The sequence below is a fragment of the Idiomarina tyrosinivorans genome (assembly GCF_003987475.1).
Lineage (GTDB): Bacteria > Pseudomonadota > Gammaproteobacteria > Enterobacterales > Alteromonadaceae > Idiomarina > Idiomarina tyrosinivorans.
This window is the reverse complement of record NZ_PIQH01000002.1, coordinates 1-57671: the sequence shown is the minus strand read 5'-3', so window position 1 is coordinate 57671 and position 57671 is coordinate 1. Positions and strand designations below refer to the sequence as shown.

45 protein-coding genes, 1 tRNA gene and 3 rRNA genes (1 of these 49 running past the window's edge) are annotated in these 57671 nt (G+C 46.9%); 37 read left to right on the top strand and 12 right to left on the bottom strand.

Annotated elements, in window-relative coordinates:
- Both CWI84_RS02210 and CWI84_RS02205 read right to left on the bottom strand, forming a co-directional pair.
- Positions 1-810: the 5' portion of an 8-oxoguanine DNA glycosylase gene (locus tag CWI84_RS02210; protein WP_126840955.1), read on the bottom strand. 21 nt of this gene lie to the left of the window's left edge; the window shows 810 of its 831 coding nt (coding positions 1-810); its start codon is at positions 808-810; its stop codon lies beyond the left edge, outside the window.
- Positions 803-1480: a DNA adenine methylase gene (locus tag CWI84_RS02205; protein ID WP_126840954.1), complete on the bottom strand. Its 678-nt coding sequence runs from the start codon at positions 1478-1480 to the stop codon at positions 803-805. Before CWI84_RS02205 ends, CWI84_RS02210 begins: the two co-directional genes overlap by 8 nt.
- 143 nt (positions 1481-1623) lie before the next feature.
- Between CWI84_RS02205 and CWI84_RS02200 the strand changes: the two genes are divergently transcribed.
- Positions 1624-3462, top strand: a complete 1839-nt coding sequence (locus CWI84_RS02200) for a P-loop NTPase fold protein (RefSeq protein ID WP_126840953.1) — start codon at positions 1624-1626, stop codon at positions 3460-3462.
- A gap of 80 nt (positions 3463-3542) precedes the next feature.
- On the opposite strand, the gene CWI84_RS02195 is transcribed toward CWI84_RS02200, so the two are convergent.
- Positions 3543-4412 (bottom strand): BrxR family helix-turn-helix transcriptional regulator, encoded by an 870-nt coding sequence (locus tag CWI84_RS02195; RefSeq protein ID WP_126840952.1) that lies wholly within the window; start codon positions 4410-4412, stop codon positions 3543-3545.
- A gap of 175 nt (positions 4413-4587) precedes the next feature.
- On the opposite strand from CWI84_RS02195, the gene CWI84_RS02190 reads away from it, so the two are divergent.
- From CWI84_RS02190 to CWI84_RS02160, 7 genes are all read left to right on the top strand, one after another.
- Positions 4588-6003 carry a Wadjet anti-phage system protein JetA family protein gene (locus CWI84_RS02190; protein WP_126840951.1) on the top strand — a complete coding sequence of 472 codons (1416 nt, stop codon included), beginning with the start codon at positions 4588-4590 and terminating at the stop codon, positions 6001-6003.
- A 3-nt stretch (positions 6004-6006) separates the two neighbouring features.
- A complete protein-coding gene (locus CWI84_RS02185) occupies positions 6007-6687 on the top strand; it encodes a DUF4194 domain-containing protein (RefSeq protein WP_126840950.1) in 681 nt (226 codons plus the stop codon).
- The gene (locus CWI84_RS02180) at positions 6684-10151 is read left to right on the top strand and encodes an SbcC/MukB-like Walker B domain-containing protein (RefSeq protein ID WP_126840949.1); all 3468 of its coding nucleotides are present in this window, start codon (positions 6684-6686) and stop codon (positions 10149-10151) included. Before CWI84_RS02185 ends, CWI84_RS02180 begins: the two co-directional genes overlap by 4 nt.
- A 1-nt stretch (position 10152) precedes the next feature.
- Positions 10153-11394: a Wadjet anti-phage system protein JetD domain-containing protein gene (locus tag CWI84_RS02175; RefSeq protein ID WP_126840948.1), complete on the top strand. Its 1242-nt coding sequence runs from the start codon at positions 10153-10155 to the stop codon at positions 11392-11394.
- A 262-nt stretch (positions 11395-11656) separates the two neighbouring features.
- Positions 11657-14146 carry a dGTP triphosphohydrolase gene (gene dgt / locus CWI84_RS02170; RefSeq protein ID WP_198674475.1) on the top strand — a complete coding sequence of 830 codons (2490 nt, stop codon included), beginning with the start codon at positions 11657-11659 and terminating at the stop codon, positions 14144-14146.
- Positions 14147-14184: 38 nt separating this feature from the next.
- Positions 14185-14799 carry a DUF6680 family protein gene (locus tag CWI84_RS02165; protein WP_126840946.1) on the top strand — a complete coding sequence of 205 codons (615 nt, stop codon included), beginning with the start codon at positions 14185-14187 and terminating at the stop codon, positions 14797-14799.
- On the top strand, positions 14792-15445 hold the full coding sequence (locus CWI84_RS02160) for a RipA family octameric membrane protein (RefSeq protein ID WP_198674474.1): 654 nt from the start codon (positions 14792-14794) through the stop codon (positions 15443-15445). Before CWI84_RS02165 ends, CWI84_RS02160 begins: the two co-directional genes overlap by 8 nt.
- A gap of 56 nt (positions 15446-15501) precedes the next feature.
- On the opposite strand, the gene CWI84_RS02155 is transcribed toward CWI84_RS02160, so the two are convergent.
- Entirely contained in the window at positions 15502-15918 is a 417-nt protein-coding gene (locus tag CWI84_RS02155) for a hypothetical protein (RefSeq protein ID WP_126840945.1), read from the bottom strand.
- A gap of 245 nt (positions 15919-16163) precedes the next feature.
- On the opposite strand from CWI84_RS02155, the gene CWI84_RS02150 reads away from it, so the two are divergent.
- From CWI84_RS02150 to CWI84_RS02125, 6 genes are all read left to right on the top strand, one after another.
- Positions 16164-16613, top strand: coding sequence for a YdeI/OmpD-associated family protein (locus tag CWI84_RS02150; RefSeq protein ID WP_126840944.1), 450 nt, complete (start codon positions 16164-16166; stop codon positions 16611-16613).
- A gap of 103 nt (positions 16614-16716) precedes the next feature.
- The gene (locus tag CWI84_RS11790; protein WP_241968709.1) at positions 16717-18345 is read left to right on the top strand and encodes an HAD family acid phosphatase; all 1629 of its coding nucleotides are present in this window, start codon (positions 16717-16719) and stop codon (positions 18343-18345) included.
- 41 nt (positions 18346-18386) lie between these two features.
- The gene (locus tag CWI84_RS02140) at positions 18387-19388 is read left to right on the top strand and encodes an ArsJ-associated glyceraldehyde-3-phosphate dehydrogenase (RefSeq protein ID WP_126840943.1); all 1002 of its coding nucleotides are present in this window, start codon (positions 18387-18389) and stop codon (positions 19386-19388) included.
- On the top strand, positions 19382-20578 hold the full coding sequence (gene arsJ / locus CWI84_RS02135; protein WP_126840942.1) for an organoarsenical effux MFS transporter ArsJ: 1197 nt from the start codon (positions 19382-19384) through the stop codon (positions 20576-20578). The genes CWI84_RS02140 and arsJ overlap by 7 nt, the downstream gene beginning before the upstream one ends.
- 108 nt (positions 20579-20686) lie before the next feature.
- Positions 20687-21064 carry a PadR family transcriptional regulator gene (locus CWI84_RS02130; RefSeq protein ID WP_126840941.1) on the top strand — a complete coding sequence of 126 codons (378 nt, stop codon included), beginning with the start codon at positions 20687-20689 and terminating at the stop codon, positions 21062-21064.
- Positions 21045-22409, top strand: coding sequence for a DUF4153 domain-containing protein (locus CWI84_RS02125; RefSeq protein WP_126840940.1), 1365 nt, complete (start codon positions 21045-21047; stop codon positions 22407-22409). Before CWI84_RS02130 ends, CWI84_RS02125 begins: the two co-directional genes overlap by 20 nt.
- A gap of 67 nt (positions 22410-22476) precedes the next feature.
- On the opposite strand, the gene CWI84_RS02120 is transcribed toward CWI84_RS02125, so the two are convergent.
- Positions 22477-23115 carry a cation diffusion facilitator family transporter gene (locus tag CWI84_RS02120; protein WP_241968708.1) on the bottom strand — a complete coding sequence of 213 codons (639 nt, stop codon included), beginning with the start codon at positions 23113-23115 and terminating at the stop codon, positions 22477-22479.
- Positions 23116-23224: 109 nt separating this feature from the next.
- Here CWI84_RS02120 and CWI84_RS02115 point away from each other — a divergent pair, with 109 nt between their 5' ends.
- From CWI84_RS02115 to CWI84_RS02105, 3 genes are all read left to right on the top strand, one after another.
- Complete coding sequence (locus CWI84_RS02115; protein ID WP_126840939.1) at positions 23225-23575, top strand: hypothetical protein; 351 nt, start codon at positions 23225-23227, stop codon at positions 23573-23575.
- Between the two features lie 72 nt (positions 23576-23647).
- Complete coding sequence (locus tag CWI84_RS02110; protein ID WP_126840938.1) at positions 23648-25435, top strand: copper resistance system multicopper oxidase; 1788 nt, start codon at positions 23648-23650, stop codon at positions 25433-25435.
- Positions 25436-25445: 10 nt separating this feature from the next.
- On the top strand, positions 25446-26192 hold the full coding sequence (locus CWI84_RS02105) for a copper resistance protein B (protein WP_241968707.1): 747 nt from the start codon (positions 25446-25448) through the stop codon (positions 26190-26192).
- Positions 26193-26268: 76 nt separating this feature from the next.
- Here the strand turns inward: CWI84_RS02105 and CWI84_RS02100 are convergent, their stop codons facing one another.
- Positions 26269-27615, bottom strand: a complete 1347-nt coding sequence (locus CWI84_RS02100; protein ID WP_126840937.1) for a sodium-dependent transporter — start codon at positions 27613-27615, stop codon at positions 26269-26271.
- 184 nt (positions 27616-27799) lie between these two features.
- On the opposite strand from CWI84_RS02100, the gene CWI84_RS02095 reads away from it, so the two are divergent.
- Together CWI84_RS02095 and CWI84_RS02090 are read left to right on the top strand one after the other, a co-directional pair.
- Positions 27800-29005 (top strand): NnrS family protein, encoded by a 1206-nt coding sequence (locus tag CWI84_RS02095; RefSeq protein WP_126840936.1) that lies wholly within the window; start codon positions 27800-27802, stop codon positions 29003-29005.
- 38 nt (positions 29006-29043) lie between these two features.
- Positions 29044-29619, top strand: a complete 576-nt coding sequence (locus CWI84_RS02090) for a glutathione S-transferase family protein (RefSeq protein ID WP_126840935.1) — start codon at positions 29044-29046, stop codon at positions 29617-29619.
- Here the strand turns inward: CWI84_RS02090 and CWI84_RS02085 are convergent.
- Both CWI84_RS02085 and CWI84_RS02080 read right to left on the bottom strand, forming a co-directional pair.
- Positions 29616-31262: an acetolactate synthase large subunit gene (locus CWI84_RS02085; protein ID WP_126840934.1), complete on the bottom strand. Its 1647-nt coding sequence runs from the start codon at positions 31260-31262 to the stop codon at positions 29616-29618. The two genes, CWI84_RS02090 and CWI84_RS02085, sit on opposite strands and share 4 nt — an antisense overlap.
- 128 nt (positions 31263-31390) lie before the next feature.
- Positions 31391-31771, bottom strand: a complete 381-nt coding sequence (locus CWI84_RS02080; protein WP_126840933.1) for a DUF4168 domain-containing protein — start codon at positions 31769-31771, stop codon at positions 31391-31393.
- A 179-nt stretch (positions 31772-31950) separates the two neighbouring features.
- Here CWI84_RS02080 and CWI84_RS02075 point away from each other — a divergent pair, with 179 nt between their 5' ends.
- The 5 genes from CWI84_RS02075 (at position 31951) to CWI84_RS02055 (ending at position 37517) form a co-directional block, all read left to right on the top strand.
- Positions 31951-33414 (top strand): sensor histidine kinase, encoded by a 1464-nt coding sequence (locus tag CWI84_RS02075; protein WP_241968706.1) that lies wholly within the window; start codon positions 31951-31953, stop codon positions 33412-33414.
- 1 nt (position 33415) lies between these two features.
- On the top strand, positions 33416-34774 hold the full coding sequence (locus tag CWI84_RS02070; protein WP_126840932.1) for a sigma-54-dependent transcriptional regulator: 1359 nt from the start codon (positions 33416-33418) through the stop codon (positions 34772-34774).
- Between the two features lie 43 nt (positions 34775-34817).
- Positions 34818-35492: a type 1 glutamine amidotransferase domain-containing protein gene (locus CWI84_RS02065; protein WP_241968717.1), complete on the top strand. Its 675-nt coding sequence runs from the start codon at positions 34818-34820 to the stop codon at positions 35490-35492.
- A 135-nt stretch (positions 35493-35627) separates the two neighbouring features.
- Positions 35628-35999: a hypothetical protein gene (locus CWI84_RS02060; protein ID WP_126840930.1), complete on the top strand. Its 372-nt coding sequence runs from the start codon at positions 35628-35630 to the stop codon at positions 35997-35999.
- A gap of 3 nt (positions 36000-36002) precedes the next feature.
- A complete protein-coding gene (locus tag CWI84_RS02055) occupies positions 36003-37517 on the top strand; it encodes an FMN-binding glutamate synthase family protein (protein WP_126840929.1) in 1515 nt (504 codons plus the stop codon).
- Here CWI84_RS02055 and CWI84_RS02050 read toward each other — a convergent pair.
- On the bottom strand, positions 37514-38428 hold the full coding sequence (locus tag CWI84_RS02050; RefSeq protein WP_126840928.1) for a hydrogen peroxide-inducible genes activator: 915 nt from the start codon (positions 38426-38428) through the stop codon (positions 37514-37516). The two genes, CWI84_RS02055 and CWI84_RS02050, sit on opposite strands and share 4 nt — an antisense overlap.
- A 134-nt stretch (positions 38429-38562) precedes the next feature.
- Between CWI84_RS02050 and CWI84_RS02045 the strand changes: the two genes are divergently transcribed.
- From CWI84_RS02045 to CWI84_RS02020, 6 genes are all read left to right on the top strand, one after another.
- Entirely contained in the window at positions 38563-39108 is a 546-nt protein-coding gene (locus CWI84_RS02045; RefSeq protein ID WP_126840927.1) for a peroxiredoxin, read from the top strand.
- A 21-nt stretch (positions 39109-39129) separates the two neighbouring features.
- The gene (locus CWI84_RS02040) at positions 39130-39660 is read left to right on the top strand and encodes a carboxymuconolactone decarboxylase family protein (protein ID WP_126840926.1); all 531 of its coding nucleotides are present in this window, start codon (positions 39130-39132) and stop codon (positions 39658-39660) included.
- Between the two features lie 95 nt (positions 39661-39755).
- Positions 39756-41030, top strand: a complete 1275-nt coding sequence (locus CWI84_RS02035; RefSeq protein WP_126840925.1) for a Zn-dependent hydrolase — start codon at positions 39756-39758, stop codon at positions 41028-41030.
- Between the two features lie 64 nt (positions 41031-41094).
- Positions 41095-42522, top strand: coding sequence for a cytochrome c oxidase accessory protein CcoG (gene ccoG / locus CWI84_RS02030; RefSeq protein ID WP_126840924.1), 1428 nt, complete (start codon positions 41095-41097; stop codon positions 42520-42522).
- Positions 42494-43486: a serine/threonine protein kinase gene (locus tag CWI84_RS02025; protein WP_126840923.1), complete on the top strand. Its 993-nt coding sequence runs from the start codon at positions 42494-42496 to the stop codon at positions 43484-43486. Before ccoG ends, CWI84_RS02025 begins: the two co-directional genes overlap by 29 nt.
- Positions 43487-43505: 19 nt before the next feature.
- Positions 43506-44129, top strand: coding sequence for a thiol:disulfide interchange protein DsbA/DsbL (locus tag CWI84_RS02020; protein WP_126840922.1), 624 nt, complete (start codon positions 43506-43508; stop codon positions 44127-44129).
- A gap of 166 nt (positions 44130-44295) precedes the next feature.
- On the opposite strand, the gene CWI84_RS02015 is transcribed toward CWI84_RS02020, so the two are convergent.
- Together CWI84_RS02015 and CWI84_RS02010 are read right to left on the bottom strand one after the other, a co-directional pair.
- Positions 44296-45504 (bottom strand): mechanosensitive ion channel family protein, encoded by a 1209-nt coding sequence (locus CWI84_RS02015; protein WP_198674473.1) that lies wholly within the window; start codon positions 45502-45504, stop codon positions 44296-44298.
- Positions 45505-45512: 8 nt separating this feature from the next.
- The gene (locus CWI84_RS02010; RefSeq protein WP_126840921.1) at positions 45513-46409 is read right to left on the bottom strand and encodes an acyltransferase; all 897 of its coding nucleotides are present in this window, start codon (positions 46407-46409) and stop codon (positions 45513-45515) included.
- A gap of 126 nt (positions 46410-46535) precedes the next feature.
- Here CWI84_RS02010 and CWI84_RS02005 point away from each other — a divergent pair, with 126 nt between their 5' ends.
- From CWI84_RS02005 to CWI84_RS01995, 3 genes are read left to right on the top strand one after another with little or no spacing between them, the layout of a single operon-like run.
- The gene (locus tag CWI84_RS02005) at positions 46536-47144 is read left to right on the top strand and encodes an ImuA family protein (RefSeq protein WP_126840920.1); all 609 of its coding nucleotides are present in this window, start codon (positions 46536-46538) and stop codon (positions 47142-47144) included.
- Positions 47141-48547 (top strand): Y-family DNA polymerase, encoded by a 1407-nt coding sequence (locus CWI84_RS02000; protein WP_126840919.1) that lies wholly within the window; start codon positions 47141-47143, stop codon positions 48545-48547. Before CWI84_RS02005 ends, CWI84_RS02000 begins: the two co-directional genes overlap by 4 nt.
- Positions 48547-51621, top strand: coding sequence for an error-prone DNA polymerase (locus CWI84_RS01995; RefSeq protein ID WP_126840918.1), 3075 nt, complete (start codon positions 48547-48549; stop codon positions 51619-51621). Before CWI84_RS02000 ends, CWI84_RS01995 begins: the two co-directional genes overlap by 1 nt.
- On the opposite strand, the gene CWI84_RS01990 is transcribed toward CWI84_RS01995, so the two are convergent.
- Complete coding sequence (locus CWI84_RS01990) at positions 51622-52167, bottom strand: gamma carbonic anhydrase family protein (protein ID WP_126840917.1); 546 nt, start codon at positions 52165-52167, stop codon at positions 51622-51624.
- A gap of 461 nt (positions 52168-52628) precedes the next feature.
- On the opposite strand from CWI84_RS01990, the gene CWI84_RS01985 reads away from it, so the two are divergent.
- The 4 genes from CWI84_RS01985 to rrf all read left to right on the top strand — a co-directional run.
- Positions 52629-54171 (top strand): 16S ribosomal RNA (locus CWI84_RS01985).
- A gap of 162 nt (positions 54172-54333) precedes the next feature.
- Positions 54334-54410: transfer RNA gene (locus CWI84_RS01980), tRNA-Ile, on the top strand.
- 153 nt (positions 54411-54563) lie between these two features.
- Positions 54564-57456: ribosomal RNA gene (locus CWI84_RS01975) — 23S ribosomal RNA — on the top strand.
- 100 nt (positions 57457-57556) lie between these two features.
- Positions 57557-57671, top strand: a 5S ribosomal RNA gene (gene rrf, locus CWI84_RS01970); the annotation flags it as partial.

Here is a 57671-nt window from a genome sequence, read left to right as displayed (position 1 = left end):
TTCTTCCACGGATAGACTAATTAATTCAGCCCTATTCTTAGGTTTATGCATTGCCCGTTCGAATAAACGCAAGCCAAGAGGGCCTATCTCTCGCATTTGATCCCAGATTAGGCAGTCCAGTCGAGAGGGCTGAGCTCCTAACTTTCGGCAAAACTCAATAAATATGGACTCCATCTCGGTGTAGTGTTTATCCACATTGTGCTCTGGTTTGAATATTCCGGTAATGATACCTGCCCGTATGAGGTGAATATCTAAAATAGCGACTTCATCGGAATCCTCTAAGTTTCTTACAATCCAGCTAGCAGTTTTTGGTCCGACTCCCTTTAGTGTTAGTAAGCGATCTCTCAGTTGCTTGCCTTTGAGATGATTCCAGTTGCAGCTTTTCAAGACCTTCATTGCTGAAGATAAGTATTTCGATTTTTGTCGAGGATAGCGGTAGCGTCTCGACTTACCTTCGAGCTTCAGGGGGTGAGATAAATAATCCTCCCAGCATCTGGGGTCTGTTTCATAGTTATCTATAAGCCCAACCTCCTTACACCTTTCAAATGCTGCGGTCGCTAGTTCAGCGGTGACGCCAAATCCCCCGAGTAGGCAGAAAGTTAATTCCTCAGTAAGAGTAGCATTTGATTTGTATTTAGATTCTGACATTCTGTCGAATCCGTTCATCCAATATTGTGTAAGCCAATAACATGGTGTGAAAAATTCATGAGCCTCTCCCCAAGTAAGACCATTCATAAAATTGTCTTTTGGGTCAGGAATCAAGCGCTTTTCCACTACTTCATTTAGTTGATAATAGAATGGCTTAATCATACTTGAACTCTCCAGCTTGTTGCTCTCGCATCCATTGGTAGAGGGCTGATCGCTCTTGCAGTGATAATGAACTAATACGATCTTGTAGGCGTCCCAGTCGTCTTTTTACGACTTCTCTTTCTCTAAATGTATTACCTATGTATCTGCTGTCATGAAGGTGTTCAGGCTTCTCATAATTGAACCATACTACTTCGTCTCGATTACCATCGTGTGCTTTGGAACTGAATGTATGACGATTCCAATCACTCAAAGTGCTTTCATAAAGGTCGTTTGAATAACCTGAGATCAGCACATAGCAATTAAGGCTTTTAGCTAGCTTGAGTAATCTTACATGGTCGTGATGAACGTAATCGTGACGATAAACGCGTTTTCTTTTTCGTGTTTTGGGGTGATAAGGAGGATCAATATAAATCAGTGTCTTAGAATTTAGCTCCAATTTGCTCAAGTACTCGACAGCATCTCCTTCAATAAGGGTACAAATATCACCATAGTTACGTTGCCACCTCTCAACTACGACGGGATCTCGCTCAATTCCTATCTGTTTAAGAGCCGGCTTTTTATTGCGCATGACCGCCCCTCCGCCTAAATGACTCTCGATGTAGCAGTCATGAGGAGGCATAAGGTTTATAATGTGAGGGAAACTTTTTCCCTTTCCACCAGGGTATTTCATGTCACTATCATCGACAAAACTGTCGATGATGTCAACTATTAGATAGAGCTGATTGGCAATAACTGCTTGAGGGATGCTGCTATCGTTCAGAGCGAGTCACAGTGTTAAAGTACATACGTTTATCGTTACTTTTAGGAAATCAAATGAGTATAGCCGACCCCAATAAAGCAACCAGAGAACTTATTGAAGATTATATTATTCGCGCAGAGTCGGGAGAGTTTGCTGTGATGCTTTCAGGGAGCTGGGGAGTCGGTAAAACTCATTTCATCAAAAATTTATTGGATAAGCATGAAGTCTACTCTGACTATGTCTATCTCTCACTAAATGGTATTTCGAGCGGACGAGAGGTTTACGAGCAGTTAATGGCTCAGTTGAATCCTTTTTGGCACTCAGATAAGAGTAGGAAGGTGCGTAAAGTTGTTGCGGGATTAGCGAGCGCTGCACTTCGGTTTGATTTAACAGACGATAATGGGGTTAGCTTGCAGCTTAATCTTAGTGAACTTGACTTGAGTTCATCCAAGGTAGGTACGAATGGCTCCCGGATATTGGTGTTTGATGATTTAGAGCGTGCAGCTATGCCGGTTGATGTTGCGCTCGGGCTTATTAATGGTTTTGTAGAACATTCACACGCTAAAGTGATTGTATTGAGCAATGAAAAGGAATTGGATGAAAGACTGTGTAACTATAGATCGATTAAAGAGAAAGTCGTTGGTATAACGGCTCCAATCTCACCAGATTTTGGTAGCGCAGTACAGAACTTTATTGATGCTGAAAAGTCTTGCTCTTTGAAAGGCTTCTATCACGATAAATTGAATATAATCGAGGAGGTCTTTCAGGCCTCTGGAGCTGAAAATCTGCGCCATATTCGCTTTGCGCTAATGGAGTTTACCCGACTGGTTAGGGCTATAGATCTACAAGAAGATATAGAGGCTGATAGTGGCCTTGTTACTCGCCTTTTCCGAATTCATTTGATCATGCAAATAGAGGGGAAAAGGGGATATTTAAAATCTAAAGATGACTTTTTATTTAAGTATAGTTCGCCGAGTGAGACCGACAATGAGGAAAACAAGCTCCAAAATATAACTAGGAGATATAATTTTCACATCTCCTCGCAGAATGTAATTGGTTTACCTAATTGGTCGGACTTTGTTATTAGCGGACTAATAAATAAGAGCAAGTTGCGAAAGGCTTGGGATGAAGCTACTACTGCCGAGAAAGGGAGTCCATGGCTGAAGCTTTGGCATTGGGGATCGCTCTCTATAGAGGAGTTTGAGACAACAAAAGAGTTGTTTTTGGCCGATATAGAAAAAGCTGATTTTGAGTCCATTCATGAAATTCCGCATTATCTAGGCTTATTGCTTTTCTTTTGGAAGGAAAAGACGCCTCTGGTGGATTGGCCTTTGAAAAAAGTTACTTCCAAGTTGTGTTGTGCCACAAAGAAATACTTATCTATGTATCCTGAAGAGAGCCATATCGCAGGGTTCTCAAGTGACAGTTATGGTGGTTATGCTTACTACCAAAGGGGCGAAAATGATTTTTCTGAAGCGAAAGTTAAGCTAGAGTCTGTTATACAAAAAACACGTGAAAAATCACTCAAGGCATTTTCGGATGAAGTAAAAAAATCTATTGAAATCGGTCAAGATGCTTACGAAAAAGCAATGAGTAAACTATATCAAGAGGCGGCGAAAACCGACGTTCAAGATGTATTTGAACATTTGGATGCTGCTGAACTGGCGAAAGTGTTAGTACGCAAAGCACAGGATAGCTTCGACTTGTCACGAGTCATAAGGTTATTTACAAATGAACACGAGTATTATGAGCCAGGAGATCAAACTGAAGCCTTTTTTCATTCATTCCTGAATGCTCTAAAAGAAGAGTTGCAATCAGATAGGCTTAAGCCTTTCACGTCTTTGAAAGTAAAGAGAGCAATTGAAATTTTAGAGTATAAATACCCAGTTCGATCTGCGAAACAGTGTCAATAGATACGTTGAGAATTTGGCTTCTCCCCGATAAATAGAGCTACTACAACTAAAATATGTACGCAATTGTTGATGAGTAAGCCCTACTCTTTGTTGTTGGCAAATAAACACTTTTTTACAGTAGCCCAGTTTTTTACTACCACTGGGTATTTGTATGGCTCAGTCGTAGACAGTGCATACTCCGCATCATTGGATGGCAAGAGGTTATCTTGAAGGAAATACTGCACAACGAAAGCTTCTACTTCGTATGTTCGCTCTTGCTCAATCTGAAATTCATAACCGATCAGCGCTTGTACTTTTTTAGATAGTTTTGCATTAGGTACAACGATGATGGGTACTTTTTTTATGCCATCATCATAGGGCAGCTCTGAGACATTTAGTCTGGTTGAGGTTTTGCGTGGAATGGTATTAAACCTTGAGATACTAAAGTCGCGATATGAATTATGTTCAAAACAATAGGCTCGAACATGCAATCGATTGGAAGCTCTAATCAGTTTCGTAGGTAAGATAGTACGCTTATGGCCTACTGGATTTTTTACAGATGAATAGATAGCTTCGATGACATACTGATTTTCAATAGCTGCTAATAACGCAGATATTACGCCATGGGGTTGTATGCGCTCAAGAAAAGGCACTTGCCCCACATATGCATTATTATCCAAACCCCCTTTACTTAAAGCTCTGTCAAAAGAAGCGACCTCACTAATTAACTTTGGTGAAAATTGCGGATAGGGTCGAAAACACTTATCTGTCGCCGAATAGGGTTTAATATTATCTGGAAACAGCGACATATAGGTTTTTATGTCATTGCTGGCAACTGGACGAGTTATCCCAAACTCCTCTATCAACTGCTTGATGACGATGCGGCGATGAAACAATAGTTGCGCCTCTAAGAAGCGCAATCTCTCTACCTGTGTCCGTGGCAGCTTTGCCATGCCATCTATTTCAGTCATGCAATTTACCCTTTTCTTTATGCATTACGACAATTTTATGTTTGCCACAGATGAATTTTCAGTATTTATACATAAAATCACTTGATATATCAAATAACTTTACATGTTAAATAAGTTGATATATAAAATATCTTTATATATTTGGGCGCCTTAGAGAAGCCAGGCAGGTAAGTGTATGTTTTGGAATACTATCAACCTAGATTTGTTTAAGCCTTTCGGTTCGCCAAACGCTAATGCTTACTGCGTGGCACTATGGCGGCTTTATGAGACGTTAGTCCAGAATCAATTAGAGCTTGATGAATGCACTCCCAAGGAAGCCAAAGAGGAAATCCGTTTTGCGTTTCTTGAGAATAGTCAGCAAATAGATTACGACAGAGAAAGTGAGTCTGAACGCTGTGACAGCGACGAAGAATATACTTACCGTTATTTAAGGAAATGCGGTTGGCTTCGTGAGATTGATGAGGTGGGATATCGGCGAGTTACTTTTATGCCCCAAATTGCATCTAATTTGTTAAGTGCCTTAGACGGCATTAAGCGGGGACCGGGCGCTAGATTGGCAACAACGTGCCAAACAATATTTGTTGGTATCAATAGTGTATTGGAAGAACCGTCGCGTAATGCTTTTGTTATTTCAAGTGCGGAGGAAACAGCGCGTAGCTTTCAAGATCAGCTCAAAGCGATGGCTGCAAGTTGTCGTGACATTGCATACCGCATGCGTGAAGAGCAGCAAGGGAACGAGTTGTTTAGGACGTTTTTCAAAGAGTTTACTAGAGAAATTTTATTAGAGGATTACTCGAAGTTAAAAACGACCAATCATCCCTATCGATATCGTCAAAGAACTTTATTGGCGGTGTCTGAGATTTTATATACCAAACGCATTTTTGACGAAGTGGTTGCCTCAATCGAGCGTACATTTGAAGGAAAAACACGAGAGGAAATTGAATCTGAAGTTAAAGAACAGCTCGTCAATATCACGATTATTTTTAAGAATATAGATAAACTACTAACTCGAATAGATGAGTATAGAAGTGCCATGACTAGGCGTACTCGAGAAGCGATGCAATATGCTCTAACCGCTGTCCCCGAGTTAAGCCAAAAGCTAGATGAAGTGATTGGTTTAATGGTGAAGCATAATGAGGATATGTGCCCAAGCGGACTTCTATCTGAAAGGTACGTTGCTAGATCACGGTTTTTCAAACCAATTGTTAAGCGACCTGAGCCTGAACCAACACGTGTTAACCGAACTTCCCCGCCAATTGAAAAAATTGCCGAACAACGAGCATACGATAGCTTCATAAGAAAACGAGCGCCAAACCCGAAACGCTTAATTTTAATGTTAGAAAAAAACCTTCAGAGCAAAGCAGTGATCACCACTGATGATATTACTGTCGATTCCTTAGATGACTTTTTGGCTTATCTACAACTGCGGGATTTATTGCACGGCTGTGTACCAAAAACCAACCCTTATCATTCTCTGCTTGACTATTATGACGTAAGAACAGTGGAGGGTGAACTTACTGAAAACCGCTATTTGACTGCACCTAAGTTGGTAATTCGTCGTAAATCAAGCGCTTCAATAAAGAGAACTTAAGCTATGTTAAGAGACTTACGAGCTATTCTGGATAAAACAGAATATGAATCACTTGAAGAAGAGCAATTCCAAGAAGCTGCTGCGTTCTTACGTAGAAAACAGTTTATATTTTCAGATGGGCATGGTCATCGTAAACATTATGAGTTGATAAGGCGGTTTAAAGGATACTTTGCTCACCTTTTCGATGCGTTCGGGGATGAGCTAAAAATAGATGAAAGCTTCGGCTTCATTGGTTTTATTCCCTCTACCTCTAATCCACCAATGAAAATGTTGGATACTATATTCCTACTGATACTAGCTAAGCTGCATGACTTAGAAGCTCGGCGAGCGAATACACAGAATGGTAGAGCATCCCCTTCGCCAGGTATTCTAATCGATAGCTTCATAGAGCTTACAGGACGTGAAAAACCCAAAAAGGTAGAGACAAAAGCGGCATTAAAACGACTTGAAGAAAGTGGTGTGATTCGTTTGGGAGAGAACGACAAGGTTTCAGAACTCCCATTAATTGAAGTGCTTCCTACCATCCATGTCGTGGTTACTGACGATTACTTGGATATTTTGAAAAATTTTGCGAAGTGCGATGAAGAAAAAGCTTCAAGTGATGAACGAATGGTGAACGAGTATGAGCAGGAAGACCCAATTGCAAGTGTTAATGAAATAGCTACGTCGGGAGATAGATTATGAGTGCTGAGGTGACCAAGAGAATGCACACGTTGACACATATTACGTTGGTGAATTGGTATCTGTTCACCGATGTGACTATCCCTGCCGATGAAGGTTGTATATTAATAAGAGGATTTAATGGTGTCGGGAAGAGCTCTTTAGCTGACGCGATCCAGGTTGTTTTGGCTGGAGCTGACGAGACAAAAAAGAATTTAACGCTCAATGCTGCTAGTAGTAATGATGGGAAAACAGGTCGCTCCATTCGCTCGTACTGCCTTGGTATCGTTAGCGATACAGATGGGGAAGACTATGTTCCAACTCGTGAGTCTAGTAACACATATATTGCGCTTGCTTTCAAACGACCGAACGGAACTGAATATAGTATTGGTATCCACCTGTATTGCCGTAAAAGCGAATCAGGGGTAGTTCAAAAACACAGGTTTACTGTCGAGGGGGCACCCCTTACTTCTACAGATTTTATGGAAGGCGAGTATACGGTGTTGCCATGGAAAGATATGGAGCATCGACTAGCCAATACTATCAATGGGAAAGCTAGCTTTTTCAGAACGGCTCAGGATTTTCGTATGAAGTACTGTGAACTGATGTCTTACGAAGTAGCAGACCACCAGATTTCTCCTGACATGATGCTACAGGCATTCAAAAATGGAATATCATTTAAAGAACAAAAAAGTATTGACGAATTTACTCGTGACTACATTTTGCCAAGACGTAACATTGACGTAATGCGAATTGAAAATGACTATGAAGAGTACGCTAAAATTGAGAAGCTCATAACTGGCGCTAAAGAAAAATTAGAATCCCTTTACGCTATCATAAAGCACTACAAACGTTACCAGTTGAAGTCGCAACAAAAAATTGCTTTTGACTGGTCCGTCAAAGAAGCAGACAAGGGTAAATGTAACTCGGAAATTGAAGCGGCTCAGGAATTGATTGAAGCTCTCTCTAAAGGGATTGAACAGAATGAACAGAAACTGGCTCTGCTTGAAACAAAGTTACCAAAGCTGGAAAAAGCAAGAGATAGCTCAAAATCAGCGTTTGATAACTCTGAACCTAAGAAATTACTAGATCAGATAGAGAATCAGTTATCAGTACTGACTATCGAGGACAAGCAATTTGTAAAGCAGGGTAACAAACTTAAGGAGGATATTAGTGCGTTATGCTCTGGAAAATTTTCATTTCCTAGTGAACTTGATCCTTCATTATCCCAAGCTTTTGATCAGGGAAATCAGGTTCTTATGCCATTGGATAACTGCTCTCAAGATGATTTGTTAAGTCCCTGGTTTCTTGAAGAAAAAACACCATCTATTTTGAGTGCGTTTTTAAGACTTAAGGAGTCAGTGAAAAACTCTATTGAACAAGGGTTCGATGAGGCCAAGCAATACCATGAATCGCTTCAGAGTGAGTTTACTGAGCTGACAGAGGCTTATAAAAAGGCTTCTGAAGGCAAGGCTACTCTGCGTGACACAACCAAGCACATGATCATGCTGCTGAAAGATTCAAATATTGAAGCCATTCCGGTGTGTGAACTGGCAACTATAACAGATACAGAATGGCAAAAAGGGATTGAACATTTTCTTGGTAGTAACCGCGAGTCATTAGTGATTCAGGCAGATAAATTCGAGGCAGCACTAAAGGTTTACCGTGCGGCTAAGGATGCAATACCTAAACTACGACAAGTTAAGCTGGTTAACCCTGATAAGAACATCTGGCCTAATGTAGAACCAGACGAGAGAACAGCTGCAAACCTGATTCAATCCAATCACCCGGTTGCGAAGCGCTATTTGCAAGGATTACTTTTTAAGGTATTTCTGGTAGACACGGAATCCGAGTTGCGAGAGGCAAAACGAGCAATTACTAAAGATGGCATGGTTGCGGGTAACGGCGCAATTGGTGGTGGAAATAGAGTTGATTTCGTACTGATTGGCAAAGATGCTCGACGGCAGGATGCCCTAAGAATACAGGAGCGCGCGTCAGAACTAGCTCCAAAACTTCAGTCGGCATCTAACCGTCAAAATGCCATTAAAAGCTTTAAGGTGGAGTACGAACAAACGACAATGCGTATTCAAGATCTTTGGGATGAGATTTCATGCAGTTTGGATGAGTTTCGCAAAAGAAGAATAAAAATTAACGCGCTTAAAGTGCGACAGAAAGAAATAGAGGAATCTTCTGACGATACGCTAAAGGCACAGTTCAAAGACGCAGAAAAAGAACTGAAGGAGCTAAGAGAAGAGCAAAGAGAACTGGAGCTAGGGATACAAAGAGACAAGACAATAAAAGAGCAGAAAGAGGAAAGTCTCCAGACTCTAAATGAACAGTTTACTATTATCAGCAATGAGCAGCATGCCGTTGAAAATTCGCCATGGTATGAAGCTCAACTCGCCAGTGACATATACGAGAGTCTAGTAGATGAGCATGGTAGTGAAATAGAAGCGCTAATTGCCGCTCAAAAAAATGCTAAAAATGCTGACAACGCTGCAAACAAAGCAAAAGGAGAAGGAAAGGAGCTTCTAGTAGAGTACTGCACCAGATACGAACCTGTTGATAAAAAAGAACTACTAGCCATGGATGAGTTATCTCAATTGGCACGTTGTCAGGCGTATGCAGACCGTATCCAGAATATCGATATTGTTATACATGAGGATGAAGCAAAGACCGCTCGGGAGAAAATGCTTGAAAACTTCAGAGCTGAAGTGGTAGCAAAGCTTAAAGAGTCCTTTCAGGAAATAGATTATACTTTTGACGTGCTTAACTCACAGCTTTCCGGTTTGACATTTAATGATAATACGTATTACTTCAAACATCCGGTTACTCGGATAGAGTCACTCAAAGAAATCCACGACTATATTACGGATACAAGTGATCTATCTGAACATGATATTGGTGGGTTGTTCGACGAAGATAAGGACTCACCAGCAATAGAAAGCATCCAAAATCTTTTACTTGATAATCGGTTACACGAGATATCTGATTATAGAAATTTTTATACTTACGACATAATTGAAAAAAATTCTCGAAGTGGAGAGGCTCGCTCGGTCAGTAAGCTTCTCAGCACGGGCTCTGGGGGTGAAAAACAAACTCCTTTTTATGTAGCTCTCGGTGCATCGTTTATGTCGGCGTACAGAATTAAGAGAATTGGCAACCATATTCATGGGGGGGCAGCTCTTGCGGTTTTTGATGAGGCTTTTAGCAAGATGGATGGTAATAATGCGCAATCCGCTCTTGCTTTCTTTAGAGACATTGGTTTGCAGGTGATTTTAGTGGCTCCCCCTGAAATTGACTTAAAAAGCGGACGTTTCGCCGACAAAATTTACAATGTATTGCGAGACGGTAATCGCATTTACCTTGATTCTAAAAGCTATACGAGCGAGGGAAAAGACTTGCTAGACAGTGATAATCCTTACCTGCATTCAGAGATCATGAATGATTATATTGCACAAGTAAGAGAAGATATAGGCATCGAATAATATGTTTGACCGGTTTCTCCAGCGCGTGATTAATCAGGTAAATTTGCCAAGTCAGCTCATCCAAATTACTACTATTAATTTTACCGCAGTGCGTTTTGATTTCTATTTCAAAGCGCCGCTTTCTGTACGACTAAAGTTTCATGATGAACTCGAAGCCTTACGCACGACAACTGGAGCGTTGTCTTTGTTGTATGCAGCGAAAACTTTCAACGAAGAGCCAAAACTTAAAGCCGTTCATATCACAGATTCTCGCAGGCTTCTTAATGCTTTAAATGTTGCAATCCGAGCTGATCTAGTTCGCAAATCAACTTCGTTGATTGAAGAGACTAATCAAAATAGAGTCACCTGGCTAAGCGATATCATTAGTGAGGTTACTGCAGGATGGCACCGTGGTAAAAAACCTTATTCTATAGGGCCTGAGGATGTCCAAAAGCTAAGGGATGCGTTTGTTTTCATAGATTGGTACGAACAAAAAGAAGCAGATAAGGTAGATATCGATACCCGAACTCTGAGTGCTCAACTATATGGTCCTACCAAACGCTTAGAGGAGATCATGGGCACTATTGCCAGCATTTACAAAGGTCGCCTGTATGAAGAGGTTGCAGAATGTAAGCCAAGTGAAATTTTAAGTTATCTCGGTGTGAGCCGTTTTCCACCGCAAATAAGAGTTAAAGGTCCCGTAGTTTTCTACCAAAAGAATGGGGGGGTATTGGACATATCAGCCAGTTGGCCATCCGCGAGCTGTCCACCAGATGTGGTAGAAAAAGTGTCTCTAAGTGGCGAGCCAAACTATGTCTTGTTCATTGAGAATAGAACCACATTTGAACGGTATACCAGAGAGATAAATGATAAGGGGCTGGTATTATATACGAATGGTTTTCCTTCACGCACTTGGCTAAGAATTTTCAAGTGTTTGGATGAACTATTGCCATCTCATGTTCCTTTTTATCATTGGGGGGATGTCGATGAGGGTGGCTTCAAGATTTTAGCTTTTCTAGATAAATTACTTTCTAGGGAGCTAACTCCCCATTGCATGGTTCCTTCTACAATTAAGACTTATGAAGCTCAGAAAGTTCTTAAACTTAAAAACCTTTTGACCATATTAGCTCAATCAGACTCTGACCAAATTAATGGGCTCCGGCAAACAATTGAGGACTTATTAAAGAGCGGAGACTACTGCTATTGGGTGGAGCAGGAGCACCTTCCCATAATTTCTTGCCAGCCTCTGAACGAGAGTGACTAATTTGGCAGGCTACAACCAATTGCTGAATGAATTGAGCTGTTCTGGGGAACCCGCCGCTGTAGCTCTTACTAAACACGCTACGTGGCGTACTACTCCAATATTGCAAGACAGAAACGCATGGAAAGGTTTAAACCACTAAGAGCAAGCGTGTTCCAATGACTATCCATAAGAGGTAGAGTAAAAAATAACTTTGAAAACGTTTACTGACAGCCTTAGTGAACTAATAACGACTTCACCTTTTTGGGGTATTATGGAGATTGATATGGAGTGGGAAGATCAGCTCAAGTTAAAAGTGCGGTATTGGGTTAGGCAAGGACTGAAAACTTTAGACGAGATAGTACCCCAGTGCGATGGGGCTTCACCCATTGAGGTTGAAAGGATCCTGAAAAAAGTTAAAAGGGAAGACTTGAGCGACGTTAGTAAGTCTTTGGAGTATAGAAATAAATTTTTTTATAACTTACCAGCTTCTAATCCAAAACATTACCAATGGTGGTACACACTCGCATCGCAAGAAGATTTCGTGGGGAGGCTTCTTAGCACGCATGATAAACTTAGAGTCTTATGTATAGGAACACCTACTATAGCTTCCGTTCTGAGCTCTAATGAAGTACCAACTGTGTTGCTTGATATTGATGCTGATATCATAGAGTTATATAACAGAACGTATTCAAATAAAGGTAAGGGAGTACGTTATGACGTATTTAAAGGGCTGCCCTCAGAACACCATAAAAAGTTTAATATATCAGTCATAGATCCTCCGTGGTATCTAGAATACTTTAAAGCCTTTTTGTCTCGCGCTATTAGTGGAACAAAAAATGGAGGGCTTGTGTATTGCTCCATTCCTCAGATATTAACGCGCCCAGGTATAGCTGCAGAACGCCAAAGTATAATTGAAGAGCTAACGAACTGTGGTCACGAGGTGCTTTGTATCGAAAAATCCTCTTTCAAATATATCGTTCCCGAGTTTGAAGACGTCTCTTTTAAAGAAAAAAAACTTAGTCTTTCTAATCAACCTTGGCGAGCTTCTGACCTTCTTATTATAAAAGTTCGCGGAGATAAATTACTTGTCAATTCGGAAGAAAAAAGTCCTTTAATCCACAGCTTTTCAAGAGCGAGTAGTCAGTCTATATTTAGAGTTTTCTTACAAGAGGAAAATATTAAAACAAGTGTAGGCCCTCGTCGAGCCATAGGCTTTAAAGAAAGTATTAGCAGGAGAGATAAGAAAGAAGAAGTGAATGTTTGGACCTCCAAAAAGGATGGATTTCAATTTGAAGACTATAGTATCTCAAAAGAAATTCTCTCCAGTTGGGCGTCAGGAAAGTCAAAATCAGAAACTGTTGAACAGCTCAAATCAAGCCAAAATGAAATACGAAACATTGTAGAAAAGCACGATGAGCTTTTGGAGCTGTGGAGCCGACATGCCGATGGTGATGTCCGTCGTTCTGACAAACATATCAAAGAAATAAGTGAGCGATCTCACAGCCAATGGGCTACGAAACCTAGCGCTAGAGAATATGGAAGTAAATCAGATGGATTCAGAATAGAGTACCAGCGAGATAGAGATCGAGTCATTTGGTCGAGTGGCTTTAGAAAGCTAGCTGATAAAACGCAACTGTTTCCGCTGGGTGAAGACGAAAATTTACGTCAGCGCCTAGCCCATAGTATTGAAGTGATGCAGCTAGCCACGACGATATCAAATAGCTTTGGTCTAGATAAAGATTTGGTGGAGGCAGGAGCCTTAGCACATGATGTTGGTCATACTCCTTTCGGACATGCTGGAGAAAATGCACTTGATCGTTTGTTTGTCCACCTCGGCGTTACTTGCGGTTTTAATCATTATGAACATGGGGTTGATGTAGTACGGTATTTAGAGGGCTCGTATCAAAACAACGCTTATGAAATTCATCATGGATTAAACCTCACAGCAGAAGTTTGCGACTGTATTTTGAAACATACATATTGTCACTCTGCTGAAGGAAGCGGTCATCATGACGTTTGGAAGAAGTCCAAGCATAAAGACTATTTAAAGTGTTCTGGCTTTAGTCACCTTGAAGGGCAAGCAGTTAGAGCTGCGGATAAGATTTCTTACCTTTTGTCAGATATAGAGGACGGAATACGTTTAGGAGCCGTTAAACATGAAGACCTTATGTTCTGTCGATTGTTTAACCGTTCCCCTATCGACTTTAGAATGAGAAAAGGTGAAAGTCTCTACATGAAGTTTATTGAGCAAAGGGGAGCAATAATAAAGTTATTAATGGAGGACGTTATTCTTGAGTCGTCTAAAAGAATTAGCTCTTTAAGTTCTATAAACGAAGTTCGCAATGCTAATGACTATTGCATATATCACAGCCCAGAAATAATGGCTGACACAAATGAAATATGGGAAAAAATTCAAGTTAGGCTATTGCATAATGATCCACGAGTGATAACAGCTAATTTAAAAGCGTCAAAAATAATAACTGAGTTAGTCATCTTGTTCACACTCTTTCCTGAGTATATTGACGAAAGGTTCCGTATTGAACATGAAAGGCTGCGAGCCTCAGTTTACATGAAGCATTATGAGTTGGATTGTCCCAAAGTTACCATTCCTACTTCTTTTACGGTATTTTTGCCGTTGAACTTTATGATAGGTTTTAATGAGAAAAAACTAAAAGACATACCGATTTATAATTTAGTGATTGCTAAAGATTATGTAGCTAGCTTTTCTGATAATAAATGTAATCGTCTCCACCGCGAATTACTCACCAACTAACTAATTATGCTTTCTACTAAACGTCCCCGGGAGATTACATGGAAGCTATAGATGCTATAATGATTTTAGCTGTTATTGCTGGACCCGTCCTAGCTGTTCAGGCGCAGAAATACGTTGAATCCATAAAAGAAGCGAGAAATCGAAAGTTACGAATTTTCTATACTTTAATGTCTACGCGTGCAACTAGACTAACCCAAGAGCACGTAGCGGCTTTAAACATGATCGATATTGAATTTTATGGAAAAAATCGCTTTGGTAAACGTAACCAATCGGATGGTGAAAAGAATATTACGAATGCATGGAAGATATATAATGATCATCTAAATAATAAAAAGCCTGACGATAGAGTCGAAGCGTGGATAGATAAAGGTGATGAGCTTTTTACTTCATTGCTTTACGCCATGGCCCAGCATCTCGGATATGAGTTTGATGAGGTTCAACTGAAAAGGGACTGTTATCGCCCGATAGCGCACGGTAATATTGAGCTCGAACAGCATAAGTTAAGGCAGGGGTTAGTCGATGTTCTAGAGGGGAAAAAGCCTCTACCAATGGCAATAACCTACCTACCGCCTTATCATCCAATTGATTCCGTTCAGCCAGTAGGATCAAAGCCAAGCGCTGGGCAGAAAAGTTCTAAAGAGACTAATGAATAATCAAGAACGTTACAGAAGAAATTTTGGACTTGATAATAAGTGTCAGGACCGTGATAAAGCGGCTTTGGCATTAGAGTACGCGCTTGATATCAGAAAGTTCGAAATAGAGCTTTACTGGAAAAGAGCAACCTATTTCTGGGCATTGATTGCAGTCGCTTTCACTGGCTTTTTTGCTGTTTTAGCGAGTGAAAATATAGAACTAAAGAATTTTTTTGCATTTGTGATTGGTGTAATTGGTTTTGTGTTCACATGGGCATGGTTTTTGGCAAATAAAGGAAGTAAGTTTTGGCAGGAAAACTGGGAGAATCATGTCGATATGCTTGAAAGCGCAACGATAGGTCCGCTGTATAAGACAATATTGCACCGACCTAATCATGAGTTAAGACTTGATGAGTTGATAACGAGACCGGCCAAAATATCAGTGTCAAAATTAAACCAATGGGTGAGCTTTTTTACACTGCTCATTTGGTTAACTCTTTTATACGTGATTTCATCACCATTTGACTTCGATGAGAGCTTAAGTGGAAGCAAGGTTTTTATAGCATTCGTTGGTATAATTTCTTGTTCAATGATGTGCTGCAGGGGAAAGACTCATTTAGGGGCTCATAGGCATAAAATGCGGACTAGAAAATCTAAAATACTATGATGTGATTTCATAAACGTAATCAGCCAGCGTTTCGGCTTCGCGACTGTATTTATTTCCTACAAAGGAATGGTAATAGATGTAACGAATCTATCTGAACTCTCATCGTGCTTCGCCAATCCATTTGCGACTAATCGTTGCCACATTTTGGTTGCGGACTCTGAACGCCCGTAGTCGTCAGAAGCGTGATATGTTGAGATTAATTGTTTTTTAAAGTATCTCGCAGATTCCACAATTATAGCTTCTGCCACACCTTTGCCTACAAAGGCCTCAGTATCTGACCTCTCTATATATTTTAGCCAAAGCATTTCACCTTGAGGCTCCAACACCATCTCAAGCTTCCCTGCTCCAGTATCAGACGCTTCAACCTCTATCCATATGTCATTGACACAATTGGATATAGAAACGCTGTACTCTCTAATTACACCATCAACCCCTCGACAATGTAATTTCTCCATAGGCCTACGGCTGTTCATAGTGGGCTTCCTAATGTAATGTCACTGTTTTCAAGTAACGTAGTGTTAGTATCTCTATACCTAAACACTTCGAGTATGATTCTTTATTATACGGTTTTTAGATTATCTAGACTTAACAGCAGAGTCTAATATGATACTTTACTTTTAAGTTCTGGTTCATCAGAACCGAAAATTAATATCTTACACCATACTTTAAGTATGGAACTTTATTACTACGCCACAGCCCTTTTTATTAAGGAACGCCAATGACCACCAAAACCTTCACTGTAACCTTGCTGGAAAGTGGCGGGATGAATGCGATTCCTGTGCCGTTTGACCCTAAGATGGTGTTTGGCAAGGTGCGGGCGCCGGTGGTGGTTGAGGTGAAGGGTTACCGCTATCGCAGTACGGTTGCGCGAATGAAGGGTGAGACCTTTGTGCCATTGCGCAAAAGTCACCGACAAGCGGCCGGAATTTCGGCAGGTGATACAATAACTGTCAGTCTAACGCTCGATACGGAAGAGCGCACGGTCGAGGTTCCGCAAGATTTAGCTGCAGCGCTTAAACAACAGGGTGGTTGTTGGCAACAGTGGCAAGCACTCAGTTATACCCTGCAACGCGAGAGTGTGGAGTCGGTATTGGCGGCGAAAAAGCCCGAAACACGAGCGCGTCGTATCGACAGGATTGTTGCTTTGGTGGCAAGTAAACAAGACTAATTGCTCTCTTTTCCCCTATTTCCGGCAGGTGTGTGACGTTCTAAACCGTCATATTTTAGTGGTAGACTAGCGCCTCTGAAAAATGCTCGGAAAGGCCAATTCTATGAATATTTTAAGACTGCTTGCTATTGCCTCTGCAACGATTCTGTTCGCTGGCTGTGCAACAACGCCCTCTGCTTCACCTGCAACGGCTGACGCTGCAGCCACTGCTGAAAAAACGCCGGCGGTTGCTCCGCTTAAAGTCGTAACCTGGAATGCCGAACACTTGGCTTTCCCGCGGGATACCGGTTGTCGACCGCGCAGCGCGGAAGAAATTGCGGCAATGAAAGACTATGCGGCAAACCTTAATGCCGACATTGTTGCAGTCGAAGAAGTGGCATCCATTGATGCGTTAGGCAGCATTTTCCCAGAACAAGATTGGCGGCTGATTATTTCTGATCGGCCTGATAGTCCCGCTTATGAGTGTCGCGGTAATGGGTTTACCTCGACCCAGCAAAAAGTCGCGTTTGCGGTTAAAAAAGGCGTGCCAGTACTCAACGTTAATTCGTTCAGCGCTCTAGGGTTAAATCGTCCGGGTTTACGTTACGGGTTAGTACTGACGATTGCGTCGCCAAAAGGCCCTATGGACATTATGGCAGTACATATGAAAAGCGGTTGTTTTGTCGATGACTACCGTCGCAACGACTCTGAAGCCTGCCAACTGTATGCGCAACAAGCGCCGATTTTGGACCAGTGGGTTGCGCTACATGAAGCATCTGGCAAGCCGTATATGATCTTGGGGGATTTTAATCACCGTTTATCCGCACCCTACAACCAAGTCACGCGGATGTTGATGGCTAAAGGCCGCTCGTTAACTAACACCACGCGCAATCTGATTGGCTGTCATCCGCGCTATCCGGCGCCTATCGACCACATTTTAGTGGGCGGCATGGTTACCGATAAAATTACGCAGTCGGCTAAGGTTTATCCTTATAAAGATATGGCGGAAGATGCCATGCTAAGCGACCATTGTGCGGTATCAGTTGAGCTGTTTGATAACAGCCACAAGGTGTCGACGGCGGTCCAATGGCAAACTGGAAGTAAAGAACACCAATTACTCACGGCCGGGGTTTACCAGCAGGCACAAGCCGCATTAGCGACACTCCCAAAAGATCTCCAGAACTGGGTGGTGGTGATGGATGTGGATGAAACAGTGTTAGATAACTCCGCGTACCAGCAGCATCGCGAGAGTCTGGGTTTAGGCTACTCGTCGGAGTCTTGGAGTGCCTGGGTAGCGAGTGAAAAGGCCGGCCTCGTGCCAGGTGCAAAAGGGTTTATTGAAGCGGTATTTGAACACGGCGGGCAAGTGGCGCTGATCACTAATCGCGATAAAGCACTGGACGCGCACACCTGGAATAACTTAATCGCACAACATATTCCGGTAACCGCGGAAAATACGTGCTTGGTTGGGCGTTCGGCAGCGGATAAAGCCGCCGTTGCGCAGCCGCAGTTTGTGAATGATAAAGACCTACGTCGCCAACAGTTACGCGACGGCAGTATTGCGTGTTCTAACAGTCAAAATGGCGCAGCTAGCAACTGGCAACAGCCGCATCATATCGTCATGCAAATTGGCGATAACATCCAAGACTTTGCCGGCATCACGCAAGAAAGTGCTGACATCAAGGCGTTATTACCGAAGCTGGGTAACAGCCTTTTCTTATTGCCAAACCCGATGTATGGATCTTGGCAATGAGCTAAACTGACAGTAGTACACACCCTAAAAGGAACGGCACCATGGCAATCAAACTCGGGATTAACGGATTAGGCCGTATTGGTCGATTAGCGTTTCGGATTGCTTGGCAAACACCCGGCATTGAAATTGTTCAAGTGAACGATCCCGGTGCCGATGCCGCCACTTTTGCCCATTTACTGAACTTTGATTCGGTGCATGGTCGTTGGACGTCCGAGGTCCAAGCCAGTGACAAGCAGTTAAAAATTGGCGACCACCACATTGCCTTTAGCGCCAATAAAACCATTGCCGATACCGATTGGCGTGGTTGCGATGTAGTGTTAGAAGCGTCGGGAAAAATGAAGCAGAAAGCGCTGTTGCAGGCTTATCTAGACCAAGGCGTAAAGCGGGTTGTTGTATCTGCGCCAGTGAAAGAGCCAGGCGTGTTGAATGTGGTAATGGGGGTGAACGATCACCTCTTTGACCCAGCGCAGCACGCTATTGTAACCGCTGCTTCATGCACTACTAACTGTTTGGCGCCAGTGGTTAAAGTGCTGCAACAGCACGCCAAAATTGCGCATGGCAGCATTACCACCATCCATGACATTACTAATACTCAGAGCATTCTTGATGCGCCGCACAAAGACTTACGCCGTGCGCGTGCTTGCGGGATGAGTTTAATCCCAACCTCGACGGGGTCTGCTACCGCCATTGTGGAAATTTTCCCTGAGCTGAAAGGCAAGATCGATGGCCATGCCGTGCGCGTGCCGCTTGCCAACGCCTCACTCACTGATTGCGTGTTTGAACTGCAACAACCCACCAGCGCAGAGCAGGTGAATGGCTGGTTTAAGCAAGCTGCCGAGGGTGAGTTAAAGGGCATTCTGGGTTATGAAGAACGGCCACTGGTATCGATTGATTATAAAACCGACCCACGCTCCAGCGTTATTGATGCCCAATCCACCATGGTGGTCAACGGCACTCAGGTTAAGCTGTATGCTTGGTACGATAACGAATGGGGATATGCTAATCGTACCGTGGAACTGATCGGTAAGGTCGGCGCATGTTAAAACGGCTGGCGCCAGCCGTTCGGCAATACTTACTGGTTACCGGCAACTACTGGGCTTTTACCCTCACCGACGGCGCTTTGCGGATGTTGGTGGTGTTGCATTTTCACCAATTGGGCTATAGCGCTTTAGACGTCGCTATGCTGTTTCTGTTCTATGAATTCTTTGGCGTTGTCACTAATCTCTTTGGTGGTTGGCTCGGTGCCCGTTGGGGCCTGAACCATACCATGAATATTGGCCTCGGCTTGCAGGTGTTGGCGCTAGGCATGTTATTGGTTCCCAGCACTATGTTAACTGTGGTTTGGGTGATGGTGGCACAAGCGGTTTCGGGAATTGCCAAAGACCTCAATAAAATGAGTGCGAAAAGCACTATTAAATTGTTGGTTGCCGACGATCAACAAAGCCAGTTATACCGTTGGGTTGCGTTGCTCACCGGCTCGAAAAACACCCTAAAGGGTATCGGCTTCTTCCTTGGTGGGTTGCTATTGACCACGGTTGGCTTTCATAACGCGATATTGCTTATGGCAGCGGGGCTGACGATGGTGTGGTTGGCAAGCTTGATCCTTTTGCAAAAAGACGCTGGCAAGTCTCGGTTTACGCCAAAGTTTACCGATTTATGGTCCAAGAGTCGGGCCATTAATGTTCTCTCTGGCGCGCGGTTATTCCTGTTCGGTGCGCGAGATGTGTGGTTTGTGGTGGCGTTGCCGGTATTTCTTAGCAGCCAACTCGGCTGGGACTTTTGGCAGGTTGGAAGCTTTCTCGCCATTTGGGTGGTTGGCTATGGTGTGGTTCAAGGTATAGCCCCCAAATTAACCAAAGGTTCTCGAGAGCAACTTCAGACGCATGCAGTGCTATGGGGCGCCTGCTTGGCGCTGGCGCCATTACTATTGGCTGCTGCGTTATGGTGGCAGTGGCCAACCAGCGCCAGCATTATTGTGGGTTTAGGCTTATTTGGTGTGCTGTTTGCGGTGAATTCTTCGCTACACAGCTATTTAGTGGTGTCCCACGCGCGTGCAGACGGTGTATCGCTGGACGTCGGCTTCTATTACATGGCGAACGCTGCAGGGCGACTACTCGGTACGATTCTCTCTGGTTGGCTCTATCAAACCAATGGCCTCATTGCTTGCCTGCTCGTTTCGACCCTTTTTCTGCTGCTTTCCAATCAGGTCATCCGTGGCCTACGTTCCGCCTAACTTGAATGTAAAGACGGCGGAAAAATATCCCCTTTACACCTAACAGTTCTAGGTATATAAATACCTAAATGTTCTAGGTATAGCCTTTTTGGGCTTAAAGGGTGTGTCATGAATTTATCCAAAGATCTGATGGCGGCGTCTTCAGCGCCGTTGATTCTCGCCATTCTCGCTGATGGCGAGAGCTATGGTTATGAAATCGTACAGCGTGTCGCTGAGCTGTCTGGCGGTAAATTACACTGGACCGACGGGATGATGTATCCACTGTTGCATCGGTTGGAAAAGCAGGGTTATTTAGCTGCGGTATGGCGAGTGGCAGAAACGGGACGTAAGCGTAAATACTATGCCCTTACGGATGCGGGTAAAGGCGTCATCAGCGAACAACAAAAGCAGTGGCAGGTGGTGAACAACGCCTTAAATAACGCCTGGCGGTCAACAGATAATATGATTGGCACGGGAGGATCTAACGATGGCTTCCAACCAGCATAAGTTTGCTTTGCCAGAAGCCCTTAGTGCATGGCGCCAGGCACTTTGCGGTAATCCTGCCTTGCGCCAAGATGATATCGACGAGCTAGAAGACCACCTGTTAAGCGAAATGGCGCGATTACAGCAATTGGGTTTAGCGGAAGATGAAGCATTCTTTGTTGCTGAACGGCGAATGGGTACTGACCATCAACTCGATCAACAATACCAGCAAGTGCATTCCGGTAGGCTCTGGCGCAACAGCGTCGCTACTGAACAATCGCGCGCTAGCGAATCCCGATTCACGTGCTATTTGGCATTCATTTGTGCCCTCTTAGCGGCGCTGGCTATAAAGTTACCGGCAGCATTCGGTATTACCCTCACAGACGAAAACGCGGGCTTTTATTTACGCCACGCCAGTCTGTTTTCCTTCCCGTTTATCGCGGTGCTTTTTATTGCCAAGCGTCAGCTTAGTTTGCGCTATACGCTGCTGGCAGTGGCCACAGTGGTTTTCGCCAGCCTGATTATCGATGTTTACCCCTTTGCCGATGGCGGTTCTACCCAGCAGTTAACGGCCCTGCATTTGCCGTTATTGCTGTGGTTAGTCTTAGGGGTATTTTACTGTGGTGAGCGCTGGCGCGATGTTGCTGGACGTATGGACTTCATTCGTTTCAGCGGCGAATACTTGATCTACTATGTGTTGATTGCACTCGGTGGCATGGTACTGGTGGCTTCTACCATGGCGACCTTCTCCATGATTGGCTTAGATGCTGAATGGCTGGTACAGCGTTGGGTGGTTCCGTGCGGCGCGATTGGCGCAACGGTTATTGCGGCGTATTTAGTGGAAGCTAAACAACTGGCATTAGAGAACATCGCGCCAGTACTGGCGCGTATTTTTACCCCCTTGTTCGCGCTATTATTGCTGAGCTTTTTGGTCACGCTATTGGCCACTGGCAACGCGTTTGACTTGAACCGTGAATTACTGATTGCGCTCGACCTGCTATTGGTTGTGGTACTCGGGCTACTGATGTATTCGGTCTCTGCCCGCGACGGAAATCAGCAAGCAACGTTATTTGATCGCTTGCAGTGGGTGTTAGTGCTATCGGCGTTGTTGGTGGATGTGCTGGCACTGCTGGCTATTTCGAGTCGCATTGCAGAATTGGGCTGGACGCCAAACCGCATCGCCGCTCTCGGTGAGAATATTGTGTTGCTGCTCAGCCTGGGCGGTTATGCCTGGCACTATGGGCAGTTTATTCGCGGCAAAGCGGGGTTTTATCCTCTGGAGCAGTGGCAGACGCGATGGCTACCGATTTACGCCGTGTGGTTTGCAATTGTGGTCGCGGTGTTCCCGTGCCTATTCGACTTTGTGTAACGATTATTTACACAGTTTGCATTCGCCACTATTGGCTGCGCTACCTTCTTTGTAGCGCAGCCTAGAGTTACCCGCAACAACTGGAAACGCTCTCTCTTTCGCCGCGTTTCACTTGTTTGGCTTGGCGGATAATGCCAATGGCTGAATTAACCACTACCAGCGCAATCACGGTTGCGATCAATAAATCTGGCCATGCGTAACCGCTCTGTTTTACTGCAATCGCAGAAACAATCACACCGGTATTCATCAGCATGTCGTTACGTGAACAAATCCAGCTAGAGCGAATGTTAATATCACCATTTCTGTGGCTAAACAGCATGAGGAAACAAATAACGTTGGCCACCAGAGCCAAGCCTGCAATCCACAGCATCGTATTGGCTTCAGGCTGGCTGCCAAAGATTAACCGTTGGCCCACATCAATCAATACCAAGCTTCCCAGCAACAACTGTAATGAGCCGTTAAGCAAGGCCGCATTGGCTTTGTGGATGGCGGTTTTACCCACCGCGTATAAACTTGCGGAATACACTAGGGCATCGGCTAACATATCCAGTGAGTCGGCTAATAGGCCACTGGATTGTGCTAACCAGCCAGCGACAAATTCCACCACAAACATCACGGCGTTGATCACCAACACCGTATACAGCAACCGCTTCTGTTGCTGATCCAAAGCTTTATCGGTATTTACACCACAACAACTTTCTGCCACGTTGAGTCCCAGATATTCGAGAATGAATCTATTTTCTAGTATGATCACTATACTATTTTTACGAGCTTTTCACTAAGCCTTATCACTCAATAACGGCAACGGCGTAAACGTGACACTGAAGTTTCTTGGTAAATTGACAGCGTATTTGCTTATCAGCGCGGTTCTGCTGGCCTTCGTTGGCGCGCAGAGTGCCCGTGCGCATCAGTGTGTCCATCACGCAACGCCACATTCCATGGCGAAAATGCAAGGTTCACCGTGCCATCACAGTATGGACCAAGACGGTGACTGTTGTACGGCGATGTTGGCTCAGCATTGTGCCAGCGCTCCCGTGGCTTGTGCCGTGAACGCCCACTGGGAGAGTAAAGGAACAACACAATTACCAAAAGTGGTTGCCGACATAGACACCCGCTTGCGCGATCCCCACTCATTTGATCTATTCAGACCCCCCATTGCTGCCTAAACGTTTCGACTAATTCAACATTTTGTTCAGTGAAGCGTCACTTGCTACGGCAAGTGCTGGAGGTAATGCAGTATGAGTAAAGTCATTAATCCGCCACGGCGAAAATTTATTAAATCGGCAATGACGGTCGCGTCTGCCATGGCATTGGCCAAAGTGGCACCCACTTGGGCTGTGCCGCAAGGGCGAAAATTTCGTGACCAAGTCATTCACGACGATACCGTTAACCTTAAAATTGCCCGTACACCGCTAACTATCGGCAATAAAGTCGGTAACCCGATCACCATTAACGGCCAGATGCCGGGTCCACTGATTCGGTTTAAAGAGGGACAGCGGGCAAAAATCAATGTGCGAAATACCCTAGACGTGGATACCTCTATCCACTGGCATGGAATTATCCTGCCAACCAATATGGATGGCGTGCCAGGGGTTTCTTACGAGGGTATAAAACCGAGTCGAACCTTCCACTATGAATACGATGTTCAGCAAAGCGGAAGTTACTGGTACCACAGCCATTCAGGTTTCCAAGAACAACTGGGTCACCTTGGGCCGTTAATTATTGAACCAAAAGATGGAGATATTGGTGCCGACCGTGAGCACACAATCATTCTTACCGACTGGACCTTTAGCGACCCTGCCGAGGTATTCCGCAACTTAAAAGTTGCTGAGGGTTACTACAACTACCAGAAGCGCACGATTTGGGACACCATCAAAGACATCCGTAAGCAAGGTTGGGATAAAACCCTCAATCAGCGCGAGATGTGGGGACAGATGCGGATGAGCCCGCGGGACATCGCTGATGTCACTGGCAGTACTTACACCTACTTAATGAACGGTCGTGATTCAGCAATGAATTGGTCCGGACTGTTTAAACCAGGTGAAAGCGTGCGTTTACGGATCATTAATGGCTCATCGATGAGCTACTTTGACTTCCGTATTCCCGGCTTGGAGATGACCGTAGTGGCTGCTGATGGGCAACCTATCAAGCCTGTTAACGTGGACGAATTCCGCATTGCAGTGGCGGAAAACTACGACGTTATTGTTCACCCGAAAAATCAGCCGTATACGTTGTTTGCTGAAAGCATGGACCGCAGTGGTTTCGTGCGCGGAACGCTTACTCCCGAGCTTGGCTTAGAAGCGGCAGTGCCTGAGCAACGGCAAATCAGCGAGCGCGGTATGGCGGCGATGGGAATGTCGCACGACATGAATATGGACATGGAAATGGACGGTATGTCGGGTATGAAACACGACATGAAAGGTGATATGAAGCACTCGATGCACCATTCCATGGATAATATGACGTCGATGAAGCACGATAAAGCCGTGTTACCGGTTGAGAAGATCAAGATTGAGCATGACGAGGATGGTCACGGTCCGGGTGCCGCGATGTTAGCCAAAAATCCTACGTCGCGGCTTGATGAGCCGGGCATTGGCTTGGAGGATGCCGACCACCGAGTTCTCGTTTATAAAGACTTAGTGGGGGCGCACCCGTGGCCCGATGAACGTGAGCCAGAACGGCAAATTGAATTGCACTTAACCGGCAACATGGAACGCTATATGTGGTCGTTCGATGGTAAGGAATACCAAGAAGTCGACGGTTTTGTAGAGTTCAATTATGGCGAACGTTTGCGCCTAGTGTTAGTGAACGACTCCATGATGGACCACCCAATTCACCTGCATGGTATGTGGATGGAATTAGAAAATGGCCATTATCCGCGCCCACGCAAACACACCATCAGTGTCAAACCGAGCGAGAAAGTGTCATTGCTAATCAGTGCTGATGCCCCCGGGCGTTGGGCTTTCCATTGCCACCTGCTGTACCACATGGAAGCAGGTATGTTCCGTGTTGTCCGCGTATCGTAAGGGAGGAGGAATGATGAAAAAGTTACTAACAGCCATTGCTGTCAGCGTGCTAGCCACCCCCTTAGCCTACGCTGATACGCCAGACGATTGGTCACGCCCAGTCCCTGAGCATTACTTCGCTAAAGTGTTGTTCGATAGGCTGGAATGGGCAGCGCCCGACCAAGCTGAACAGCAGGCTGTGTGGGATATGCAAGCGTGGTATGGCAACGATTATAACCGTATTGTGTTTCGCTCTGAGGGCGGTAAATCGACAGAGTCTAGCGCCGCGACTGAGCTGGAACGTGCAGAAGTGATGTATGACCGCATCATCAGCCCGTTTTGGTCAGCGCGCATTGGTGTCGGTACCCGCGGTGAATTGTCGAGTGATAGCGAGATGGAAAATTACGCGGTTCTAGCGCTTAACGGTTTGGCGCCCTATTGGTTTGAGATGGACCATTCGCTGCTCATTAACGATGAAGGTGATGCGCAGTTAATCAGTGAAGTTGAGTACGACGTAATGCTCAGCCAAATCGATTATCTGCAACCGCGCGTCGAACTGACCACCAATATTACCGATTCGGAAAAATATGACCGCCACGGTGGCTTAAGTCATTTACGCGTAGGCCTCCGCTATCGCCACGAGTTTGCTCGTGAATTTGCGCCCTATATCGGTGTGTATTGGGATAAATCACTTGGGCAAACAGCCAACCAATTGCAGCAGCAAGGCCAAGGCACCAGTGACTGGGGCTTTGTCATCGGTGCTCGGCTTTGGTTCTAAGTTGTGATGGCGGCTTTTAATCAGGATAAAAAAAGCGCTCCAGCCGGAGCGCTTTTCTTTTTCTTGAACGCTGAGGTTAATCAAACAACAAGAAGTAAGTCACTACCGCAATCAATACCGGCGATAACACCGCTGCAATTAACCGAAAGAAGGTAACAACAAGCGGATGACATTCGTCTAACAGTAAGGTTTTAATGTTTGGCCATGTGCGCCAGCCGACAAATACCGCTGCTAACATTCCGCCAAGTGGCATCAGTACGTTAGACGCAATAAAGTCCATTAAATCAAAAGGTGTTCTGCCAAATAAGGTTAGATCGCCCGCCCAAGCACCAAATGATAGGGCCGCGGGAACACCAAGAATAAGGTAATTGGCAGTGGCTACCGCCAAGGTCGCCTTTTTGCGGTCAATGTTGTATTCGTCGATTAAGAAGGCTACCGCAGGTTCCAAAATAGAGATAGATGAGGTGATCGCGGCAAATAATAGTAGCGAGAAAAATACCACCGCCAGTAACTGCCCTGCGGGCATCTGTGCAAACAGCGCTGGCATGGTGATGAAGGTTAGGCCAGGCCCTGCTGCAGGGTCGACATTGAACGCAAATACCGCAGGTAAGATCATCAATCCAGCCAGCACCGAGGCTAATACCGCAATAAATGCAATCCATAACCCGGCGTTCACAACCTTGGTTTGTTTATCTAAGTACGAACCGTAGGCGATCATTAACCCGGCACCCACCGATAAAGAAAACACCGCTAAGCCGAGCGCGTCTAGTACCATCCGTACTGAAATCCGACTCCAATCAGGGGTAATGAAATAAATCACACCATTAATGGCACCGGGTAACGACAAGCTGTTGTAGACCAAAAACAACATCAAGATAAACAGTGCAGGCATAAGGATTTTGCAGATACGCTCAATACCAGAGTGCACGCCGGCAATAACAATAGAGGCAGTAATGCCAATAAAGGCGGCGGTATAAATAAGCGCTGAGCTCGGGTCACCAATAAAGTCGGTAAAGATGGTATTTAATTGGTCTGCATCTGTGGTCATAATCGAGCCTTTTGCAGCTTCGACGATATAGGCGATGGTCCAGCCGCCGACCACAGCGTAAAACCCAAGCAATAAGAAAACACACAGTACCGATATCCAGCCGGCATAGTGCCACTTTGCCCCACCAAGCTTACGATATGCGGATGTTGCCGATTTATTCGCGCTACGGCCGATCATCATTTCGGACAACATCATCACTACGCCTACGGTAAATACGCAGGCCAAATACACTAACAAGAATACGCCACCGCCGTTGGCACCAGCTACATAAGGGAACTTCCAAATAGCACCAAGCCCTACTGCAGAGCCAGCTGCCGCGAGAATAAAGCCGATCTTTGAGCCCCAGCTTCCGCGACTATCGGACGAGACAGACATGTTTATCCTTGTTGTTGTTTAAAACGGGTACAGCAATTTAGCGGAAAATTCACCCCAATAGCAACGGTAAATAGTAAGAATACGTTAATGCGATGGAAGCTAGCGATAAAGTGAAGGAAAGGCTATTATTGTCAATAGATACATTTATAATGTATGATTAGTAAAAAACGGCACCATCCAATTTATGTTGACCATTACCGATTTAGCCCAGGAACAACGCATTCAGCCTATTTGGCGCCAAGCGTTTCGACCATTATTTTTATTCGGGGCGCTATTTGCTGTGCTGGCAGTGGCGTATTGGATTGCCACCATTATTTTCCAGCTACGGCTTCCACATTACGGTGGAGCGATGTTCTGGCACGCTCATGAGATGCTCTACGGTTTTGTGGTCGCCATTATTCTGGGATTTTTATTAACCGCGGTTCAGAATTGGACGGCAATTCGTGGCATATACGGTAAGCCGTTGATTTTTTTGGTTGCGCTCTGGGGGCTCGGCCGATTGCTGATGTTGGTTGAGCTGGAGTCATTGCAATGGCTGGCTGCTATAGTGGATTTTGCACTGCTACCCATCGCTTGCGTCATTCTTGCTCGACCGATTGTTGTTAGAAAGCAGTGGCGTAATTTGGTATTTGTTCCAATCCTGACGTTGTTAGCAATCAATAATGCTCTCATGCATATCAGTGTACTTGCAGAAATTAATGGGCTCTATCAACAAGCCGCCTTTACTACCGTACTGCTCATTAGTTTGTTGATAACCATTATTGGTGGACGAGTTATTCCAATGTTTACCGCCAATGGTGTTGGTTTTAGCAAACCGCAACCAATTAGAGGCTTGGAGCGCAGCGTTATAGTCGCAACAGGCGCTATTTTTGTGTTGTTTTTCCTGCGTCTCGACCGCCTGCTTGCAGATAGCTATATTGCCTTAATATTTGCGCTTACCGCCTTGTTACATCTGTTTCGGATGTTGCGTTGGAAGCCATGGTGCACGGTTAAGCATCCGTTGGTTTGGTCATTGCATGCTGGCTACGGCTTTTTGGTGATTGGATTTGCTCTATTGGCTATTCATTGGCAGTGGCATTTGTTTACCCGCAGCACAGCTATGCATGCACTAACGGTGGGTGCCATGGGGGTAATGATCTTAGCGATGTTAACGCGCGTATCTTTGGGGCACAGCGGGCGGCCGTTAGTGGCGCCCAAATGGCTCGGTGGTTTCTTGCTCTGCGCGATTTTTGCGGCGCTGTTGCGAACGATAATGCTGGCGATTTATCCACAGTATAGTTTATGGTGGATAGCCAGTGCTGCATTGCTTTGGTGTATTGCGTTTAGCGGCTATCTTTTACGTTATACGAAAATACTCACCGCACCCCGAGCAGACGGACATCCAGGCTAAGCCCTGCGTTTTCATGACTGCAATGTAAAGAGGCTAGAATGAAATTATACGGAAGCTATACCTCGCCCTTCGTGCGCCATTGTCGCATTGCCCTGACTCACCTTGGCATTCCTTATGAGTTGGTGGAGACCGATCATCAAGCCAGTAAAGAACAATCTCCGACCCACAAGGTGCCGTTTTTGGAAGATGAGCACCACCGGCTGACGGATTCAGTGAGTATTCTTAAATATGCGAAAGGCTTAGCAAAAGAAGCATTTTTTAATGATATCGATGACTTCGATTTGTTTTTGCAGGTGAATACTGCAATGGACGCTACGGTTAACGTGTTTTTGCTGAGTAAAGAAGGCGTGACACCAGAAAATAGCCAATATCTAAAGCGCCAGCAATCGCGTATTGATACCATTTTGCAAAACCTCAACGATAGCAAGCAAGCGGTGGTCGATGGTGCGCTCACTGATGGTCAATGGCGTTTAGCCTGTTACCTCAGTTGGGGGTTGTTCCGTGAGCGGTTTTCGCTGGACGGTTTGGATAACTTACAAGGGGTATTGGACGCGGCGCAGCAGGACGATGCGTTTAACCGCACCGACCCGACCTTAACGCCGAATGATATTTAAGGTTTCAACGCTTTACTGCGTTTCGGAATGTCCTCGTTGAGCAAGCGATTATTTTGCGAGTAGTCAACGGGGACATCGATCAAATGCACACCGCCGCTAGCCAAGCAACTCTCCAGTAACGGCTGCAAATCTTCGGTTGCTGCAAGACGGTGGCCTTTAGCGCCAAAGGCCTTAGCGTACTCGACAAAATCTGGGTTATCAAAATCCAAACCATAGTCGTTTAGCTTCATATGCTGCTGCTTCCATTTGATCATGCCGTAACCACTATCGTTGAGGATAACGACGACCAAATCTAGCTTCATCCGAATGGCTGTCTCCAACTCTTGAGAATTCATCATAAAGCCACCGTCACCACAGATAGCCATGACTTTCCGCTTCGGATGCACTAATTTAGCAGCCATTGCCGACGGCAATCCCGCGCCCATTGAGGCTAGGGCATTATCTAACAACACCGTGTTTGGCTGGCGCGCGGGATAGTTACGGGCAAACCAAATTTTATAAATACCATTATCTAGCGCGATAATACCGTCGTCCGGCATGACCTCGCGTACGTCCTCCACCAAGCGTTGTGGTAGGACGGGGAATTGGTCAGCATGGGCATCTTCGTCACTGTGGTCGAGCAAGCTTTCACGCACCCGCAACATAAACGAAAAATCCCAGTGCGCTTGCGGTTCAATGCCTTCTTTCAATTGCCAAATGCTGTTGCCAATGTCGCCAATCATACTGGCGTGTGGGAAATAGACAGGATCGACCTGAGCGGCTTGGAAGTTAATGTGCACGACTTTACGCTGACCCGTCTTCATCATGAACGGTGGCTTCTCTACCACATCATGGCCCACGTTCAATATGAGGTCGGCGTGTTCAATTGCGCGGTGGGGGTAATCGCCGTCTGAGACTGCAGCGTTACCAATCCAGCGCGGGTGGCGCTCGTCGATAACGCCCTTACCCATCTGTGTGGTGATAAAAGGAATGCCAGTTTTATCAACAAAGGCGCGCAGCATTTTCGCAGTGATTTTACGGTTTGCGCCAGCGCCGATTAGCAGCAATGGACGCTTCGCTTCGCGCATCAGCTCCAACACATGATCAACCGCTTTGTGCTCTGTCACTGGACGGCGTGAATAGCTCGGACTAATTGGAGTTGCATCCGTTTCTTCATCAGCTACATCGTCCGATAATTCGAGGTGTGCTGCGCCAGGACGCTCTTCTTCAGCAACTCGGAAGGCTTCTCGAACCTGCGCGGGAATACCATGAGCACTGATAAGCGGCTTAGTGTACTTAGTGATGGGGGTCATCATGTCCACCACGTCAATAATCTGGAACTGCCCTTGATGACGCTCACGAATTGGCTTCTGACCTGTGATCACAACCATCGGCATCGCCCCGAGCGTGGCGTAGGCCACCGGTGTTACTAAGTTTGTTGCGCCCGGCCCTAAGGTGGCTAAGCATACTCCCGGCTTGCCGGTTAATCGGCCGTAAGTCGCTGCCATAAAGCCGGCGGCTTGCTCATGTCGGGTAAGAATGAGTTCGATGGATGAGCGCGATAGCGCATCGAGTAAATCGAGGTTCTCTTCGCCGGGAATACCAAAGACGTATTCCACGCCTTCATTTTCTAGCGCTTTGACAAGTAAGTCCGCTGCCTTCACGTTAAACACTCCCTGCTTTGTTGAATAATTAGTTAGTGATCGCTACGTTAGTTGGGCAGAGATTGATCACCCAGAAAAAGAAAAGGCGACCCGTGGGTCGCCCTATTTTCAATCACTCTGCGATAAACTTATTTATCGCTCATCATGTCTTTTAAGCGTTTCTGTAACTCAGGCGAAGATTGCGCTCGTTGGACAACCTGGTTGTATTCTTTTGGTGTCATACCCGCATCTTTAACTGCCTGCACCATAGCCTGCTGGGCTTCTTTTTGAATCGATTTAGCCTCTTCCTGGCCACCCGCATTCTGTAGCTTAGTGGTGAATTTTTGTGTTACTTCACGAACACCTTTCATCGCATTGATGAATTTTAGTAATTGCGCATCGCTGATTTTCACGGCGGTTTGTGCCTGCTGCATTGCGGCATTTTGTTGCATACCGCTTTGCTGAGTGGCGGCGCCTGCTGTTGCTGATGCGGCTAATAGTACGCTGGCAATAATCGCTGTCTTTTTCATAACAAGTACTCCTTAAGTGCAAAATGTCGTTGTTATTTAAAAGGTTTCCATTCAATAGATAGCGATAATCATGCCAATAAATAAATCCTTATTTATCAGTAATGTAAGAGTTCGGCTCGATCACGCGTACGGTTTAATGTATCGTTTGTATACACATTTGACGCCGAAAGGTGACAAAAATGAACATAGTGAAGTTGAATACGCTTCAACGGCGGTTACTGGTGTATGTGATTCTGCCAATGGTCGCAATTGCCGGACTTACCATTCGGTTTGGTTTGGAATTCGCTGAATCGGCGGTAACTGCGCGGCTAAAAAGCGATCTCGAATTGGTGGGCAGAGCGATTCGACTGCCGATCAGTGACGCCTTACTGAAAGGCGATCTGCAGGCAGTGCAGGCTAACCTCGACTCAGTGTTTAGCATTGGTCGGGTCTATGGTGCTTCTGTCTATAACACCGCAGGCCAATTGGTTGCCTCAGCAGGTATTACTGAACGCGATTTAAGCAATAGTTCAATTGCTGAAGAGGCGGTCAAGACTGGGATAAAGCAAGATAGCTATCGGCAAGTGGCGGGACTAAATATGTTTTCCCAGTTTCTGCCTGTGATCGATCGTGGTGGTCGAATTATCGGCTTATTGCAGATTAACCGTCGTGCCAGTGACTTTGAGCAGTCGTTGGATCAACTGGCTAGTTATGCCTGGTTAAGTTGGGGCATATTTGCCTTGATCATTGTCGTTGTCCTTATTCTAGGGCATTACCGCAGTGTTGGGCGTTACGTCACACAATTGGTCGATAGTATGCGCCGAGTCGCGGATGGCAATTTACAACACCGTGCGAAGCAACAGGGACCGGATGAACTGAAGGAAATCGCGACCGGCCTTAACCTGATGCTCGACAGCTTGTCGCGCGCGCAACAGGAGCTAAGTACCCGGCAACAGCACGAAATGCAGTTGGAAAAAGCACTAAGGAAACAAGAAAAAATGGCCGCCATAGGCTCTGTTGCTAGCGGTGTCGCACATGAGCTTGGCGCGCCTCTAACGGTGATTGATGGCCGGGCTCAGCGCTTGCTGCGCCAGCAAGAGGACGCCTCGACTCGCCAAGAATTGGGTAAAATTCGCGGCCAGGTTCAACGGTTAACGCAGTTGGTGAATCAGTTGTTGGATTTCACCCGCTCTCCACAAAATGGGTTACAGCCAGTTGCTGTTAGTGACTGGGTGAATGCAGCAATTTCGAGTGTGAAGTTAGAATTAACTGATGATGCGCCCAAGATTGTTTTACAGGAAGCGTTGCCGGTGGCTGAAATTGCCGTAGATGCAACGCGAATGGAACTGGCGATGGTGAATTTGTTGCGCAACGCCCTACAGGCTGCAACCTCGGAAGTGATGGTGAGTTGCCAACTAACAGCGGATAAGCTGCGAATCAGCATTACCGATGATGGCGAAGGATTGCCCGCGGATTGGTCGTTTGACGACTTAATTCAACCCTTTCAATCAACCAAAGCACAGGGTCAGGGAACCGGGTTAGGGCTAACGATTGTACAACAAATTGTCGAAGCTCACGGTGGGCAGTTACGGTTGCACGATCGGCCTGAGCATGGGTGCATTGCCGAAATGATTATTCCAACCCGCTCGGTAAAGGAGTCTTAGCATGAACATCGCTAACCAAACCATTCGCATAGCCGTGATCGAGGACGACCCGGATTTGCGAGAATTACTGGTAGAAACCTTGGAAGAGCAAGATTATCAGGTGGCGAGTTTTGGCTCTGTGGAGGATTACCAACTGCAACCGGTTGATATTGTCGTCAGCGATGTGAGGTTGCCAGGTGCTTCAGGGCTGAGCTTGATTGACGCATTGCAACAGGTAAAGCCGCAACCCAGTCTATTATTAATTACGGCATTCGCGACGGTGAATCAGGCGGTCGAGGCGTTGAAGCAAGGCGCCGACGATTTCCTTACCAAGCCGCTAGATATTGAACACTTGTTGATACGGGTGCAACGCTTGGTCTCTAATCGTCGTCTTCAACAAGAAGTTAAGCAATATCGCTCGGCCGCAGAGGGGCCAGCAGGAATGATCGGGCAAAGCCGCGCGATGCGCAATCTGTATAGCCAAATCAGTCAAATTGCTGCTGCCGATGGACCGGTGTTGATTCAAGGTGAAAGTGGCACCGGCAAAGAGCTAGTGGCGAAAGCGTTGCATCAACAAAGCGCGCGTAACTCGCAACGGTTTGTTGCAGTTAATTGCGCCGGTATTCCCTCAGAATTGATGGAAAGCGAGTTTTTTGGCCATAAAAGTGGTGCCTTTACCGGCGCAAACGACGCCCGTAGAGGATTGTTTATGCAAGCCAACGGTGGCTCACTGCTGTTAGATGAAATTGCGGAAATGCCAATGGCTCTTCAAGCTAAGCTTTTGCGCGTGTTACAGGAGGGAAAAATTCGCGCAGTTGGAAGCGATGAAGAACAGCTTGTCGACGTGCGGATATTCGCTGCAACCCATCAAGATCTGGCCCTAGCTGTTAGTGAAGGTCGATTTCGGCAAGATTTGTTTTACCGTTTAGAGACTTTCACGCTGAATGTTCCACCGTTACGTGAGCGGGGCGAAGATGTTGAACGCTTGGCGAAGCACTTTATTGCGCAGCTAGAACAACAACAGCAACGCGGTATTACCGAGTTGGCCGATGACGCGCTCGATCAGCTACAGCACTATCCCTTCCCGGGTAATGTTCGAGAATTACAGAACGCTATTGAACGGGCATACACCTTTACCTCTTCCGGCGCAATTACACGTGCGGTGTTACCAGAAAGGATCATTAACGCACAAAGACAAAACCTTAGCGACAACGATGAGTGGCCAACATTAAGCCAATTTCAGCGTGATTATATTGCGCAAGTGTTGGCGCATACCGACGGCAATAAAAAACGCGCCGCTGAAATCCTGGGTATAACACGCAGAACCTTATACCGCTGGCTCGAAGCTGATCAAAATACGCAACAATTGCGTAGTGAATAGCGTTAACTCATCATCCATAAAGGAGTAGGTTGTGAAAATTTTAATGGTACTGACGTCTCACGATAAATTGGGTGACACTGGGCATAAAACAGGCTTTTGGGTAGAAGAATTCGCGGCGCCCTATTATCAGTTTGTCGATGCAGGTGCAGAAGTCACATTAGCTTCCCCCAAAGGCGGGCGTCCGCCAATCGATCCAAACAGTCAGACCGAAGATGCTGAAACCGAGGCGACGAAGCGTTTAGAAAACGACAAAACGGCTCAACAAAAACTCGACTCAACCTGTAAATTGAGCGAAGTAAAAGCCGAAGAGTATGACGCCATTTTCTATCCAGGCGGCCATGGTCCATTATGGGATTTAACCAACGACAAAGACTCTATTCATTTAATCGATACCTTCTGGAGCCAAGGAAAGCCGGTGGCAGCAGTGTGCCACGCTCCGGCCGTATTATTGAATGCTTCAACGCCAGCGGGTGAACCTTTGGTGCGCGGACGCACAGTAACTGGGTTCAGCAATTCCGAAGAAAAGGCCGTTGAGTTAGATAAGGTTGTGCCCTTCTTGGTAGAGGATGCACTACAGGAAAAAGGCGGTCACTACCGTAAAGGTAACGATTGGGAGGCCTATGCGGTGCAAGACGGTATGTTAATTACCGGGCAAAACCCTGCATCGTCGGAACAAACAGCGGTGCGTTTGTTAGACGTACTGCGGGCGATGAAATAAGCGCGGCTGAGTAACCGTTAGATCAAGTTATTCGAACAAATCGTTCGATAACTTGATCTAAACCGTTGTTTAGACATTAATAATGGATGTTGTAACGCAAGAAAGTTCTTACCAATAAAATAAGGAACAGGGAATATGAGACTGTCACGTCCTATAAAAGCCGTTGCGGGAATTTTGTTGATGTCCCATCTAGCGGCCTGCGGTACGATTTTATACCCAGAACGTAAAGGCCAGATTGACGGGCGGATTGACCCCTCTGTCGCAGTTCTCGACGGATTAGGCTTACTGTTTTATCTAATTCCTGGCGTGATCGCGTTTGCGGTGGACTTTAACAACGGTACGATTTACTTACCAGATACCGCCAATGTCGAAGGTGATGACGATGGTGTTCGCGTGGTAAAAAGCGACGAGCCACTGTCGATGGATAACTTGGCAGAAAAAGTTGAACAAGCGACAGGTGAAAAAGTCGACTTGAGTAAAGCCCAAGTAAGCCGCACGGCTAAATAAATTATGGAATCTCTAGGCATACTGAATAACCACACGCTACTCGTTATTGCGCAGTGGTTGGTGGGAATATTCGTTCTAGCGTTAGTTGTTGGCCTGCTGTCCATAGCAGTGATGTACGTGGTCGACAAAATGCAAACAAAGCATACCATCCGCCGGAATTACCCGGTGGTTGGTCGCTTTCGTTATATTTTCGAGCGCATGGGCGAGTTTTTGCGGCAATACTTCTTTGCTATGGACCGCGAAGAAATGCCGTTCAACCGAGCACAGCGCAGTTGGGTGTATCGGGCGGCAAAAAATGCTGACCGCACCGTCGCTTTTGGTTCCACGCGTGACTTAACCCGCACCGGAACCATTATTTTTAGTAATAGCCCTTATCCACCGCTTGCCGAAGAAAATACCAAGCCGCGCCCCATTCAAATCGGCCCGTATTGTGATACCCCCTACTCACCAAGTTCATACTTTCATATTTCTGGCATGAGTTATGGAGCGCTGTCGCCCGTTGCGGTAAAAGCGCTATCACACGGTGCAAAGCTGGCGCAATGTTGGATGAACACTGGCGAAGGCGGCTTATCGCCCTATCACCTCAGTGGTGGTTGCGATATTGTATTTCAAATCGGTACCGCGAAATATGGTGTTCGAACGGATGATGGCAAGCTTGATGAAGGCCGTTTAGCCGAGCTGGGTCGCCATGAAAACATCAAAATGTTTGAGGTTAAGCTAAGCCAAGGCGCAAAGCCTGGCAAAGGTGGCATTCTTCCAGCGAAAAAGGTGAATCAGGAAATTGCCCGAATTCGTGGTATTCCTGAGGGGCAAGATTCGATCAGCCCCAATCGCCACCCTGAAATTAGCAACAACGAAGAGCTGTTAGATTTTATTGCTAAGGTGCGCAAAATCACCGGTAAGCCCACCGGCTTTAAGTTCGTGATGGGTGACCCATCTTGGATTGATGAGCTCATCGATAGTATTTTAGCGCGCGGAGATGAGTCCGCACCTGACTTTATTACGTTAGATAGTGCTGACGGCGGTACCGGTGCAGCACCGCAGCCGCTCATTGATTATGTCGGATTAAAAGTCACCGAGAGCCTGCCTATTTTAATTGATAAGCTTACCGAAGCCGGCTTGCACGAGCGCATTCGGGTCATCGTCTCGGGCAAAATGATTTCTCCAGCAGACGTTGCTTGGGCGCTCGCCATAGGGGCTGACTTTATTGTTTCGGCGCGTGGCTTTATGTTTGCCTTAGGCTGCATACAGGCGATGCAATGTAACAAAAACACCTGCCCCACAGGGGTTACGACACACGACCCGCGCTTGCAGAAAGGGCTAGACCCAGCCGACAAATCGGTTCGTGTTGCCAATTATCACAAGTATCTCGAGTACGGTGTGAATATTATTGGCCACTCTTGTGGTGTCGAAGATCCACGCCAGCTTACGCGCAAGCATGCCCGAGTGATCAAACCGGATGGCGAGAGCATTTCGCTGGCAGAGCGTTACCCACTGCCAGCCATTCGACGCCGCTAATTCAGCGTGTTTTCTGGAAGCAGGCCAGCAATTTCCTCGGCGACCTTACGGAAGGTTTGGCGGCGACTGGTGGTTGGCCGATAAACTAAACCAATCTCCCGAGCGGCATCCTGGCCAATCGGTTTTAATGCAATCAAATCTGTGCCTTGTAGAATGCCTTTATCAATTGCCATTTGCGGAATAAAGGTTGCGCCTAAACGGGCATCGGCCATCTGCACCAAACTGTGCAAGCTGGTCGCGGTGAACGGATTTACTTTGGTTGATTCAGTTAACTGGCAAGCGGAAACTGCGTGACCGGTCAAACAGTGTTCTTTCTCTAATAAGAAAATACTGCGATCCGGCAGCTGGTCGTAATCGACGGGCTCCCTGATGGTTTCCGCCAGCGATTTGTGCATAACCAGTTTAAACGGGTCGCGACCCAGTACCCACTTCTGATTACCATGTAAATCCATCGGTAGGGCGAGTACCAGTACGTCTAAATCACCGTTGGCTAAGCTGTTGAGCAAGTTGTTGGTGGTGTCTTCACAAATATCCAGCGTCAGCTTAGGAAATTTTTCCAGTAACTGCTTACTTAAAGTACCAATCAAGAAGGGAGCGATGGTAGGAATGCAGCCTAATCGTAGTGGCCCTTCCATGACGTTGCCCTGACTTTGGGCAAAATTCAGTAACTCTTCGGTGGAGCTAATGATCTCACGAGCTGACTCCACTACCTGTTCGCCCATTCCAGTAAACAGAAATGACTTATGGTCGCGTTCGATCAATTGGCAATTGAGTTGCTCTTCCAAGTTTTGGATCCCGCTACTGAGCGTCGACTGGCTGACATTACAGGCTGCCGCAGCACGGTTGAAATTTTTGTGTTGGTGTAACGCCAATAAGTAACTAAGATTTTTTAAACTGGGTAGCTTGCTCATAAATCATTCTCCTTGATTGGTCTTTTCGATTATAACAATAGTTTTTGTTCGTTTTAAATGATTAACCAATCAAATTATTATCCTCCTCGACATAAACAACATCCCATTCAACGTTTTTCGAGGAGTAACAAACGATGTTAACTGTAGGCGATAAATTACCTAACTTCAGCGTAGTAGCAGCAAAACCTGGCTTTAATATGCCAGAAGAAAATGGTGAGAGTGCTTTTGAAACGATCACCGAAGAAAGTTTTGCCGGTAAATGGAAAATCATTTTCTTCTATCCAAAAGATTTCACCTTTGTTTGCCCAACCGAGATTGTTGAATTTGCCAAACTCAATGAAGAGTTCGCTGACCGCGATGCGATTGTTATGGGTGGTAGCACAGACAATGAATTCGTGAAGTTGGCATGGCGCCGTGAACACCCAGATCTTGACCGCTTGAATCAGTATTCGTTTGCCGACTCAGGTGACTTAGTGGATGGTTTAGGCGTACGTGATAAGGCAGAAAACGTTGCGCTACGCGCCACCTTTGTGGTGGATCCACACAACGTTATCCAGCACGTATCGGTGAACAACTTGAACGTGGGCCGAAACCCGGCAGAAATTCTGCGTATTCTCGACGGTTTACAAACTGACGAGCTATGCCCTTGTAACCGCGCTGTGGGCGGCGATACCTTGTAATTAGAAATGAGAGACGCGCATATGAGTATTGCAAATTTTAAACAGCAGCTAGGCGACCATGGCAAAGATACCAAACTTAACCTATCGAGCTTGTTTGGTAATATCGAAACCAGTGGCCTAAGCCAACAGCAATTTTATGGTACTGCGTTGGCGCTGGCATACAGCCTGAACCATCAACAACTGATCGATACCGTTGAAGCGGAAGCGGCTGATCAAATTGATGACAACGTAAAAGGCGCGGCGAAGCTCGCCGCAACATTGATGGCGATGAATAATGTCTACTACCGCTTTGTTCACTTAGCATCTGACAAGCAGTTTGCGACGATGCCTGCCGGACTGCGGATGAACGGCATGGCGAATCCCGGCGTGGCAAAAACTGACTTTGAGATGTTCTCGCTTGCAGTTTCGGCGCTCAACGGTTGTGGCTTATGCATTGATTCGCATGTGAAAACGCTTCAGCAACATGACGTTTCTGCCCAAGCCATCCAGTCGTTGATTAAGCTGGCTGCGGTGCTAAACGCGGCGAAAACGGCTCGTGTTTTAGCTGCTTAAGGTTACCCTAAAGTTTACAGCCCGTACTTTGTTACGGGCTTTTTTTTTGCCCGCAGTGTCCTACGCTTAATGCATAAGCAAGAAAAGGAGTCGCTATGACAAGCGTTGACGGTTCAAGACTGAAAAAGACCTTACTAGAAATGTCGCAGTTTGGTTACAACGAGCAGGATCACGGGGTCTATCGTTGGGGCTTTACCGAGGCTGATATGGCGGTGCGCAAATGGTTATTGGAGCAGACCAAAGCCGAGGGTTTCGAAAGCTTTATGGATGGGGCAGGCAATGTTTTTTTCGGGCTTGGGGACTTCCACCAAGCGCCAGCCATTTTAATGGGTTCACACGCCGATACCGTTCCGGCGGGGGGAATTTTTGACGGCGCCTTAGGTGTGGTTGCCGGTTGGGAAGTTTTGCGTGTTTTGCAGCAGAGTGATACGCCATTATCAACGCCGGTCTGGGTGGTTGCCACTGCGGAAGAAGAAGGCCGTTTTGGCGGTATGATGGGATCCCAAGCGATTGCTGGCGCATTAAATCCAGACTGGCTGATGGGCGCACATGATGCCGACGATGTGTACTTAAAGGATGCAATGGCAGAGCAGGGACTAAACGTTATGGATGCTTTAGACGCCGCTTGGCCTCCTGAGCGTTTGAAGGCGTTTTTTGAATTGCACATTGAGCAAGGTCCGGTGCTGTTCAATAAAGACATTCAAATAGGTGCCGTTGAGGGTATTTCTGGTGTGTTTAAGTGGATTGTACATTTAAAAGGTAAAGCCGATCATGCTGGCACTGCGCCAATGAACATGCGCAGTGATGCGTTCATGGGTCTAGCAGATTTTGCTCACGAAATTGAACGGATTATTGCTGAAAATGGTACCGATAAGACTCGAATTACCGTGGGTAAAGTCGATTTAAAACCGGGCAGCCCGCACACCGTGCCCGGCGAGGCAATCTTCACCATCGTTGGGCGAGATATGAGCAATGAGGTGATGAAAGAATTAGCCGACGCTTGCCGAAAAGCGCTCTCAGCGATAGCTCGCAAGCATCGCTTGATGTTCGAATACGAGGAGGTGAGTTGGCTCGCGCCAAAAGACTGCTCCGCGGCGCTCACCGACTTGATTGAAGAAAAAGCCGCAGCGCGCAAACTCAGTTGTCTAAGGATGCCAAGTGGGGCTGGGCACGACACCCAATTTATGGCAGAAATTACCGATGCGGGACTGATTTTTATTCCTTCTGTTAACGGTGTCAGTCACGCCCCAGATGAATGGTCACATTGGCATGATGTCGAGGCAGGTACCAATGTTTTGTTGGATTGCGTGCGCGCAGTAGCAACGGAAACTATCGGTGACAGCTTGGGCCATAAACGTGGCTCAGCGTGATACAGTCTGGGCGCAGTTTACGTTATACTGGCACCCTTGGTAGTCACTCAGATGTGGTCGTGTGATGAAACAAAATATTGAAGTTAAGTCTGCCAAAAGCGTCAAAATTGAGCGCCCTGATCCCTCCAGTCAGCAATCGCGAAGCCGTATTTATGTTCGCGATGTGAAAGGTACTCTAGAGTATTTCCGCCGTAGCTTTGGCTTTATTCTATTGGCAATGTTCGTGCTTATTCCTTGGATAACCTACGATGGTCAGCAAGCGGTGTTGCTGGATATTGGCGAGCAACGGTTTCGAATTTTTGGCATGACCTTGTGGCCACAGGATTTTACCCTTGTCGCGTGGTTCTCTATTGCCGCCGCCTTTGCGTTATTCTTTGTCACCACGCTGTTTGGCCGAGTGTGGTGCGGCTTTATGTGTCCGCAAACCACGTGGACCTTTATTTTTATGTGGTTTGAGAAGAAGTTTGAGGGTTCACGCAACCAACGTATGAAGTTGGACGAGCGTAAAATGGACTTCGATAAGTTCTGGCGTAAAACGGCAAAGCAGACGGCTTGGGTAACGGTGTCGCTGCTAACGGCATTGGTGTTCGTTGGTTACTTTACCGATATTCGCCAACTCTTTATTGATTTCTTCACCTTGAATTGGAGCTTCTGGGCCGCTGGCTCAGTTATTTTCTTTGCTTTTTGCACCTACGGAAATGCTGGTTACATGCGTGAAATCATGTGTACCCACATTTGCCCGTACGCGCGTTTCCAATCCGTGATGTTCGACAAAGACACCTTTACTGTGTCCTATGACGTTGAACGTGGCGAACCGCGAGGCCCTCGTGGACGGAAACAGGATCCTGAGAAACTCGGTTTGGGTGACTGCATCGATTGTAACCTGTGTGTACAAGTGTGCCCGACCGGAATCGATATCCGCAATGGCTTGCAATATGAGTGCATTAACTGTGGGTTGTGTGTAGATGCTTGTAATGGCGTGATGGAAAAAATGCGCTATCCGAAAGGGCTTATTCGGTATACCACGGAGCGCAATCTGAGTGGCAAGGTGACCCGCTTGTTCCGGGCTAAGTCAATTGGCTATTTCATTGGTTTGATCGCGGTCAGTACCCTATTGGTTTGGACCGTTATTTCACGTGTTCCGGTCGATATCGAAGTGATTCGTGACCGCAATCAATTGTTCCACGAAAATATTCAGGGCAATATCGAGAACGTCTACACGCTGAAGCTATCGAACAAGTCGCAGCAGGCGCAAACCTATGAATTGTCGGTTGAAGGTATCGAGAACTATCAGCTGAAAGGCGAAACAGTCCGCCAAGTGGGCGCGGGTGAGGTAGCCAGTGTTCCTGTCACGGTAATTGTGCCGCCACAGCAACTGAAAGAACAGTTCACCGATTTTAACTTTGTGATTCGCTCGCAGGAAAATCCTGATATTGTTGAGCGCCAAACAACCCGGTTTATTTATGACCCAACCCGATTCGGAAGATTTTAGCTTCCAAAATCTGACCCCTGATACCCTAATCAACGCCCTCGAAAGTGTGCAGATTTACCCGGTATCAGGGCTGTTAGCGCTAAATAGTTATGAAAACCGTGTTTATCAGTTCGCTGCTGATGATGGCCGCCGCTATGTCGCGAAGTTCTATCGGCCTGGGCGTTGGAGTACGGAACAGATTCTTGAGGAACATCGCTTTACTCTGGAGTTAGTAGACGATGAAGTACCGGTTGTTGCACCGTTAGCGTTGGCTGGGGAAACCCTTCATCATTACCAAGGGTATCGGTTTTGCGTATTTCCAAGCGTTGGCGGTCGGGCGTTTGAGCCGACTGACCTCGACAGTTTGGAACGCCTGGGACGACAAATTGGCCGACTCCATCGGGTCGCGCAAGCTGCGCCATTTACGCAGCGCCCTTCGTTGAATTACCAAGACTATGTGGCAGATGCAATACCGATGCTTGAGCAAGCGAGCTTATTGCCGGATGCCAATAGAGAGGCGTTCTTTGCTATTATGTATCCGCTAGCAGAGCGGCTGCAGCGTATCTCCTTAGCGGAGTACGATATCCAACGTCTGCACGGCGACTGTCACATCGGCAATGTGCTGGAATATGAACAACAGCTGACGTTCGTGGATCTCGACGATTGTCGCAGTGGACCGGCCGTGCAAGACTTATGGATGATGTTAAACGGTGATCGCCAAGAACAAACCTTACAAATGGATGCACTGTTGTGCGGTTATGAAGATTTTTGCCAGTTTGATAAAAAACAATTAAGCCTAGTGGAACCTTTACGCGGTTTTAGAATCATTCAATATATGGCATGGTTAGCTAAACGTTGGGAAGACCCTGCATTTAAGCGAGCTTTTCCTTGGTTTGCAGAAAACCGTTATTGGGAACAACAGATTTTAGTCATGAAAGAGCAGTTGGCGGCACTTGAGGAGCCACCGATTGCGCTTGGATGGTAGTTAACGTAGGAAATTAAGAATGAAAAAGTGGTTAATAGGTTTTGCCGTAGTTTTGACAACGATGCTAGGTACCGCACAAGCTCAACAGTTTGAAGAGGGTAAACACTTTGAAGTGATTGCTGATAACCCCACTGACAAACCGGTGGTGCAAGAGTACTTCTCGCTTTACTGTGTGCACTGCTACCAGTTTGAGCCAATAGCTGAAGAGATTGCGAAAACCTTTCCTGAGAAATTCGAGAAAATTCACGTTTCGATGATTAACCCAACAGGCGATATGGGGCAGACCATGAGCCGCGCCTATGTTGCAGCAGAAAAGTTGGGCATCGCGCGTAAGTTCATCGATACCGTATTCGACTACCACTTTAAAAAGCGCACCATGCTTACCAGTAAAGAAGATATCCGTAATGTATTTATTGTAAACGGTATCTCGGGTGATGAATTTGATAAGGCAATTGCCAGCTTTTCGGTTCGTGCAACGGCCAGCCAAAACGATCGTATGGCGATGAATTATGATGTTTCCGCGACACCGACGTTCATTGTGAATGGTAAATATAAGTTGTTACCGACAGGGTTTCGCGACAGCGAAGACTTCAGCGGGGACTTTATTAAGTTAATTAAATATCTACTTTCAAATCCAGTGTAAGTGATTGTTATAATAAGAAAGCTCGGCAAAAGGCCGAGCTTTTTTTGCGCTGAATATGCGGAATAGCATATTTTTTTTTGGAAAAGTGGTTGCATTACATGCCGCCATTCTTTACTCTTCATTGCAGGATTAGAAGTACACGGATGTACATTCCTTCCTAAAGCCCCTATTCCTTAACGCTTTTCGATGCTGTTTTATGCAGGTATTGGTAGTGGCGTAGACCGAAGTTGCGCATGCTAGTGTATAGGGTCTCGGTAATTGAAGATTGAATGGCCTCATACCCTGTCCAGTTGGTGTCGGTAGAAAAGCCGTAAAGTTCTAAAGGAATACCCGCAGGCGTAGGCTCTAGCAGTCGTGCTATGGTGGTCATTTGTTTATGAATCTTAGGATGTTGTTGCAAGAACTGATTGGCATAAACACGGAATACCGTGAGGTTTGAGACCGGCTTTTGCAGCTCGTTTTGTGCTAACCAGTCATCCACGTTTTGCTGAAAATAGGTCTCTGTCCATTCACTAAGCGTTTCGTCGTCGACAAGTTCGCTAGTGTCTAAATCGATCATCAATGCACGTTTAATGCGGCGCCCACCAGTATTCACCATGCCCTGCCAGTTTTTGAAAGACTCGTGAATCAGTGCATAAGTGGGCAGGTACACAATCGTCTTATCCCAATTCTCGACCTTTACCGTAATTAATCCGATTTCTAATACGACCCCATCAACTAAATGAGCTGGCACCTCAATCCAGTCGCCGATGGCAACCATGCGATTAGTGGCTAGTTGAACCCCGGCAACGAACCCCATTAGGGTATCGCGGAAAACTAACATCACGATTGCCGTCATAGCACCAATGCCGCTGAGTAAGTACAGTGGCGATTTATTCATAATAATGGCGACGGAGATGATGATAGCGGTCAGTACAATGATCAGTTTGGCGACCTGCACGACCCCTGTGATAGGAACCTCTTTCGCTTTACTGCTGTATTCATAAGCGCATTCAATAACATTCGTTAATGCGGTAAGAATGCTGGTGATAACCCATGTCAGATAGACGGCTACGACAGTCGATGCAGGCTCTTGCCAACTTTTGTAATCGCCGGTGAATACCACGGGTATTGCTGAATAGAGCACAATAACCGGTGCTAGGTTTGCACAACGCCAGAAGAATCCGGTAGTGACCAAAGCGCTATACCAGCGCTCTGGGGCGTGCTTTAGTGCTCGATGGACGCCACGGTTAATAATCAGTTTGAGTATTTGATAGGCCAGAAAGGCAATCACTAGCACAATGGCAAAGTCGATAAGTAGCGTGACTAGATTGAGGTGCTGGTCGACCCCTAACGATTGTAACCACGATTTAATGCTGTCGAACTTTATACTCATAATATCTCCTAGCCCGCTTTTAGTTCGGCAATCTTCTTATCTTTCAGTTGCCAGCGCTGATTTAGCCAGTGCTGAAAGTGCTGGCGAAACGCTGGATCGTTGCCGTAGTCACCGATCAAGTCATCAGTGACTGGCAAGGTTTCGATATCTACCGTCACGGAGTCTAGACGCCCACTCAGCAAATCCCAAATAACGGGTTTGCCGCCATTTTCTGGATAGACAATCGTAATGTCCAAAATGGCATCAAATTGTTTACCCATAATTTGTAAAGAAAACGCCGTACCACCAGCCTTTGGAGGTAACAAATAGGTATAGGGGCTATGTTTCTTTTGATGTTTTTCTGGGGTAAACCGAGTGCCTTCACAAAAATTAATGACCGTGGTGGGTAAATGACGGAATTTTTCGCAAGAACGCCGCGTGGTAGCAATGTCCTTTCCTTGTAAGTGCGGCTTTTTGGCGATCTTATCTTTGCTATAGCGCTTCATAAAGGGCATGTCTAAAGCCCAGCAGCCTAAACCGACAAAGGGTATCCAGAACAACTGTTGTTTTAAGAAAAAGCGCGGCATAGGCATGTGACGCCGAGATAGGTGCATTAACACAAGAATGTCGACCCAGCTCTGGTGGTTACAGATGATCATGTACCAGCGAGATTTCTCTAGCGCGAGATCGCCATTGATATGCCACTGCATGGTGCCGCTAAGTTGAAACAGCAATGACATGGCATAACCCCAAATGCGGAAGGTAGCGTTAGCGAGCGAAGATAATCCGCGTTGCACCAAAGGAATAGGTAGTAGTAGCTTCAAAATACCAATGAGCGATACCAAAGCACCAATCAAAATGGTCCAAAAGAATCCCCAAAATAAATGGACAAATAGGTGTATGGGTATCATTAGCGTACGCCCCATAAGTATTCCTTTTGATCAATCAACGAGTTGCAACAGCTTTCATAATAACTGATGGCGAGGGGCTTGTCTGTTAGCAAAAAATGGTCAACAATATACTGTACATTTATACAGTATTTAGAGGGTCGCATGCAGACAGCATTACAGCAACTGGTCCGCAAAGGCTGGGTCTGGCAAGGACGCGATCAACAGCAATCACCGGCTCAAGAAGCGCATTGTTTGCCGAGTGGCAGCGCCAGGTTAGATCAATTGCTTGGTGGTGGTTGGGCGCCAGGGAGTTTAATCGAATGGCAGTGCCAAACATGGTTCAGCACCGAACTACGATTATTAACATCGTTACTCCGCGCCGTAAAACAGCAGCCTGTGTTTTGGTTAAATCCACCTGCGCGCCCTTCTGCTTTGGGGTTAGCGTCGATGGCTTTGGCAGACAATCAGCATCTGGTGATAGAAACCAACGATAGCCACCAAGCGCAGTGGGCATTTGAGCATATTTTGCAGAGCTCACGGCAAGGCTTGGTGCTCGGCTGGTTTGCTGAATCTTCAGCGGAGGCGGTACGCCGTTGGCATAAAAGTTTGACGCAATCTTCTGCGCTGGCAGTGGTATTACAACCGCATCAGCCACTGGTAGAAGCGCGCGCGTTTAGTCATCGGCTGCGATTATGGAGCGATGATAGCGGTCATTGGTTCGATATTGTTAAGCGTCGTAACGGTTGGCCGGTATCTCAGTTAGCGTTATGAAACGTCAGCATTGGCTTTATTTATATTTGCCGCAGCTCGCGTTAGACCATGGCATGCGTGTGCAGCCGGAGTGGTATACCCAACCGCTGGCTTATATTGATGAAAGCCGACAAAAAATCTTGCAGCGCAATGCTGTCGCTAAGGCGGCGGGTGTACAGGTGGGTATGGCTGTTGCTACTGCGCGCGCGTTAATTCCCGATATCACCATGGTGAACTATCAGCAACAGGCGGAACAACGTATTCGGACGCAGTTAATGGCTTGGCTGTACCGTTGGATTGACCCGATGTACGGTACCAATGATAGCGACATTTTGGTCGATATCGATTCGCTGTTCTCGCTATATCACGATGTCCCAAGCTTAGTGGCGTTGCTGAAAAAGCAGTGCAAAAAAGCTGGCATTAATGTCTTGGTCGGCTATGGCTATAGCCCTTTAGTAGCAAAGCTACTGGCTTTTAATGGCATAGAACTGACAACAAAAGATGAATGCCGAGCGGCGTTACAGGATCTCACGATAGCGCAAACAGATTTACCAGAAGCGGTGAAAAAGCGACTCAACGGCTCAGGAATAAAAACCCTCGCACAATTTATGCAATTACCCGGGGCCGAAATTGGCCGCCGTTTTACGCTTGAAGTATTGCGCTATCATCGCGCACTGCATGGTGAGGAAGCCTTAACTCAAGCCGTATTTCAGCCCGCTCAACAGTTTGATGAAAAAGTTGAGTTATTAGCCGAAGTACAACAGTGGCAGGGCTTGTTGTTTCCGTTAAAACGGCTACTGATGCAATTATCGGAGTTTTTGTACTTACGCCAACAGAGTAGCCGGCAAGTATTGGTCAATGTGATTTATCGCGAGCAAACGCATCCCGCTATTGTGGTGAAAGCTGCGCGCCCTATTTGGCGTTATCAAGATTGGCTAACCCTGTTGAATTTGCAGGTAATGGAAAAAACATTGCCCGCTCCGGCGTTGGGGATCCGGCTCCGTTGTCATCAGTTAGAGGCTTTGAGCAGCGAATCGCCTGAGTTAGTGGCTAATAGTCAACAACAAGGCGATGGTTTGCATGATGTCGTTGGGCGTTTACAAGCACGGTTAGGCGATAGTGCAGTGTGGAGTCCTGCGGCAACCGATGATCCTCGACCAGAAATTGCTGAATACCGCGCCCAACCTTTGGCACAACGCTTTGCTCAACTAAGACGTAAGCGCCCATTGTGGTTATTGCCGCAAGCCCAAGCGATTGATATTGAGCAATGGCAATTTATTCAAGGACCAGAGCGCTTAATCACTGGGTGGTGGGACGCACAGAGTGTTGCCCGTGAGTATTGGCAAGCAAAGGATCCACAACACCGTCGAGCGTGGATTTACTTTGAGCAGGGTCAGTGGTTTTTACAAGGGTGGTTCGCCTAATGCAGTACAGCGAATTACACAGCTTGAGCAATTACAGCTTCTTACGAGCCGCCTCCCACCCTGATGAACTGGTAGCAGAAGCGGATGCACTTGGCTATCAAGCGTTGGCGATTACTGATGAATGTTCAGTGGCGGGTGTAGTCAGAGCATACCGGGAAGCCAAAAAACGAGCAGTTAAGTTGATTGTTGGCAGTGAATTTCAATTGCCAGAGATAGGTGTATTTGTTGTGCTTTGTCCAACACGCAGCGCCTATACCCAACTCTGTCGTTATATCACTAAAGCTCGAGGGCGAGCCGAGAAAGGCCGTTATGACGCACAATTCTTAGATTTTCTTAGTGAGTTTGATGATGCCTTATTACTTTGGTCTCCAGCCCCAGAACTTGAACAAGCGGTAGCGGTCGGCAAGCGCCTGAAAAGCTATTGGCAAGATCGCATGTGGTTGTTGTACGAGCGTCATTATCAAGACAATGATATCGACCAAGTGACTCGGCTAAAAAGCCTACAGCGCAATACTCAGGTTCCGATTGTCTGTGCTGGTGGCGTATTAATGCATCGGGCAGATAGGCAGCCATTGCAAGATACCCTGACTGCGATACGGCTGAACCAGCCTATCAGCGCTTGTTATGCAGAATTACTGACTAATAGTGAGAGACATCTGCGTAGCCTGACTGAACTGCAGCGCTGTTATCCCGATAAGTGGCTAGCAGAAACACAAGTGATCGCCGAGCGTTGCCATTTCTGCTTGAGCGAACTGGCTTACCAATATCCTGCGGAGCTGGTTCCCGAGGGGATATCGGCGAGTGACTATCTGCGTCAACTGACCTATGTCGGGGTAAAAAAGCGCTTTCCCAATGGCCCCTCGGACACCGTAAAGGCGAAAATTGAAAAGGAGCTGGCGCTAATAGCGACGCAGTCGTATGAATACTTCTTCCTAACGATTTACGATTTGGTGCAGTTTGCGCAACAGCGCAATATCCTTTACCAAGGACGTGGCTCGGCGGCTAACTCAGTGGTCTGTTACTGCTTGGAAATTACTGCGGTCAATCCAGACCAAATTGATGTGCTATTTGAGCGTTTCATTTCTGAAGAGCGTGATGAGCCACCAGACATCGATGTGGACTTTGAACATGAGCGGCGCGAAGAAGTTATCCAGTACATCTATCAGAAGTACGGTCGGCAACGTGCCGCTTTAGCTGCTAGCGTTATTACTTACCGTTTTAAAAGTGCTTTCCGTGATGTAGGTAAAGCCTTAGGTTTTACCGAGCAGCAATTACAGCATTACCTACAAAAAATTGACCGGCGGACAAAGGCCCATAGTTGGCAACAGCAACTCATCAGTGATGATCCGACCCTGGCGAACGATCTGCGTGGCCGCTGGTTAATGCAGTTAGTGGATGAAATTCGCGGTTTTCCCCGTCACCTCTCGCAGCACGTGGGTGGCTTTGTGATTGCTGCGACCGAGCTTTCCGAATGGGTACCCACAGAAAACGCGGCAATGGCTGAGAGAACCGTTATCCAATGGGACAAAGACGATTTAGAAACCCTCGGCTTACTCAAAGTTGATGTGCTGGCGCTAGGCATGTTGACGGCGCTACGAAAGATGCTTGAATTGGTTAATCAGCAGCAATCGGAGCCGCTGACGTTAGCGACCATTCCGCAAGAAGACAGTAAGGTTTATCGACGCTTACAGCAGGCCGACTCGATTGGCATTTTTCAGATTGAGTCGCGGGCACAAATGACCATGTTACCACGCCTTAAGCCTGCAACTTTCTATGACTTGGTGATTCAAATTGCGATTGTTAGGCCTGGGCCTATTCAGGGCGATATGGTGCACCCTTACTTGCGACGCCGTAATGGTCAGGAAGCGGTGGATTACCCCAGTGATGAAACACGGCAAGTGTTACAACGTACGTTGGGCGTACCGATTTTTCAGGAACAAGTGATCAAACTGGTTATGGTTGCGGCAGGATTTTCTGGTGGTGAGGCTGACCAGTTGCGGCGAGCGATGGCAACCTGGCGTAGTCGAGGGCAATTAGAGAAATTTTACCGTCGACTGGTTGAAGGAATGACCGCTCGAGGTTATAGCAACGAGTATGCCGAGCGAATATACCAGCAAATTTGTGGCTTTGGCGAGTATGGCTTCCCGGAATCTCATTCCGCGAGTTTTGCGAATTTAGCTTATGCCTCGGCCTGGATGAAAACCTACTACCCCAGTGCCTTTTATGTAGGATTGCTGAACAGTTTACCGATGGGATTCTATTCCGCGTCACAGCTTATTCAAGACGCGCAACGCCACGATATTCTCTTTTTACCAGCAGATATTAATCATAGCCAGTGGGATTACCAGTGGTTGGCTCCGGATGATGCCATCCGAATGGGATTAAGACAGATAGCCGGTGTTTCAGAGTCACGCTTGTTAGACGCGTTAAAGCAACGCCCTGCTGCTGGTTTTAGGAGTATTGATGAGCTCCGCAAATGCGGTTTATCAAGCCATGACATCGATGCGTTAGCGGCCGCCGACGCGTTATTCTCTATTGCTGGGCATCGGCACCAAGCACGCTGGCAAACGTTAGAGCAAAGCGACGACCAATTGGCGTTATTTGATGGTAAAGCGCCTACATCCAGTACAACTGAAATGTTGATGCCGCAAGCCAGCGAAATCGAAGATATCAGTGAAGACTATGCCAGCATGGCGTTGTCGCTTAGGCGTCATCCACTCGCTTTACTAAGAGAACAAGGGCTGCTGCGCGGGATAAAAACCGCCACGGAACTGCCGCATTGTCGTTCTGGCCAAATTGTCACGGTGGTCGGCTTGGTGACCTGTCGGCAGCGTCCCGGCACTAAGAGCGGGGTCACTTTTCTAACCTTAGAGGATGAAACCGGCAACATGAATGTGGTGATTTGGGCGCATACAGCGACACAATTTCGAGTGCCCTATTTAACCAGCCGTTTATTATGGGTTCGGGGTGTGGTGGAAATAAAAGACAATGTTGTGCATGTGATTGCTGGCCGAATCAGGGATGAGACTGAAGCGCTCCGCTTAGAGCGCGTGCAGTCGCGCAACTTCCACTAACTAGATCGGATGTACATCAATAAAGTATTCGTCTTTCAAGGCAACATAGTTGCTCGCGGACACACGTAAGAACTCTCGTTCTTTATCGGTTAATGGACGTTTTTGTTGGACTGGACTGCCAACGTATAAATACCCACTTTCTAGTACTTTGCTAGGCGGCACCAAACTACCGGCACCAATGATGACATCATCTTCAACCACGGCACCATCCATTATGGTTGCCGACATCCCAACCAATATGCGGTGACCTAAGCGGCAACCGTGGAGCATAACGTGATGCCCTACTGTAACGTCATCACCAATAATTAACGGGTGCCCTTCGGGTAATGATGGAGACTTACGGGTTACATGAAGCACTGAACCGTCTTGAATGTTGGTGCGTTCGCCAATCACAATTTTATTCACGTCGCCCCGAGCGGCAACCAGCGGCCAGATACTGGAGTCGTTACCTACTTCAACTGCGCCAACAAGCACTGAACTAGGGTCGACATAAACCCGTTCGCCTAGCCACGGCTCAATTCCACGATAACTTCTACTATCAGCCATCAGTTTCTCCCTTATAAACATTCACCACGGAATACCCTATATACTGTATACCAAAATCGCTAATACTGCTTATTCTGTATAGAAATAAAGCGGATTGACGAAAAACCCAGCGAACGACAAAAAAAGCAAAGAAATCTCTGAAAAAGCGCTTGACGGGACAAGTTAAATCTCTAAAATGCGCCCCACGTTTGAGGCAGGCAACGAAGCCGCTAAAAACAGCAGTTTTCTGAAAAACAAATTTGCAAAAGGTGTTGACAGAAAATTGCGGGTGTGTAGAATACGCACCTCTTCGCAGCGAGGCTGCGAAACGTTCTTTAACAACATAATCAAGCCAAGCAAACTGTGTGGGCACTTATCGTTTGTTGTTGTGCAGAAGAAATTGTACTAAGACGACAAATGAATGAAGTGTTCGAGCTAGAAATAGCAAAGCACACGTAATTCATTGAGTTGATTAAGCTTTTAAATTGAAGAGTTTGATCATGGCTCAGATTGAACGCTGGCGGCAGGCCTAACACATGCAAGTCGAGCGGTAACAGGAAGAAGCTTGCTTCTTTGCTGACGAGCGGCGGACGGGTGAGTAATACTTGGGAACTTGCCTGATGGAGGGGGATAACTACGGGAAACTGTAGCTAATACCGCATAATGTCTACGGACCAAAGCGGGGGCTCTTCGGACCTCGTGCCATCAGATGGGCCCAAGCGGGATTAGCTAGTTGGTAAGGTAACGGCTTACCAAGGCGACGATCCCTAGCTGTTCTGAGAGGATGATCAGCCACACTGGGACTGAGACACGGCCCAGACTCCTACGGGAGGCAGCAGTGGGGAATATTGCACAATGGGGGGAACCCTGATGCAGCCATGCCGCGTGTGTGAAGAAGGCCTTCGGGTTGTAAAGCACTTTCAGTGGTGAGGAAGGCCAGTAGCTTAATACGTTACTGGATTGACGTTAGCCACAGAAGAAGCACCGGCTAACTCCGTGCCAGCAGCCGCGGTAATACGGAGGGTGCAAGCGTTAATCGGAATTACTGGGCGTAAAGCGTACGTAGGCGGTGTGTTAAGCAAGATGTGAAAGCCCCGGGCTCAACCTGGGAATGGCATTTTGAACTGGCACGCTAGAGTCCTGAAGAGGGTGGTAGAATTTCCAGTGTAGCGGTGAAATGCGTAGAGATTGGAAGGAATACCGGTGGCGAAGGCGGCCACCTGGTCAGAGACTGACGCTGAGGTACGAAAGCGTGGGGAGCAAACAGGATTAGATACCCTGGTAGTCCACGCCGTAAACGATGTCGACTAGTTGTTCGTGACATAAAGGTCGTGAGTAACGCAGCTAACGCACTAAGTCGACCGCCTGGGGAGTACGGCCGCAAGGTTAAAACTCAAATGAATTGACGGGGGCCCGCACAAGCGGTGGAGCATGTGGTTTAATTCGATGCAACGCGAAGAACCTTACCATCCCTTGACATCCAGTGAATTATTTAGAGATAGATAAGTGCCTTCGGGAACACTGAGACAGGTGCTGCATGGCTGTCGTCAGCTCGTGTTGTGAGATGTTGGGTTAAGTCCCGCAACGAGCGCAACCCTTATCCTTAGTTGCCAGCGGTTCGGCCGGGAACTCTAGGGAGACTGCCGGTGATAAACCGGAGGAAGGTGGGGACGACGTCAAGTCATCATGGCCCTTACGGGATGGGCTACACACGTGCTACAATGGCGCGTACAAAGGGCAGCGAGCCTGCGAGGGTGAGCGAATCTCATAAAGCGCGTCGTAGTCCGGATTGGAGTCTGCAACTCGACTCCATGAAGTCGGAATCGCTAGTAATCGTGGATCAGAATGCCACGGTGAATACGTTCCCGGGCCTTGTACACACCGCCCGTCACACCATGGGAGTGGGCTGCACCAGAAGTGGTTAGTTTAACCTTCGGGAGAACGATCACCACGGTGTGGTTCATGACTGGGGTGAAGTCGTAACAAGGTAGCCGTAGGGGAACCTGCGGCTGGATCACCTCCTTACATACGCACAACAAGATAAGTGCTCACACAGATTGCTTGGATTGATTAATCAGAGAAGAGATAACTGGGTCTGTAGCTCAGCTGGTTAGCGCGCACCTGTCCCTGAGAAAGCGGGTGAGGTCGCAGCGACCGAAAGCGAGTTGCAGATGTGGGACAAATACTGGGTCTGTAGCTCAGCTGGTTAGAGCGCACCCCTGATAAGGGTGAGGTCGGTAGTTCAAGTCTACTCAGACCCACCAAATTTGAACGATGGCTGCGTTGTTCGGGTACTCGCATGGTAGTCCATGCTTCGCACCCTCACGCCTTGCCCTCCTTCAAATTCAAGTTTCTTCGGTTATGCCGAGAAATCCCTTATCAGAATTTGCCGCGATGTTGAACTTTTGGTGTTGTATGGTTAAGTGACTAAGCGTACACGGTGGATGCCTAGGCAGTTGGAGGCGATGAAGGACGTACTAACTTGCGATAAGCCATGACGAGGCAGTAAGAGCCGTTATCAGTCATGGATTTCCGAATGGGGCAACCCACTCTGTTTACAGAGTATCCGATGTTGAATCTATAGACATCTGGAGGCGAACCCGGAGAACTGAAACATCTAAGTACCCGGAGGAAAAGAAATCAACCGAGATTTCCCTAGTAGCGGCGAGCGAACGGGAAGCAGCCCTTAAGTCAGCGATGTGTTAGCGGAATCTGTTGGGAAGCAGAGCCATAGACGGTGATAGCCCGGTACGCGAAGATGCATCATTGATGAAAACGAGTAGGTCGGGACACGTGTTATCTTGACTGAATATGGGGGGACCATCCTCCAAGGCTAAATACTCCCAACTGACCGATAGTGAACCAGTACCGTGAGGGAAAGGCGAAAAGAACCCCGGCGAGGGGAGTGAAATAGAACCTGAAACCGTGTACGTACAAGCAGTAGGAGCCTTTAGGGGTGACTGCGTACCTTTTGTATAATGGGTCAGCGACTTATATTTTGTAGCAAGGTTAACCGCATAGGGTAGCCGTAGGGAAACCGAGTCTTAACTGGGCGTTGAGTTGCAAGGTATAGACCCGAAACCGGGCGATCTAGCCATGAGCAGGTTGAAGATTGAGTAACATCAATTGGAGGACCGAACCCACTAATGTTGAAAAATTAGGGGATGACTTGTGGCTTGGAGTGAAAGGCTAATCAAGCCCGGAGATAGCTGGTTCTCCCCGAAAGCTATTTAGGTAGCGCCTCGGACGAATACCTACGGGGGTAGAGCACTGTTTGGGCTAGGGGGTCATCCCGACTTACCAACCCCATGCAAACTCCGAATACCGTAGAGTACTATCCGGGAGACACACGGCGGGTGCTAACGTCCGTCGTGGAGAGGGAAACAACCCAGACCGCCAGCTAAGGTCCCAAAGTAATGGCTCAGTGGGAAACGATGTGGGAAGGCACAGACAGCTAGGAGGTTGGCTTAGAAGCAGCCACCCTTTAAAGAAAGCGTAATAGCTCACTAGTCGAGTCGGCCTGCGCGGAAGATGTAACGGGGCTAAGCCATTCACCGAAGCTGCGGCAGCGTGTATCGTTCGCGGTATGTGCTGGGTAGGGGAGCGTTCTGTAAGCGGAAGAAGGTGTGTTGAGAAGCATGCTGGACGTATCAGAAGTGCGAATGCTGACATGAGTAACGATAATGCGGGTGAAAAACCCGCACGCCGGAAGACCAAGGTTTCCTATCCCATGCTAATCAGGGTAGGGTAAGTCGGCCCCTAAGGCGAGGCCGAGAGGCGTAGTCGATGGGAATCAGGTTAATATTCCTGAACCGACATGTACTGCGATGGGGGGACGGAGAAGGCTAGGTGGGCCAGGCGTTGGTAGTCCTGGTGAAAGTCAGTAGGCTTGCAGTTTAGGTAAATCCGGACTGCTCTAAGGCCGAGAGACGAGACGAGCACCTACGGGTGCGAAGCCATTGATGCCCTGCTTCCAGGAAAAGCCTCTAAGCTTCAGGTACATGTTGACCGTACCCGAAACCGACACAGGTGGTCAGGTAGAGAATACTAAGGCGCTTGAGAGAACTCGGGTGAAGGAACTAGGCAAAATAGTACCGTAACTTCGGGAGAAGGTACGCCACTGCTGGTGAAGACTTCGCGTTGTAAGCTAGTGGTGGTCGCAGTGACCAGGTGGCTGGGACTGTTTATTAAAAACACAGCACTCTGCAAACACGAAAGTGGACGTATAGGGTGTGACACCTGCCCGGTGCCGGAAGGTTAATTGATGGGGTTAGCGTAAGCGAAGCTCTTGATCGAAGCCCCGGTAAACGGCGGCCGTAACTATAACGGTCCTAAGGTAGCGAAATTCCTTGTCGGGTAAGTTCCGACCTGCACGAATGGTGTAACCATGGCCACGCTGTCTCCACCCGAGACTCAGTGAAATTGAAATCGCTGTGAAGATGCAGTGTACCCGCGGCTAGACGGAAAGACCCCGTGAACCTTTACTACAGCTTGGCACTGAACATTGAACCTACATGTGCAGGATAGGTGGGAGGCTATGAAACGTTGGCGCTAGTTGACGTGGAGCCGACCTTGAAATACCACCCTTGTATGTTTGATGTTCTAACTTAGCACCTGAAACGGGTGTGAGGACAGTGCCTGGTGGGTAGTTTGACTGGGGCGGTCTCCTCCCAAAGAGTAACGGAGGAGCACGAAGGTTGGCTAAGTACGGTCGGACATCGTACGGTTAGTGCAATGGCAAAAGCCAGCTTAACTGCGAGACAGACACGTCGAGCAGATACGAAAGTAGGTCATAGTGATCCGGTGGTTCTGAATGGAAGGGCCATCGCTCAACGGATAAAAGGTACTCCGGGGATAACAGGCTGATACCGCCCAAGAGTTCATATCGACGGCGGTGTTTGGCACCTCGATGTCGGCTCATCACATCCTGGGGCTGAAGTCGGTCCCAAGGGTATGGCTGTTCGCCATTTAAAGTGGTACGCGAGCTGGGTTTAGAACGTCGTGAGACAGTTCGGTCCCTATCTGCCGTGGGCGTTTGAGAGTTGAGAGGAGCTGCTCCTAGTACGAGAGGACCGGAGTGGACGAACCTCTGGTGTTCCGGTTGTCACGCCAGTGGCACTGCCGGGTAGCTATGTTCGGAATCGATAACCGCTGAAAGCATCTAAGCGGGAAGCGAGCCTCGAGATGAGCTCTCACTAGCACGTAAGTGCTCTGAAGGGTTGTTGAAGACGACGACGTTGATAGGCAGGGTGTGGAAGCGCTGTAAGGCGTTGAGCTAACCTGTACTAATTGCCCGTGAGGCTTAACCATACAACACCGAAGGTGTTTAGGAGCTGAAGCTTGATAAGGCTTCACAAGAAGGCTCAAGAGAGTGGCGACAATCAGTTTTTTACATGTTGAACAGTTTATGTCTGGCGGCCATAGCGGTGTGGCACCACCTGAATCCATTCCGAACTCAGTAGTGAAACGCACCAGCGCCGATGGTAGTGTGGGGTTTCCCCATGTGAGAGTAGGACACCGCCAGA

Coding starts and splice junctions, on each gene's coding strand:
- CWI84_RS02205 (WP_126840954.1), bottom strand. CDS start 1,480: ATGAAATACCCTGGTGGAAAGGGAAAAAGTTTCCCTCACATTATAAAC.
- CWI84_RS02200 (WP_126840953.1), top strand. CDS start 1,624: ATGAGTATAGCCGACCCCAATAAAGCAACCAGAGAACTTATTGAAGAT.
- CWI84_RS02195 (WP_126840952.1), bottom strand. CDS start 4,412: ATGACTGAAATAGATGGCATGGCAAAGCTGCCACGGACACAGGTAGAG.
- CWI84_RS02190 (WP_126840951.1), top strand. CDS start 4,588: ATGTTTTGGAATACTATCAACCTAGATTTGTTTAAGCCTTTCGGTTCG.
- CWI84_RS02185 (WP_126840950.1), top strand. CDS start 6,007: ATGTTAAGAGACTTACGAGCTATTCTGGATAAAACAGAATATGAATCA.
- CWI84_RS02180 (WP_126840949.1), top strand. CDS start 6,684: ATGAGTGCTGAGGTGACCAAGAGAATGCACACGTTGACACATATTACG.
- CWI84_RS02175 (WP_126840948.1), top strand. CDS start 10,153: ATGTTTGACCGGTTTCTCCAGCGCGTGATTAATCAGGTAAATTTGCCA.
- dgt (WP_198674475.1), top strand. CDS start 11,657: ATGGAGTGGGAAGATCAGCTCAAGTTAAAAGTGCGGTATTGGGTTAGG.
- CWI84_RS02165 (WP_126840946.1), top strand. CDS start 14,185: ATGGAAGCTATAGATGCTATAATGATTTTAGCTGTTATTGCTGGACCC.
- CWI84_RS02160 (WP_198674474.1), top strand. CDS start 14,792: ATGAATAATCAAGAACGTTACAGAAGAAATTTTGGACTTGATAATAAG.
- CWI84_RS02155 (WP_126840945.1), bottom strand. CDS start 15,918: ATGAACAGCCGTAGGCCTATGGAGAAATTACATTGTCGAGGGGTTGAT.
- CWI84_RS02150 (WP_126840944.1), top strand. CDS start 16,164: ATGACCACCAAAACCTTCACTGTAACCTTGCTGGAAAGTGGCGGGATG.
- CWI84_RS11790 (WP_241968709.1), top strand. CDS start 16,717: ATGAATATTTTAAGACTGCTTGCTATTGCCTCTGCAACGATTCTGTTC.
- CWI84_RS02140 (WP_126840943.1), top strand. CDS start 18,387: ATGGCAATCAAACTCGGGATTAACGGATTAGGCCGTATTGGTCGATTA.
- arsJ (WP_126840942.1), top strand. CDS start 19,382: ATGTTAAAACGGCTGGCGCCAGCCGTTCGGCAATACTTACTGGTTACC.
- CWI84_RS02130 (WP_126840941.1), top strand. CDS start 20,687: ATGAATTTATCCAAAGATCTGATGGCGGCGTCTTCAGCGCCGTTGATT.
- CWI84_RS02125 (WP_126840940.1), top strand. CDS start 21,045: ATGGCTTCCAACCAGCATAAGTTTGCTTTGCCAGAAGCCCTTAGTGCA.
- CWI84_RS02110 (WP_126840938.1), top strand. CDS start 23,648: ATGAGTAAAGTCATTAATCCGCCACGGCGAAAATTTATTAAATCGGCA.
- CWI84_RS02105 (WP_241968707.1), top strand. CDS start 25,446: ATGATGAAAAAGTTACTAACAGCCATTGCTGTCAGCGTGCTAGCCACC.
- CWI84_RS02100 (WP_126840937.1), bottom strand. CDS start 27,615: ATGTCTGTCTCGTCCGATAGTCGCGGAAGCTGGGGCTCAAAGATCGGC.
- CWI84_RS02095 (WP_126840936.1), top strand. CDS start 27,800: ATGTTGACCATTACCGATTTAGCCCAGGAACAACGCATTCAGCCTATT.
- CWI84_RS02090 (WP_126840935.1), top strand. CDS start 29,044: ATGAAATTATACGGAAGCTATACCTCGCCCTTCGTGCGCCATTGTCGC.
- CWI84_RS02080 (WP_126840933.1), bottom strand. CDS start 31,771: ATGAAAAAGACAGCGATTATTGCCAGCGTACTATTAGCCGCATCAGCA.
- CWI84_RS02075 (WP_241968706.1), top strand. CDS start 31,951: ATGAACATAGTGAAGTTGAATACGCTTCAACGGCGGTTACTGGTGTAT.
- CWI84_RS02070 (WP_126840932.1), top strand. CDS start 33,416: ATGAACATCGCTAACCAAACCATTCGCATAGCCGTGATCGAGGACGAC.
- CWI84_RS02065 (WP_241968717.1), top strand. CDS start 34,818: ATGGTACTGACGTCTCACGATAAATTGGGTGACACTGGGCATAAAACA.
- CWI84_RS02060 (WP_126840930.1), top strand. CDS start 35,628: ATGAGACTGTCACGTCCTATAAAAGCCGTTGCGGGAATTTTGTTGATG.
- CWI84_RS02055 (WP_126840929.1), top strand. CDS start 36,003: ATGGAATCTCTAGGCATACTGAATAACCACACGCTACTCGTTATTGCG.
- CWI84_RS02050 (WP_126840928.1), bottom strand. CDS start 38,428: ATGAGCAAGCTACCCAGTTTAAAAAATCTTAGTTACTTATTGGCGTTA.
- CWI84_RS02045 (WP_126840927.1), top strand. CDS start 38,563: ATGTTAACTGTAGGCGATAAATTACCTAACTTCAGCGTAGTAGCAGCA.
- CWI84_RS02040 (WP_126840926.1), top strand. CDS start 39,130: ATGAGTATTGCAAATTTTAAACAGCAGCTAGGCGACCATGGCAAAGAT.
- CWI84_RS02035 (WP_126840925.1), top strand. CDS start 39,756: ATGACAAGCGTTGACGGTTCAAGACTGAAAAAGACCTTACTAGAAATG.
- ccoG (WP_126840924.1), top strand. CDS start 41,095: ATGAAACAAAATATTGAAGTTAAGTCTGCCAAAAGCGTCAAAATTGAG.
- CWI84_RS02025 (WP_126840923.1), top strand. CDS start 42,494: ATGACCCAACCCGATTCGGAAGATTTTAGCTTCCAAAATCTGACCCCT.
- CWI84_RS02020 (WP_126840922.1), top strand. CDS start 43,506: ATGAAAAAGTGGTTAATAGGTTTTGCCGTAGTTTTGACAACGATGCTA.
- CWI84_RS02015 (WP_198674473.1), bottom strand. CDS start 45,504: ATGAGTATAAAGTTCGACAGCATTAAATCGTGGTTACAATCGTTAGGG.
- CWI84_RS02010 (WP_126840921.1), bottom strand. CDS start 46,409: ATGGGGCGTACGCTAATGATACCCATACACCTATTTGTCCATTTATTT.
- CWI84_RS02005 (WP_126840920.1), top strand. CDS start 46,536: ATGCAGACAGCATTACAGCAACTGGTCCGCAAAGGCTGGGTCTGGCAA.
- CWI84_RS02000 (WP_126840919.1), top strand. CDS start 47,141: ATGAAACGTCAGCATTGGCTTTATTTATATTTGCCGCAGCTCGCGTTA.
- CWI84_RS01995 (WP_126840918.1), top strand. CDS start 48,547: ATGCAGTACAGCGAATTACACAGCTTGAGCAATTACAGCTTCTTACGA.
- CWI84_RS01990 (WP_126840917.1), bottom strand. CDS start 52,167: ATGGCTGATAGTAGAAGTTATCGTGGAATTGAGCCGTGGCTAGGCGAA.